Origin of the sequence: Microbacterium luteolum (assembly GCF_039533965.1) — a bacterium.
Classification (GTDB): domain Bacteria; phylum Actinomycetota; class Actinomycetes; order Actinomycetales; family Microbacteriaceae; genus Microbacterium; species Microbacterium luteolum.
This window is the reverse complement of sequence record NZ_BAAAUN010000001.1, coordinates 1,642,553-1,697,892: the sequence shown is the minus strand read 5'-3', so window position 1 is coordinate 1,697,892 and position 55,340 is coordinate 1,642,553. Positions and strand designations below refer to the sequence as shown.

Genomic DNA, 55,340 nt, shown 5'->3' with positions numbered 1-55,340 from the left:
CGGCTCGGTGATCAGGGCGCGACCGAGGGCGAGCATCTGTCGCTCACCTCCGGAGAGCTGGTGACCGGCGCTGTTGCGTCGGCGCGCGAGCGGTTCGAACAGCTCGTATACGCCGTTGATCGCGCGATCTCGAGATGCGCCTTTGTGCCGCCACAACGAGCCCAGCCGGAGGTTCTCCTCGACGGTCAGCTCTGCCACGACGCTTTGTCCCTCCGGCACCAGCGCTAATCCTCGCCGGGCGCGCTGCTCCGTGGCGACGTCGGTGAGATCCACATCATCGAGGCGGATGCTGCCGGACCTGGCCGGCATCAGCCCGGCGAGGGTGCGCAGCAGAGTGGTCTTCCCCGCCCCGTTGGCGCCCAGCAGGGCCACGATCTCACCCGGATGCAGCGCGAAGCTGACATCGTGCAGCACGGATGTTCCTCCGTAGCCAGCTGTCAGCGCCTCGATCGACAGCGCGCCGGCAACGGTCGCCTGCCTGCCGCTCATGCGATGGCCTTCACGCCGAGGTATGCTTCCTCGACCCGCGGGTCGACCCGGATCTGGTCCGGTGTGCCGCGGGCGATGCACCGACCGAAATCCAGGACGACGATCTGATCGGCTGCCTTCATCACGAAGTCGACGTGGTGCTCCACCAGTAGGACGGAGCAGCCGCCCCCGGCGATCGTCTGGATGATGCCAGCGAGATCAGCGATATCGTCGGCACCGAGTCCGCCTGCGGGTTCGTCCAGGAGGAGCAGGCGTGGATCCGTCACCAGCGCGCGTGCGAGTGCGGCGCGCTTGCGATCAGGATAGGACAGCGCCGAGACCGGGACGTCGGCCATGGCGGTCAAATCGAGCTTGTCGAGCTGCTCTGCAACACGAGCGTCCGCGGTCCGCATGGTCGCGATCGGCGCGAGCACGTTCTCACGGACCGTCAACCCGGCGAACAGGCCGAGGCCCTGCAGCGTTCGCGCGAGTCCGTGACCGTGCAGATCGGCGGTTCGCCTCGGTGCTGGGCGTCCGTCGATGTCGACGCGGCCCTGCCAGGCGACCAGCCCGCACACCGCGTTGAACAGCGTGGTCTTGCCTGCCCCGTTCGGGCCGATCAACGCCACGACTTCGCCCGGATGGACGTCGAAGGAGACGTCGTCCACGGCTGTCAGCCCTCCGAATCTGACGGTCAAGCCGCTGACCGCAAGCCGAGGATGCTCCCCATGCGGGCCTGCCGGGAGACGGTTCACGGGATGTCGTTCGCCAAGTATCTTCATTGATCCTGCCTTTGTTGTTGCCACGAGTATGAACGTGGCCGCAGCATTCGTGACAGGCGCTCCACGCCACATTTCGTGTCGGTTTGTGGCAACATGCTCCATGTTCTTCGGCGGCGCGTCGCTGGCACTCTATGTCGGAGCCGTGGCCGCTGGAGGGAGTAGCGCACGCCGCGGAGGTCGGCGGATGTGTGCGAAGTTGACCCTTCTCTGGCAGATGGTGTTCGTCGGGCACATCCAGGCAGGAGAATGACGCTATGACTCCGGTACCGTCCAGCATCGCGGCGACACTCACCGACATCGCGCGCGACATCTCCACTCTTCGCGACCCCGAGATGCTCCTGTCGTCGATCGTCCGTAGGGCACGGCTGCTGCTCGGCACGGACATCGCCTATCTGAGCCTCAATGATTCTGAGAGCGCCGAGACATTCATCCGGACCACGGACGGGGTCCGCACAGAGTCCTACGCCGCCATCCGAATGCCGCTGGGCACCGGCGTGCTGGGGCTGGCGGCTGGTGGGATCATCGCGGAGACACCCGACTACCTTCCCGACGAGGGCAAGACGCACCTGCCGGACATCGACCACGTCGTCGTCGAGGAGGGAGTCCGTGCGATCCTCGGGGCGCCGCTTCGCATCGCCGGCAAGGTGGTCGGCGCGCTCATGACTGCCAACCGAACACCCGGAGCGTTCACGCAAGCGCAACGGGAGCATCTGGAGCAGATCGCCAGCCTCGCCGCGGCAGCGGTCGAACTGGTCGGCGCGAAGGAGAGCGAGAAGGTCGCCCGAAGGGCGGCCAAGAAGGCCGCCGCCGACCTCGCGAGCGTCTTGACGGCAGACGGTGTGCGCAGCGAGATCGAGACCCGATTGGCCGGCGAGCTCGCGGAGCATCGTGGCCTCGACGAACTCCTCGACGTTGCCGGAACAATGCTGGGGGCGCAGCTTCGGGTGCTGGACGCCACGGGCTCCGAGCTCGCCTGCTCGGCTTCCCCAGAGCGCAGCGAGCCCGAGGAAGTTCAGGGAAGCGCGCATGAGGAGCGCGGGGCCCTCATCGGCGATGCCGCCCCAGGGTTCGTCATCGTCACCCGCGACGCTCCGCCAGAGGTGCCGGGCGTGGTGGCATCAGTGGTCGCGCGTTACGCGAGCATCGCGCTGCTCTACGACCGGACGATCGATGACGTGCGCCACTTTCATGAGAACGAGCTGGTGAGCGCGCTCGTCTCGCCGCCGGACCCGGAGCGCCCGACGCTCTCGCCCGCGATGGTGCAGCGTGCGCTCGGCACGGACCGCGAGACGAGCATCGCCGTTCTGGTGCCCTCCGAACCGGACGACTCGAGCAGGCGCCGACTGCTCGGGCGCGTCCGCCAGCTGGCCAAAACCGGCCACACGATCGTCGCAGGCTACCTCGGACGTGTCGTGATCGTTGCGCGGAGCCCGGAAGAAGCACTCAGAGCGCGGATCACCGCGCTGGTCTCCGACCTGCCGTGCTTCGGCGGTATCGCCAGCTCCCCGGAACTAGCCAAGGCCCCAGGCGCGTACGCGGAGGCAGCTGCAATCGCCTCAGCCATGAGGGCGACCGGCCAGCCCGGCGCGATCGCCGGCGGCGCAGAGGCGGGAGTCGCGGGGCTTCTTCTCCGAGACGGGGATCCGGCGACAGCCCGCCGCTTCCTCGCTGCGCATCTCGGTCCTCTCCTCAAGCAATCACGGGGAGACGTGCTGTTGGCAACGGCGCTCGCGTATCTCGACGCCAATGGGTCGATCAACGACGCTGCCGAGGTCCTGCGTATTCATCCGAACACCGTGCGGCAGCGGGTCGACAGGATCGACAGCGAGCTTGATCCGTCTTGGCGGCGAGGACCGCGCCGACTCGATACTCATGTCGCCCTGCGGCTGTGGCGGCTGAACCGTGCGACTGCGAGCCCTGCGGAAATCAATGAGACCTCGATGGGACCAGCAGGCGCGCGCGCCCACTGAACGGCGGCTGGTGGCGCAGATCCGAGTCTCTTCCTGGCTACTTCCTACGGACCCGTGGCAGCGCGAGACGCTGATGCACTTCCCAAGTGATCGCCACCCGGACTCGCTTGGGACTGGAACGCGCAAGAGGTCCGTGATATCGGAATCGGCCAGAGATGGAACCAGTTCTGTGAGCGTCGCCGTGCTCTCTTCCAGCATGGAATGTTCTGCGCTTTCGGCGCATCGTCCCCGTTGAGAGTGATGACGGTTCATATCTCGAGAGTGTGGGTTGACAAGCGTAGGTTTTGGGCTATTCTTACCCCGCTTTACTCCCATTGGAAACGTTTGCAAAGGAATGGTGCGATGGTGCACACGTCACACGTCACGAGTCACGCCAAGGGGGGAGCCGCCCTCCCTCGGCGGGTGACTCTCGTCGACGTGGCGGCTCAGGCGGGTGTTTCGGTTTCGTCCGCATCGCGTGCGCTCACCGACAAGTCAGCCAGTGTCGACGTACGTGAGCGGGTACAGCTGGCGGCGCGGGAACTGGGCTACGTGCCTGATTCGACCGCTCGCTCATTGAAACTCGGTGCGTCGCGGCAGGTGCTCTTCGCGGTCGATGACATCGGCAACCCGAACTACGTCGCGATGCTTCGCGCGATCGAGCGCACCTTCGGTTACACCGGGCCCCGTGTCAGCGTGGCGACCGTCGGCCGCGACAGCGGGACTCCTGTGGACCTCGTCGAGGCGGTAAGCCGCGGACGCGCAGATGGACTCATTCTGAGCCCGATCCGGCGGAGCTCGCTGCTGGAGGAACGGCTTTCCTCCAGCGCGATCCCGACGGTCGTCATCGGCTCCGTGAGCGAGTCGGTGCAAGTGGACAGCGTCCGTATCGATTCGGGCAAGGCGATCGCGATCGCAGCCGAGCATCTGATCGCGAGGGGGCGACGACGCATCGCGTTCATCAATGGGCCTTCTGACACGAACCCGGGCGAGGTGCGTGCTCGTGGTTTTGCGCAGAGCTTGCGGGTCGCAGGAATTGCTGCAGACCCGATGCTGGAGATCTCCGCCGCTGACTTCACCGTTGGGGCAGGCGTAGTGGCGGCTCATGCTCTTTTTGAGCGTGGGAACTACACCGAGCTCCCGTTCGACGCGATTGTCGCGGCCAACGATCTCTTGGCGATGGCGGCTATAAACGTTGCCGTCGGGCGGGGGTTTCGCGTGCCGGATGATGTCGCGGTCACCGGGTTGGATGACACGGAACTTGGCTCAGTCTTCATTCCCAGCATTACAAGCGTCAGCCTCCGGGCCGCTGAACGTGGTGCACGTGCCGCACAAATGCTCGAAGCCCGATTCCAGCACCCGCAACGGCCCATCGAGAGAGTCGCGTTCGAACCGGAGTTGCACGTGCGCGCGTCGTGTGGAGGTGCACTCTGATGATCATCGGCATGAAGACCAGGCTCGAGCGGTCCCCGCGCCGCTCGAGGGCGCCGATGCAGGGAACCCGGCTGGAGACCGCGGCGCTCGTTCTGCCTTCGCTCATCCCGGTTCTCGTGTTGAGTGTCGCTCCGCTGATTTGGGGAATCTCGCTGGCTTTTACGGACGCCACTTTCTTGCAGAAGGGTCTGCCGAACTTTGTGGGTGTGGAGAATTTCGAAGTTCTGGCTGACTACTCGCTCTTCTGGCGGTCTTTCGGCGTCGGTATCCTCTGGGGCGTCGTCGTCACGGCCGGTCAGTTCTTGTTGGGTCTGTCGCTCGCGCTGCTGCTTAATACGAACCTCCGGCTTCGGGGACTCGCGCGCCTCCTCGCGCTGCTCCCCTGGGCGATGCCGCCGGTGGTCATCGCGATCATCTGGCAGATGATCTACTCGCCAACCCGAGGGCCGCTGAACTGGCTTCTCGGCCAGGTGGGGTTGCCTTCGGACATCAACTGGCTGGGCGACTTCACCTGGGCATTGCCGGCGGTCATCGTCGTCGGTATCTGGGCAGGGATGCCCCAGAACACCGTCACGCTGCTGGCGGGCCTCCAGCAGATCCCCAAGGAACTTATCGAGGCGGCTGAGATCGACGGTGCCGGGGCTATGCGTCGTTTCGTCTCCGTCACTTTGCCCTCCTTGCGGCCGATCATCGTCTCGATCACGTCCCTGAGTTTCATCTGGAACTTCAACTCCTTCGGTCTCGTCTATGTGCTGACTCAGGGAGGTCCGGGCACATCCACGATGCTGCCGATGCTCTTCACCTACGTCGAAGCGTTCAAGTCCCGTGACATCGCGTTGGCGGCCGCCATGGGCGACGTGATCATGCTGGTGATCATCGTGCTGCTGTCGGGCTACCTGTGGGCTCAGTTCCGAGAAAGGCGTCAATCGTGAATCGCACAAACTCGCTGACCCGGATCTTCCAGTACGGCGCATTGACACTGTTTCTGATCTTCCTGGGTTTCCCATTGCTGTGGTTGCTGGCCACGTCTTTGAAGACCGGTCAGGAGCTCAACTCTCTCGCCGTCAATTTGATTCCGACGCCGATCACCCTCGAGAACTACGCGGAAGCGCTCTCCGGCGGACGTGGCCTCGTGATGGCGACGGCGAACTCGATCGTCGTTTCACTGGCATCGACCGTGCTGGTGATGGTGCTGGCCGTACCGGGCGCATATCTCATGGCGCGGTCGAGAGGATTGGGCCGCTCTCTCGGTGTCGGATGGGTGCTGGTCAGCCAGATCGTCCCTGTCATCCTCATCATCATCCCGCTGTTCCTCATTCTTCGGAACGTCGGGCTCATTGATTCGCTCGTGGGCCTGACAGCGGTATACGTCGTCTTCAACCTGCCTTTCTCGCTGTGGATGCTGCAAGGATTCGTGGCCTCGATCCCTGTGGAGATCGAGGAGGCAGGGGCAATCGACGGAGCGGGAAGGTTCACGGTCCTGCGGATGCTGATCTTCCCGCTCCTGCAGCCGGGGCTCGTCGCAACCGCCATGTTCACGTTCGTCATCTCCTTCAACGAGTTCTTCTTCGCCCTGGTCCTTCTGCAGACGCCCAGCACGTACACGCTTCCCGTGGCACTTGCGGCTTTTGTCGGATCGGACGGGCGCGTAGATGTGGGGCCGCTCGCGGCTGCGGCGCTGCTCGCGAGCATTCCGAGCATCGTCTTCTTCGCGATCGTCCAGCGCCGCCTCGGAAACGGCCTCCTTTCGGGCGCGGTCAAAGGATGACCTCGACTACTAACCGCACGTTCCAAAGAGAAAGAAAGGCCAAGCAATGAAGCTTTACAAACCCGCAGCCCTCGCTCTCGGCACAACCCTCACGGTTGCCCTACTGGCAGGATGCGCAGGATCTGCCGAGAACGACGCCGGAGGACCGATCACGCTGTCCTTCCAAGCATTCGCGAACACCACAGACGGTCAAACCGCCAATCAGGCGATTGTCGATGCCTGGAACGAGAACCACCCGGATATTCAGATCGATCTGGTGTTGACGCCGATCGACTCTGTGTACGAGAAGCTGAGCACACAGGCCGCCGGCGGCACGCTCCCCGACATCTTCATGGACGATGCGCAGGACATCAGACAGTACGTCGAGCAGGGCTTCGTCGCCGACCTCCATGATCATCTGTCCGAGGAGACGGTGGACAGCATTGATGAGGGCGTAAGGGGGGCCGTCCAGATCGATGACATCCTCGCGGGGATCCCGATCGAGATGCAGACCTACGTCGTGTTCGCGAATCGTGGCCTGATCGAGGCATCGGGCCAGGAAGTGCCCACGGGCGATTCGCTCAGTTGGGATGACCTTGAAGCCCTTGCGTCGGCGACCTCATCGTCTGGCGTCCACGGACTCGCGTGGGGGCTGAAGAGTCCGACCGCGGCGTTCGTCAGTCTCGGGCTCGGGTTCGGTGCCGAGTATTTCAGCGGCGAAGGCGGCGAGGCCAAACTCGATGTCGGAGCAGCTGAGATGGACATTCCGAACCGCGTCAAGGACATGATCGAGGCGGGTTCGCTCGATCCGGCAGGTGTCTCTCAGTCAAGTGCCGATGTTCTGCCGACGTTTTATGCCGGGCAGGCGGCGATGCTGCTGCAGCAGTCGTACCACATCGCGAACTTCGAAACCGATGCGCCTGAGGGTGTGGACTGGGTGGTTCTCCCGCCTCTCGAAGGCTCCGATGGCAGCCAGCAGGCCGCGATCCCTTCCACGATCTCGGTGTCAGCGGAGTCGGATCACATCGAGGAGGCGGCGCAGTTTTTGGACTTCTACATGGAAGCGGAGAACCTGGCGGAGCTCAACCTCGCAGAAGGACTCATCCCGCCGACGCAGGAGGGCCGCGACGTGCTCGCCTCTCTCGCCGCGGACAAGACCGGATGGGGAGCCGTACTGCAGTCCGGCGAGAGCCTGGTCCCGGCTCCTGCTTCTGCGGCCACCAACTATCCGGGATGGAAGACGACCGTGGCGACACCTGCCTATCAGCAGTTCCTCTCCGGGGCGATCGACGAGAAGCAGTTGAAGTCGCAACTCGTCGATGGCTGGAACCAGACCAACCGCTGAACTCGCGGGGGCGGGTGGCACAGTCCGCTCTCGCAAGGTCAGCACTCACTCCTGAAAGGTAACCATGGAAGGCAGCTGGATCAGAGATCGAGCATTCGGCATCCTCGCCGGCTCTGCGATCGGCGACGCACTCGGCGGCGCCACCGAAGGGTACAGCCCTGAGCAGATCAGGGAACGGCATGGTGGACGAGTCGAAGGCATCGTCGGTCCGTTCTACCCGGATTGGAAGACGCGCCGGCCGATCAGTCCGTACCACAAGGGTGACGGGCACATCACGGACGACACGTTGATGACGCAGGCACTGATCAAGGTCTATGCCGGCCGCCGGACGCACCTTGACGCATTCGCGATCGCCTCCGACCTCGTTCCCATGATGCAGACCGATCTGTGGTGGATTCCTGAACTCGAGCGAGAGTCGATCCTGCTGCAGCGCGTGTTTCTGGCCGAGAAGTGGTTGGTCGCCCGCTTGCAAGTCGGGCATATCGATCCGCGTGAGGCCGGCGTCGGCAACGCCGTCAACTGTGGAGCGGCCATGTTCATGGCCCCAGTGGGAATCGTGAACCTCGCGAACCCGCAGCGGGCGTACGCCGAGGCGATCGACATCGCTGGAGCCCACCAGTCCAGCTACGGGAGGGAGGCGGCCGGAGTGTTCGCGGCGGCTGTTGCCGAGTCAGGGGCGCCCGGTGCGACCATTGACTCGGTCATCGATGTCGCTCTGTCTTCGGCACACGACGGCACTTACGCCGCCATCTCCGCCGTCGTGGATGCCGCCCGAGTTCTCCGCGGCGTTGAGGTTGCGGCGGCTGATGTCGAGGTGCGCCTACGCGACGCCATCCGTCCGTTCGATACCGTGGGTGAGCACTACCGTCAACCTAACCTCGACGCTCGTCTTCCCTCACGCACCAAAGCGATCGAAGAGCTGCCGGTCGCCCTCGGCCTCCTCGTAGCCCATGACGGCGATTTCCGAGCCACCATCCTTGGCGCCGTGAACTACGGCCGCGATTCGGACTCGATTGCGAGCATGGTCGGATCGATCACGGGTGGCCTTGGCGGCAGCAGCGTTGTCGATCAGGACTGGCTCACACAGATCGAGCTCGCCAGCCGTACGAGCATCGCGCACTACGCCGACCTCGTGACCGACGTCGCCACCGAAATGATCCGCAACGACATCGACGATTCGAGAGCACAGTTGGACCGTCTGCTCACGCTCGCTCACCAGACCTTGACTTTGAGATGACCACCAATACCTACGAGGACGCACCGATATGACCGTACACACTCCGCCACTGACTCTGAGGTCTCGCGCTCGAGGTGCGATGGCCGGCCTCGCCCTCGGCGACGCCATAGGCCGACCAGTGGAGGCGCTGTCGGCTCGAGAGATCCAGAAGCAGTACGGGCGGGTGACCGGCTTCCTCGCCGAGAACCCGGCCGGAAGCGATGACACCGAGTACGCGCTTCTCACCGCCAAGACCCTTCAACGAGTGGGAATCTCCGCCACTCATGACGACTTTGCCCAGTCATGGATAGAAGACGTACTGCCGCAGGCCGATGGCTTCAAAGGCGGGGGCTTCTCCGAGATGGCTGCCATCGACAATCTCCGCCGTGGAATCCGGCCGCCGCTCACCGGTGACCACATCCACGCGTGGAGTGACGGGCTCGCGATGCGCGTCGCTCCGATCGGCGTAGTCGCAAACGGTGACCTCGAGGTCGCCGCTCGACTGGCGATCGCAGACGGCATGGTCAGTCACAGCGGCGAGGGTATTCACTGCGGGGTGGTCGTGGCGGTGGCGGTATCGGCTGCGATGGCCGGTGCCACTGCGCGCGAGTGCTTCGACGCAGCATTGGCAGCCATCCCCCAAGACAGCTGGACGGCACGGAATCTTCGGGATGCGCAGGCGCTCGTGGAGTCCGGGCTTGCTCACGAAGCACTCGCCGTCGCGCTCGGCGAGCGGCTCGCTGTGCCGGTGTACTTCTGGGCCGACGTCGGCCCGGAGGCGGTGGCGCTCGCGATGGCAAGCCTGCTCGTCGGCGACGGCGACGTTCGAGACAGTCTGCTGTACGCGGTGAACCTCGGGCGCGACGCTGACACGAACGCCGCCATTGCCGGTTGCATCGCAGGGGCCATCAGCGGACTTGAGGGGTTCCCTGGCGATTGGGTCTCAGGACTTCGGCCGGTCGAGGGATCCTGCATCCGTTCCATGGCAGGGATTCACCCCCTGGATGCCGCCGACGACTTGGTCGCCCTGATCGAGAGGACACCGCGATGAACTCCCACACCGAGAGGATGGTCCGGGGTTTGATAGCCGGCGATTCCGCCGGCGCGCTGAACAGCGACTTCCACATTCACTCGCTCCCTCCGAAACGCGTTCATCGCCAGCGTTTCCTCACCGAGCTCGCCGATCGGGATCACGTCACGAACGTTCCCCGGCCCTTTGCCCATGCGAACCCGCCTGCGCTTCTGCACCCGGCCCCCGCGGAAGCGAGTGAGTGGTTCGTCTTCTCGTACACGCTGCAACATCGCACGAACGCGGAACGCCTTGAAGAGTGGCGTGAACTCGCGGCCTCGAGAATCGACTCTCGGGCGGGAGTTCGTATCGGAGTTCATAGCGCACTGCTCAACCTGTCTCGCGGGCTTGCTCCGCATCAAGCGGGCAATGACAATCCGCATTACTTCGATGATCTCGCAATGGTGCGTGCCGCGGCCGCGGCGGCTGCGCACGACCACGAGGCTGCGATCCTCGAGGCTGCCAAAGAGGATGCGCAGTACACCACTGCCCGCGACGGCTTGTGGTGCGCCGTCGCGGTAGCGCTTCTGCTCTCGCGCCTCGCCCGCGGCGCTGATGGACGCGAGGCCGCCCGCGCGGTAGCTGAATCGCTTCCCTCGGGAACGTGGAGCCGGAGGGTGGCGGAAGATGCACTTGCAGTTGCCGAGCAGACGCCGGCCCCGCTGGCACGGGCTCGGCGGCTCAGCGTCGAGGTTGGCGACTGGATCTATAGTTACCCGACTGCGGCACCGGAGACTCTTGCGTTCCTGTTGGCGCACGTGGCTGCCGCCTCGAGCGCCGAAGATCTGATGCTGGGCACGCTTGCACAGCCACACAACGGCGCCACGCTCCCGGCCCTGGCGGGCATTGCAGCCGCGCTTCGCTTCGGAGAGGATTGGATTCCGGCTGACGTCACCATCGCAACGAGTCGTCTTGCCGGGCTGAGCATCCCGCAACTTGCCGGGTTGACATTCGCGGACGCTCTCACGCCATGACCTCGACCTCTCCGACAACGGGCTCCGTGGTGGTCATCGGGAGCATCAACCTGGACGAATCACTCACCATGCATCGTCTTCCCGGGCAGGGCGAGACGGTCGTGGCGACAGGCTGCCTCAGCAGCCCGGGCGGAAAGGGCGGCAATCAAGCGGTTGCGGCCGCCCGCGCGGGAGGCGCAGCCACAACGTTGATCTGCTGTGTGGGGGACGATGATGCAAGCGATCAACTTCGGGCGTCCCTTGAGGCCGAGGGGATCGATGTCCTGGCAGGTCGCCACACCGGCCCCAGCGGTCGAGCGATCGTTATGCTCGGCGATGCCGGCGAGAACAGTATCGTCGTCGTCCCGGGCGCCAACATCAACCTGCGCACGCTGCCGACGCCGGAGGCGGAGGCGAGTGTCGCCAGGGCCAGGATCATCGTCATGCAGCTCGAGACGCCGGCTGACCTGATCGAGGTGGTGGGCCGAATCAAACACCCCCAAGCGCTTTTGTTGCTCAACGCAGCGCCAGCGCTTCCGATCGCTGACGCGCTCTGGCAGTGGATCGATGTGCTGATCGTCAACGAGCACGAGGCGACCAGCTACACAAGCCTGCAGGACCCTGCTGCCGCCGCCCGAGCGCTGTTGGCCAGAGTTCCCCGAGTCATCGTCACTCTCGGATCTTCCGGCAGCCTTTACTGTGACCGGGACGGAGCGGTCGAGCATGTTGACGCCGTACGCGTGAACCCACTTGACACCACCGGCGCGGGAGACACATACTGCGGGGTGCTTGCGGCGAACCTGAGCAGAGCGGTGGGTATGCGCGAAGCGATGCGAGCGGGTTCACGTGCTGCTGCGCTGGCGACCCTCCGGAGAGGCGCGCAGCGCTCGATCCCCACTTCCGACATGATCCTCTCGACCGATCTTGTGACCTCTGCGAGTGAACCGACCCCATCACGCCAACGATCGGAGAACCCGTGACCGCTTCCACGAATCCCGAGAGTCTCGTGCTGAACCCCTCATACCGTGTCGAGGGTTACAACCCTTCGGATGTGCGCGTACTGCTCAGCGACGAGCTCGATCAGCGACGACAGAGCGGCTACCAGGTCACGGACGTCGTGTCCGAGGCGAACCTCATAGATGCCACCGATCGAGAAGCGGTTCTCGCTCTCGTCGATGCCCTCGAGGATTCCGCACGCTCCGGCGACTGGACCTATGAAGAACCGACCCCTCTAGCCGACATCGAAGCCACGCTCATTCAAAAGCCGGCGCACCATGATGTCGACCTTGTAAGGGCACATGACGGAATCCACGCCGCCTGGCTGGGGCGCATTGCAGGCTGCAATCTCGGAAAGCCCGTCGAGCTGGGCGACTACTGGACCGTCGATCGTATCGCGGACTACCTGCGGTTGACTGATTCATACCCCTTGCGTGACTACTTCATCAAACTGGACCCTCAGCCTGAGGGGTTCGAACTTCGACGGAACTGGCCGGAGACCACGCGCGGCAACGTGGCGGGATCAGCGCGCGATGATGACATCGACTACACCATCCTCGGTCTCCATCTGCTGGAAACCTACGGACCGAACCTCACACCGGACCTGGTCGGCAGATCCTGGATGCAATTGTTGCCCATCGGGCAGATGTATACAGCTGAGCGAGCAGCTTACGCGAATCTCGTCGATGGCGTACGTGCTCCTCGCACGGCAAGTCGACGCAACCCCTATCGTGAGTGGATCGGCGCTCAGATCCGCGCGGATGTCTTCGGCTACGTCCACGCAGGAAACCCTTGGGGAGCAGCACGAGCGTCGTACCAGGATGCCGCGCTCTCCCACACCGGCAACGGCATCTACGGGGAGATGTGGGCAGCGGCGCTCGTTGCGTCCGCATTCGTCACGGACGACGCGAAGACCGCGATCGTGGAGGCGCTCAGAGTCGTGCCCCCGCGGTCGCGGCTTGCGGAAGCCATCCGCCACGTCCTGCGACTGCACGGCGAGGGCTCCACGTGGGAGTACACGCTCAACGAGATCCATAGCGCGTATGGGCACTACTCCTGGGTGCACACGATCAACAATGCTGCTGCCGTGGTCGCCGCTCTCCTCTGGGCCGAAGGGGACTTCACAACCGCTGTCGGGCGCGTCGTGATGAGTGGCTGGGACACGGACTCAAACGGCGCAACCGTCGGTTCGGTGGCGGGGATTCTGTCCGGCACTGCAAACCTTCCTCCCCATCTGATCTCGCCACTTCAGAACCGCACTCGTTCGGCTCTGTTCGGGTTCGACAACTCGGTGATCTCCGAACTCGCGGAGCGGACCATACTTCTTTTCCAATCCACTCACGATTGACTGACGTGTGGATAAGACGTCGTTCACTTCGACAAACCTGACGCAAGTCGGTTCGCTGGTGCTGGTGTTCGCCAGACTTCCTGATCTCGCGGTGTCACTCAACGTCAGGGTGCCCTCGAAGGTGTGCTTCGGCGTCGTTGCTTCCACTGGCGGAGTGAGGGCGTCGTACGCGACCGTTCCACTCCGTGAACGATTTGGGAGACTTCGGATCACTGGCGCAGGAGGCCGGTGCGCAGGAGCGCCCATGTGACCAGAGCGCTGGCGACTGCGCCCGCTGTTTCGCACGATGATCGCATACAGGTCGGGCAGGCCACGGCGTCGCGTGAGCTTCATGACTAGAACCGATCATTCGATCCCCGCAAAACGTCCAGAAGGTCTTGGCCTCAGTCCATCTGATCAGAGCGCTTGACGACAGCGGAGATTCTGGCGACGTCCTCCAGCGTGAGACCGGTGAACTTGTTGGGTCGGACGACGAACGAAGGAACCTGTGTCATTCCAGTCAGTTGTACGGCAGCGTCGTCCGGCGCACGGTCGTCTGCCCAGGCGACGACTGCGGGCATCGTCTCACGCACGTATGAGATCAGGCTTTGCACTCGCCAGCCCTGCTTTGGCCAGTTCTGCCAGGGCACGTAGGGGCCCGAAAGCCTGCCGCGAAGGGGTTCCTGGATGAGCCAGGCGACTTGATCGTGAGGCCACGTTGTCAGCCACGCAACGTCAACACCAGAACCTTCGACGAGCGTGTCGAGTGCATCGACCACGTCATCATCGACGCTCATCCAGGAACGCCAGCCCGGATCGTCTTGATGCGGAACGCGCTCCTCGTCCCGGTAGATCCGACAAATGGTCCCGTCGACGTCGAGTACGAGAAGCCTGCGTAGGGGTTGCCGAGCTGACGGTGGCACTCTGTCGGCTCCTTTTGGTCATCGTGCGGCGAGTTGGGACGCTTTAGAACGGAGCATCCCAGGTCGTGATCGTGAGCTCGACGCGCTCCTCCTCGAATGCGTTCACTGTAACGCGGGCATAGTTCCCGGACTGCAGGCGGATGCAGACGCGTCCATCTAGGCGATGAGGCTCGATCGTCTTCATGGGGGCGTAGCCGGTGGCAATGGCGCAGGTCTCGTAGGCGGCCTCTCCTTCGGGAAGTTGGAGCACGTCGATACCCCACAGCGAGGTGAGGACTCCGTTTGCGAATTGGAGGGTGTCCTTCTGGATCCGATCAGCACCGTTCCCGAAGTTGGGCAGCGTCGAGTTCAGGTCTATCGAATCGCCGCCGGCTGCCAAAGTTACGGTGCCGATGTTTCGCGCATCAGGCACTTGCTCCGGCGGGATGCTGGGCGGGAGCGCAGCCAGGAGCTCGCGGTTCTCTGCGCGGAGGCCCTCGATGATCTCCTCGCGATCGGTGAGCAACGCCTCGGCGGACGCTACGTCTTGGTGAAGCCCGTTGATGGTGGCATTGAGATGCGCAACGTCTGAGTTCAGATTGGTCACCCATACGCCGAGCGCGATGCTCACGATCGGAGCAACGACAGCCAGCGAGTTCGCGATCACGCCGAGGACGCTGGAGTGTCGACCCAATCGGAGATTTCCGCGCTCGATGCGCAGTGGATTCAAGGACGTTTGAGGCACGAATCGCATATTGGGTCCTGCCACCGACATCGCGGCCCTTTCCGCTGACCTTCCACGCAATGATCAAATCACGGATACCGCTCGGTCACCTCAATCCGCGTCAATGCCTTGCTCGGGCGACCTCCCGCACCCGCCTGGATGGCGCAAGATGTATACGGGGAGGCGATGACGATGAATCTCTACCTCGTGAGAAACCTCGACGGCATGCCTGTCTGGGTTGCGTTCGAGAGTGACCAGATGCGCCTGTACACGTACGTGCAAAATACTGGAAAGTTCCATCTGAACGCCGGGCTCTACGAGGACTTCTACTTCGACCACACGATGACCTACGAACCACTCGATCAGCAGGCCGCGGAGGGGGCGATCCTGAGTGGAGTCGGCCGCCGGGACGAACGCTCGTTCGTCCACATCATCGAGCGCTACCGCCGGGATCCGAACGCGCTGTCCCCGGAAACGGTGTTCGGTCACGCTTTCTAGCTGTCCGTCAACAAGTTCGCTGTCCATCACGAGCACAAGGATCAAAAGAGGCATACGCGACGTGCAATCTGCGCGCCCCGATGGGCGGCGTGCGATCGGTGAGACACGACACGTACTGCCTGAGACGGTGACAGTGCCGTTTACTCACCTGCTTCGAAGAGATGCGCGCTCGTTCGTTCCAGCAGAGTGGGCATGATTCGGCGTGTGGGCGCTAGATTCGGGAGGACATTCCCCACCGAGAGGCACGCCGGTACGCGTCATGAAACTCATCACGTTCACGCTCGAGGGATATCGCCGTTTCCTTGCGCCGACATCGGTCAAGCTACATAGCGACCTGATTGCGTTCGTCGGGCCGAACGAAGCCGGGAAAAGCTCGTTGCTACGGGCGCTCACCCATTTGAATCACGACGAGTCGTTCGATCGCTCGGAACACCCGAGGCGATCGGTTGATACTGTTCCTTCGCTCCGGTGGCAACTCCAACTCGAGGAGGAAGACAGGCAAGCGATCGAGCACATTCGCGGTGGTGGCGATGTGGAGAAAATCGTCGTCTCGAAGATAGGGACTGGCGGCCGAGTGATCGACTTTCACCCGTCGAGGCCCAGCAGGGATCCGAAGCCTCGGGTAGCTCTTGGCGATTTGATGGACGAGTTGAGGCCTGCTCTCGCGAGGATGGCTGAGTACGTCGCGGTTGACCTTGGCTTGATCGACGGCGTCATCGCGACCCTCGCGGAAGGTGAGATGCCGACGGCAATAGGGAGTTTGGACATTATCGCCGACTCTGCCGAGGGCGCTGCGGGGGTCCTGGAGGCGGGAGCAATCGACGCTGCCACCTTCCCCAACGAAGCTATCTCGGTATGGCCGGATCAGCTGCGTAGCCTCGTCGCGGACCTGAGAGCGAGTGTCCAAGAGGAGGCTGAACCCGAACCTGCCGCAGTAGCGGCAGCTGTACTTCTTGCCCGCCTTCCCGATATGCGACTCCTGGGGCCGGAGGACCACAACCTACGGTCCGAGTACGATCTAGAGTCCGAAGCCGATCAACCGAGCGCAGCTCTGGCACATCTTGCGCGGCTGGCTCAACTCGATCTCGTCGCGCTGCGCCAGGAAGTGCGAGACGCTAACCACGCCGACGTTTCAACCCGACGGACGTACGCGAATGATCGTCTACGAGAGGTCTACGCAGAAAGCTGGAATCAGGAGAACATCGCTCTGCAGATCGATGTGCAGAATGGCCTTCTGGTCGTTCAAGTGACGACGCCGAACGACAAGGGGTACTCGAGCCTTGCGGATCGGAGTGATGGACTGCGATGGTTCGCTGCGTTGCTCGCGTTCACCCATGGTGGTCGCGGTCGTCCGATCTTGCTTGCGGATGAGATCGAGACTCACCTTCACTACGACGCGCAAGCCGACCTTGTCGGAGTTCTTGCGCGTCAAGAGTACACATCGAAAGTGCTGTACACGACGCACTCCTTCGGTTGCCTTCCGCATGATCTCGGCAACGGGGTGCGCGTCGTGGAACCAATCGACGCGGGGACATCGTTGCTGCGCAACGGGTTCTGGGAGGCAGGTGCCGGGTTCTCACCGTTGCTCAAGAGCATGGGTGCTGTCGCGGCGACGTTCACGCCTGCTCGTCACGCACTGATCGGAGAGGGGCCCTGCGAGGCGATCCTCTTGCCCACCCTGCTTCGGCAGGCCGCGGGCCGTGAGCGGATCAAGTTTCAGATTGTCCCAGGGCTTTCCAGCGTTGCCTCGGTGCGCGTGGCGGAGCTTGTGTCCCAGGCGGGACAGGTTGCCTTCATCGTGGATGGAGACCCCGGCGGACTGGAGAACAAGAAGAAACTGATCAAGGCCGGGGTGGACCCCAGCCGTGTGCTCGTGTTGAACGAAACAGATGGCGCTGGCGCACTTGAGCTTGAGGACCTGATCCACCCGGATCTCTACGCTCAATGCGTCATGGAAGAGGCCGACTGCTGGTCGGCGACCAAGACTCAACTTGACGGGAGCGCGCTCCCCGAGAGCATGCGTACGAAAGCGGTTGAACTTTGGGCGACAGTGAACGGAGTAGCCGCACCGGACAAGGTTGCAGTGGCTCAGCGGGTCGCGAACTTGAGTGCTGATCGCGAGATTTTCGATCCCAACAGACGCGAGCTCCTGAAGGAGCTTCTAGGAAGCATCGAGTTGGCTTTGCAGGTCTGATCTCCCTACGGCAAGCGCTCGCGGCGGCGGAGATTTGATCGGCCGCGCGGTGGACCAAAATCGGGGTAGGCCATACGAGTAACTCGCACCGACTCCCTTGTTTTCAAACGACTCAGACCTACTATCTCGGGGCCCGCTCCACGTTCCGCGCCGGCGATCCCTGTGCAGCGGCACGATTGCGTGACGTCTAAGTATCACTAGGCACATCGACATCGGTGCGTTCCTTCTCGCTGTGACTACGATCGCGATGGGGCATAGCTCGCCCTCCACCCGCGCCCCGGCAGAGACTTCGAGAACCGGTCATCTGGGCCTCTGACTCGCCTAGTGCCAACCAGATCGATCGTTTCGGAACTCACGTGGCGCGGAGCGCGGACCGCTTGAGGCGCCTGGCGAGAAGCCGCTTAACCCCTTGCTGAAACCAGCTCGTGCCGGTACGGCGAGTGAAACGATTCGGCTGAGCTGCGAAATGAGATCGCACCGCGCCTTTCGCGAGCATTGGGCCCCTTGGGTTAGAGGTAGTGAGCGGCGACCACACGCTGGTCGGAAGTCTCCGCTAGGCTCCGCATCGAGGCCCGTGAGAATGTTCGACGACATCGATATGGCAACGAGCTTTAGCTACAGCGGGAAGCGTCGCGGCATACGTTGCGATGTCGTGGCAAAGCAGCCGTGCCCCGACCGTGCGAGGCCGTAGGAGGCTGATCCGTGGGAAGTGTTGAGATCGTCGGCGGTCACTACCTGATTCTCCCCGGTCAGAAGCCGCGCGGCGGAGGCTTTGCCAGCGTGCACAGAGCCGTCGATACGCGGGATGGATCGTCGGTTGCTGTCAAATTCGTATCCGGCGCGGCGGATCGGGTCGTTCGAAAGCTCTTTCAGCGCGAGGTAGAGCTCCTCCAGGCGGCGAACAGGACAAATCACCCGAATATAATCCGCCTCGTTGACTCTGGATACGACGAAACTGCCACGCCCTATCTGGTTTTGCAGTGGGTTGAAGACTCGCTGAGAGACGTCTTGGACGTTGAATCTCCGATGGAATGGGATGTTTTTGCGAACCGGGTCCTACGGCCGATCGCTGGGGCAATTTCGTATCTGCATCAACTTGGCATCGAGCACCGCGACCTCAAGCCGGACAACGTTCTGTGGGACGAGCCCGGCGTTCCACTACTGACCGACTTCGGCATTGCCAAGCAGCAACGGGATGCGGACGATACGACGATGACAGTTGGGCAGGCCGGCACTCCCCTGTACGCTCCTCCGGAGCGAAGCGGGAAACATAGGTACGTGCGCGACGTGTACTCGCTTGCAGTTCTCGCTGTCCAAGGACTCACGGCGCAATCGGAACGCGCGAAAGACCTTCACGAGCTGATCCCACGACTGGACCGGTTGGGACTGCCGACTGAGTTGGATGAACTGCTTCGTCGAAGCCTTGACCTGGATCCGACCAAACGACCGCAGAATGCCCGCGAGTTCTCGCGCGTGCTGAATGAATCACTCGAAAGACTACAACCGGGTGAACGTCTTCTTCAGCTTCGACTCAATCTCACCAAGCGCGCGCAACAAGAGCTCGCTGGGCCCAATGGTAGCCGGGAGTCAGCCAGTCGGATCCTCGCGGAAGATCTGTCGGGCGCTACGCATGGTGCGCTTTTCTGGGACCCTCAAACCAAAGCGGTAGACCGCGGCGCATTTGTGGTGTCGGGCGATGCGCTTCGAATCATCGTCAAGTTCAACGAGGATAGCGGCGACCTTGTGGTGGTTAGCGTCCGAAAGCCTGAATATGAGGAATTGGAGCGCCATCGAGAGTCCAGCCTCCGACTCGACGGTTTCATACGGTGGACCTTCGCGGCCCCGTTGAACCCTTTCGCTGGAGGAGGAGAGACCCGCGAGCTTCTGCAGCGTCTCGGCGATCATCATGACCGAGCATCGGGTGGGCTCGACGACGAGCGCTTCGGAGCCGAGCTGCTCTCGGCCTGGCGGCGGATTCTGACAGCACGCGAGAACCTCGGTGCGTCTCAGGTCGGGCCCCTGGACTTCGAAAGCTTCACTCCGCGCGGATATGACGAGACCAGGTTCGATCTGTTGTCCGATCCTGAGACGGACCTGGTCGGGTCCGAGTGGCAGATTCTCGATGAAGGGGGCCGGCCCAAAGGCCGCGGGCAGGCCGTTCAGCAGAACGCCGGTGCCCTAACGCTCCGCTGGGAGTGGCGAGACGACCTCACCCCACCCGCAAAGGGTACGCTCACGCCATACCTCGGCCCCACGCAGATCGCGATCGACCGTCAACGAGACGCGCTTCAGCGGCTAGAGAGCGGCAAGGCACGACTCGCAAAGCTCTTGGAGCTGCTAGCCGATCCCACCAAGGCGCTGCCACCAGTCGCAGCGGAGGACATCGAATGGGTATCGCAGATCGATGAGAGCAAACAGATCGCGGTAGCCGCTGGCTTGGGCACGCAAGACTGCATCGTCGTGAGCGGTCCACCAGGAACCGGCAAGACGCGTATGATCTCGGAGCTAGTTGCGCAACAACTTCTCCGCAGTCCTGAATCGAAGATTCTCCTGGTAAGCCAAACTCATGTCGCAATCGACAATGCGCTACAAAGACTCACCGAGTTGGGCATACATGGCGTTGTCCGTATGGGGCGTGAAGATGATTCTCGGGTTGCATACTCCTCAAGAAATCTGCTGCTCGATAGCCAGTTGCAAGTGTGGGCCGCAACAGTCCGCGGCAGAGCCGAGAAGCACTTCATCGAGTACGCCGAGTCGGCAGGAATCGCTGCCACTCAGTTGCGTGCCGCTGTGGACTTGCAGGAATGGCTGGTGGCACGCCAGACCACCGAGATGCTGGCAGAGCGGCTCAAGGAAGCGGCGCGGGCGGACGATACGACGGCGAGCCGGTTGGAGTTACTCGATGATCCGGAGGACCTCCGCAAGCGGTTGAAGGATGCCCGGCAGAGAGAAACGCAACTCGTCAAAGCTGCGCGCGAGAACTTGTCCGGGCTCATAGACCTGGACTCGAAGGTCGATGCATCGGATGTTCGTGCAGCCATCGAGTTGATCTTGTCCCAGTCAGAGGCTGGTGACCAACTGCTCGAGTTGATGCGGCTGCAAGCTGATTGGCTCCAGAGAATCGCCTCGGATGACCGACTCGCTTCTGTCTATCTCGCCAGTAGCAGGGTGGTTGCTGGCACCTGCCTCGGGTTCATCGGACACAGAGCCGCTAGAGATCTCACCTACGACCTGTGCATCGTCGACGAGGCGTCCAAAGCGACAAGCACGGAAGCGCTCGTTTCGTTGGTGCGCGCCGAACGGATTGTGTTGGTCGGAGACACCCACCAGCTGCCTCCGCTTGACGAGGATCTGCTCCGACGAAAGGACTTGTTGGAGGAGGCGTCGCTCACACCTGAGCTGGTGAAAGAGACGCTCTTCGAGCGCTTATCTGGGCACCTCCCCGAAGAGAACCGATTCCGGTTGACGCGCCAATATCGAATGATCCCTCCCATTGGGGCGATGATCTCCAGCTGCTTCTATGATGGTTGGCTTGAATCGGCTCCTAAGCCGGTTCTCGCGGGATACGAGACCTTGGGTAAGCCGGTCTTGTGGCTTGACACCTCGAGACGGAAGGATCGACGCGAGACCCGAGACCCGCGCAACGCGGGCAGTTTTGTCAATCACTGCGAGGCTGACTTGACGATTTCGAGGTTGCAATCCATCAACACGGCGATCGAGCGCGGCTTGATCCCGAGTGGCGCAGGCGACGGCCGGTTACATGTCATCGTGATTTCCCCCTATCGAAGTCAGCTCGACGAACTCCAGCGACGGATCGATCGCATCAAGCAAACGTTGAATCATCTTGCAATTGATGTGGAGTCCGTCGACGCGGTCCAAGGGCGCGAATGCGACCTGGCCGTCCTCAGCGTCACGAGGAGTAACGATCGACAGCAGCTCGGATTCTTGGCCGATGCATATTGGCGGCGCATCAACGTGGCGCTGTCTCGTGCTCGGTACGGCCTAACAATCGTGGGCGACGCTGCTTTCTGCTCAGGTTCGCCGGGAGGGCTCAAACGGGTGATTGATTACATGAGATCCAACCTCGACGACTGCGAGGTGCGCGCAGTATGAGCTACCTGACTGATCAGGACGTCGCTGAGCGATTTCGGGAAGCGCGGCCCGGTCGTGACCTTGTTGCGATCGAAGAGGCCGCCATCCCGGTGACAGTGCTTCGCGTGCTCGTCTCGGCCCAGGAGGAGAAGCCACTTCCGTTGCTCGAGGAGTTTGTACTGCGGGCGCTCTTCAACGGCATTCGGGAGATTGGTGAAGTGGCGTCGTTCCTTGGACTCGGGGCAGATCAGCTGGACGACGCACTGATCGCACAGGTGCAAGCCGGAAACATCACGTATCGCGGTGATGGCGAAGTCGCCACCCTGACCTCTCGCGGAAAGCTCGCGGCGATTGATTTAATGTCGATCTCGGCTATCGAGCAGGAGATCCCCGCATGCTTCGACAGGAGCATCTGGCGAGTCACGGAGTATCGCGAGTCGGACCTCATCGCCAAGAAAGCGGCACGTGAGCAGGGGCTGCTGGTAATGCCCGCGGCACGAACGCAGCACATCGAGCGCGAGGATTTGAGGCTCATGGACCTCGAGCACCTTGTTTCGCCGGGGAAGGGGCGCGCGCGTCGTCTTCAGCTTCTCTCGATACTGCGTTCCCGAGTCACGAAGCACCGGTACCTCCCCGTCAAGCTCGCGCTATTCAGCGACGGAGTGCGTACTGAACCTGAGATTCTCGTGATCGTGAACGGCGAAGAGAGCTTCTCACACCAGCGGGAGTTGGAGAGTCTTGGCGGGGCTGTAGCGCTCGGGATGAAAGTGGAGCTCCCAAGCGCTGTGCCCTTCGTGTCCTCGTCCAACTTCGAGCCGCAAGATGTCGCCGACCGAGGTGACGATGCCGCTAGCATCACCCAGATCGGAGTGTTTGAGCACCCACTTCGCCTGAGGGCGGCGCTCAGTTCGGCCCAACGGCGGATCCTCATTATTTCCCCATGGATTCGCCGCGCCGTCGTCAACTCCCAGTTCTTGACGGACTTGGAGCGGCGCCTAAAGGGCGGCGTCGACGTGCAGATCGGATATGGCATCGGCCTTGACGGTGCTGGAACTGACCAGGCTGCAGTGGACAAGCTGAACGTGCTTGCGCGAACGTACCTGAACTTCAATTTCGTGCGCCTCCCCAACACTCACGCGAAGATTCTGATCTACGACGACCTGTACATCACGTCGAGCTTCAACTGGCTGTCTTTTAGAGGGGATCCAAAACGGACCTACAGGATGGAGGAGGGGACCTTAGTCGAGGGCGTCGCGCAAACGGACCGGGTCCACGCGCGGTACTCGCGTGTCCTCAAGGATTCTCAGTAGCTGCCGCGCGATCGGACAGATGCAGCGCTGACGAGGTCATCGATCGACGCTGGTGGACGCCGGTCCGAGGGGGCGACCGGTATCTCAACCGTCCGATGGACGTTCATGCGGCCCACCCCGCCGCGGGCGCGCGTCAAGAAGGCTGAGACCGTAGATGCAGATCCGCACTGTGGAGTCTCCGCCCTCTTCCCGCTTTCTTGGAGAGCGCTGTGGCGGTTCGAGGGACGCCGCGGCCCTTAGCTGTCGCGTGTCGCGGGCCGATGCGCAGTCCGCATCGCAGTCGGGATTCCGACCTCGTGAATTGGCTCCTGGTGTTCACCACGAGCGATCACGAGCACGATGGAGGCCGATGCGCGGGGCTGGCTGCCCGCTGAAGTTCAGATTCTGACAACTCTCGTGAGACAAGTCACACGACGGGGCGATCATGGCGGCCGCGGGATTCCGCAGAAGCCATGTCTCACTTCATGACAACTCTCGTGAGATCGGACAGGTCCTTGTCGTCTACGGCTTCCGGGATGCCAGCAACCATTCGACCGCTTCCTCCACCGTCATCTCGGTTCTCGTGCCGCCGGGGCTCAGCCGGGAGCCGAACAGCACGCGATGGTCGTAGCGGCTGCAGTTCTTGCGGAGAAGCTCGTAGTAATAGTCATCGAGATAGAGCTCGAACTCTTCGGCGAAGGAACCTGAGCGCGGCAGCCGGGGCGTCTTCAGCCAGTGCACGATGGCACGGATGTCGTCGCTTCCGAGTGTGACGGTCGGGGGAGCCGGAAGCGACAGGCGGAAGGCCAGCACCTCGGCGCCTTCGCCTTCCCACCATTCCGCGAGGTTGAACGAGCTGGTGTCTTTTCCTGTCAGCTGTCGGATCCGGGCCGACATCGACTCGTACACGGATCCGTTCTCGTCGCCGTGCTCATCGACGAATCGCGCGTACGCGTGCAACTCGTGCAGCACAGCGTCGTACCGAGCTTCGGCGGTCTCGAGGTCTGGTCGAAGCGGGCGCGGGATCACACGGTCATGATATGGCGCGGTGCATCCAGCCGACCGCACAGCCGGTCCTAGATTGGACGGGTGAACGAAGCAGATCGCGTGAAGCTCATCGCCGCTTCGTCAGGCATCTCCGTTCGCACCGTGACGATGCTTCCCGGTGGGAACGAGAACTTCGTGGCTCGGGTTCAGGGCGAGACCCACGACGTTGTCGTTCGTTTCGCGCGGGATCCTTCGCAGATGGTAGATCCCTTCGACTTCGAGCTCTGGGCGTTGGAGGCCGCAGCGGAGGTCGGGATCCACACCTCTGCGGTCGTAGCCCGAGGGCGAGCCGCCGACACGTCGTATCTCGTGGTGGAGTACATCGCCGGTACGACCGCCTCCCCGGATGACCTGGAAGCCTGGCACGCGATCGGTACCTCGTTGCGGGCGCTCTCCACGGTCGATACGGCGACCGCCCCCAGCACGCTGTTCTCGCGGTTCGGGCGCGACCTGGACGCCGCGTGGCGCGCGCATGTCTCCTACAACCTCGCCATGCTCACCGACGAAGACCCGCTGATCCAGCTCGGGGTGTACCGGCGGAGCGACCAGGGGACCATCCGTGCGATGCTCTCCTCGCAGCTGGATCGCGCGCTTCCCCAGGGGCTCATCCATGGCGACTTGTCGACACGGAACGTCGTAGCGGGCGCCCGATATGCGGTCATCGATTGGGGCGCCGCGCATGCAGGACCGGTTCCCTGGGGTGACCTCGATGTCCTGCACCGGTGGCACGTGATGGAGTCCCGGCAATCCCCTGTCTCGGCAGCCGCGTGGGCCGAGGTGCTCTGCGGCGCCGGAATCGATCCTGAGACCGCGAGACCCGTGCTCTGGGAACTCGCGGTACTCGGGGCGTTGGACGTCGTCAGATGGGCACGCGAACAGCGTCCGGACCGCCTGGACGAGTTACGAGAATCCTCCCGCCGCGTCATCGATCGGATGTTGATGGCACGGGACGCATGATGCTTCCCGTCGAGCGGCAGGTCAGTGACGAAGCGAGCGGATCGCAGCGATGAGTATCCCGAATGCGAAGACGGGGACAGCGCCGAACACCGAGCGCCAGTTGCCGTTGAGCACCGGAAACGCGGTTGCCACCAGCACTCCGATCACGAAGATCGCGATGATGATGACGCGCCACAGCGTGTCCGTCTTGGTCCTGGCCCTGGGCTGAATCGGTTCGGTCATGAATGCGTCCTCGCTCCGGTCGTTGCCTCCACGGTATCGACCCGGCTCGGGCGATCGAGCCCTCTACCGAACGTGTCGCACCTCACGGTCCGCACCGGTCGTCGGCACCGTGATCGTTGCCGTCCGCGGCCACGTCCATGCCCACTTGAGGATGAAGACGAGAACGATCAGCTCCAGCGCGACGCCGAGGATGTAGAAGTACAGCCACGACCCGCCCACCTCGCCGACCGCGTTGAAGGCCGCGAACGGGACCTGTATCGCGGCCACGATGAGGGTGGCGATGCGGGCGGCCCGGGCGGGCAGTGCGACCGACAGCACGACCATGAGGATCGGGATCGCCAGGAGGCTCAGCGCGGTGATCGCCCAGGTCTGGGTGATGTCGAACTGCCAGACGACGCCGACGAGGATGTCGTCGACGACGCCGGGTTTGTAGAAGGCGAGGATGTCCACGTAGATGTACAGGAACATGAAGCTCGCCCATGCGGCGGCGAGTTTGACTCGCACCGGCATCCGCTGCTCTTCGAGTGCCGTGGTGGTGGGTCGACGTGTTCTCATCTGGTGCTCCTTTGTCGGGTGTGGATCAGGAAAGTGCATCGGCGTCGGCGATGCGCAGCACGACGTTGCCGCGCTTGCGCCCGGTGTCGACGTAGCGGTGCGCCTCGACGATGTCGGCCAGGTCGAAGGTGCGGTCGATGACGGGCCGGTAACGACCGGAGTCCGCGAGGGCGACGAGGTAGGCGAGCTCGTCGGCGCCGGGCTTGCCGACGTTCCAGGTGACGAGCTTTCCCGATCGGCGGGTCTGCCAGCGGCTGCGCAGCATCGACCACAGGTCGCCGACGATGAGCAGCAGCGCCCCGCCGGGAGCGATCGATCCCTCGACGCGGCCGAATCCGGCATTGCCGACGCCGTCGACGATCACGTCGTATGTCTCGTCGCCCGCGGTGAAGTCCTGTCGGGTGTAGTCGATGACGCGGTCGGCGCCGAGTGAGGTCACGAGCGCAGCGTTGCCCCCGCTCGTGACGGCGGTGACGTCGGCGCCGAGCTGCTTCGCCAGCTGGATCGCCGCGGTGCCGACCGCGCCGGATGCGCCGTTCACCAGCACCGAGGTGCCCGGCCCGATCGAGACCTGGGCGAAGAAGCCCTGCACGGTGATTCCGCCGAACACGAGGGTCACCGCCTCCTCGAGCGTCAGGCTCGCGGGAGCGCGGGTGATCGCTCCGTCGGCGGGCAGGCACACGTACTCGGCGTGACCGCCGAAAGCTCCGCCCGTCGCCGCGATGACGCGATCGCCGGCGGTGAAAGCTGTGACGTCCGAGCCGACGGCTTCGACGACGCCCGCGGCATCCATGCCCAGAATCGGATGCTTCGGCCGGAACGCCCCGAGTCCGGCGGCTACAAGCAGACCGAGGCCGGACGGGACGTCGCGAGCGCGGGACCGATGGTCGGCGATGCTCACCGTGCTCGCGTGCACCCGGATGAGTACCTCTCCCGGCTTCGGCGAAGGGATCGGGCGCTGCTCGAGGTGCACCTCCTCGGGGCCGCCGAAGCGGCGGTAGACGGCCGCGGTCATGGTCGTTTCGGTTGTCATGACTCGATGCTCGCCGTCTCGGGTTTGCGCGTCATCGGCCAGGAGGTCCGGATCCGATCGGCCGAAAGTACGGCATCGTTTCCGTGCCGAGGGCCGATGCACAGGCCTCGTGAGGCGACGAGCATCGAGACATGTCGCAACAGATGAAGGTCAACCGCCCGCCGGCCGTGCAACAGCGGCGGCGTCCGAAGAGCGGATGGCCGGCGATCACCGGCCTCTTGCTGCTGAGTGCGCTCCCGGTGCTCGGCGGTGTGCTCCGCCTCGGGGAAGTGAGCGCCACCCCCGGGGGCTCACTTCCCCTCGTCTCGACAGCGGCGCTGATCGCGCACATCGTGGCGATGACCGTGTTCTGCGTTCTCGGCGCGTTCCAGTTCTCTCCGGCACTGCGAACCCGGCATCGCTGGCATCGTGCCGCCGGCCGCGTCCTGATCCCCGCTGCCTTCATCGCGGCGCTGTCCGCCATCTGGCTCGCGGTCTTCTTCGGCGGCCGCCTCGAGGAGCTCCCGCTCGCGATGGTTCGCCTCGTCTTCGCAGCAGCGATGACGGTGTTCCTGGTGCGGGCGGTGATCGCGATCACGCGCCGCGACTTCGCTGCGCACGGTGCATGGATGACCCGCGCCTACGCGATCGCCGTCTCCGGCGGAACCCAGGCGCTCGTGTTCGCGCTGTGGACGATCCCCCTCGGCGACGTCGACGCGTTCGGGGAAGCCTGGCTGGTCGCGACGGCGTTCGTGATCAACAGCGCCGTGGCAGAGCTGCTCATCCGCCGAAGGACCGGCCGGCGGATGAGCCGCGTGTCGGATCGAGGTGCGCTTGTATCCTGACGGGGTGACCGGGCTCTGGCGTTCCGCGTGGAGGGCGCCGAGCGCCGTGCCTCCTCCGCCGCGCCGGGTGTGGCGGGACGGGGTTCTCGTGGCCGTCGTCGCCGTGCTGGCTGTGGTCGAGGGGATCTTCCGGACCGACCTGCAGCAGCCGCTGCTCTCGGTGCTCGTGCTGCTCGCCGTACTCCCGACGGTGCTGTGGCGCCGCACGCGGCCGCTGGTGATGCTCGTCATCGTGATGGTGCCGCTCGGGCTGCTGCTGCCCGACTCGACCCTCTACACGAGTCTCTTCGTCATGGTGAACGTCTACGCCCTCTATCGCTGGGGGTCGGGTCGCGACCTCGTGATCGGGTCGGCCGTCCTCCTGGCGAGCCTCGGCCTCACGTTCGTCCGCGGGGAAGGCCTCGATGATCTCATCGGCGGATTCGCGCTGCTGCTGGCGGTGGTGCTGCTCGGCGTCGCCTTCCGCTATCGCGCCGGATCCCGGCAGCGCGGCCTCGACCGCATCCGGATGCGGGAACGCGAACATCTCGCCCGTGATCTGCATGACACGGTCGCCCACCACGTCTCGGCCATCGCGATCCGGGCGCAGGCGGGCCTGGTGATGGCGGCGCGAGACCCCCGAGCGGCAGAGGACGCACTCGGCGTGATCGAGGCGGAGGCGGCCAAGACCCTGAGCGAACTGCGCTCCATGGTGCGGGTGCTGCGACAGGGCGACACGGCGGAGCTCGCGCCCAGTCCGAGTCTGGGCGACATCGAGCAGCTCGCCGGAACGAGGCCGGGCGGTGTGGCCGTCGCCGTGAAGGTCGCGGGCGACGACGGCAGCATCCCGCCGCCTGTGGCTGCCGCGGTCTTCCGCCTCGCGCAGGAATCCGTGACCAACGCCCTCCGTCACGCCCGGCAGATCTCGCGCGTTGACGTGCTGGTGGAGGCGGATGAGGACGGGCTGCGGTTGAGCGTGACGAACGACGGAGAGGTCGCCACGTCGCCCACGCCCGGATTCGGGATCATCGGCATGACGGAGCGTGCTGCCCTTCTCGGCGGCACCTGCCAGGCCGGACCCGCGCCGGGTGGCGGATGGGTCGTCACCGCGGTGCTCCCTCGTGTTGGATGGGCAGCATGACCATCCGCGTGCTCGTCGCCGACGACCAGGAGCTCGTGCGCACGGGGCTGAGCATGATCCTCGGCGCGCAGCCGGACATCGAGGTCGTGGGTCAGGCCGTCGACGGCAACGAAGCCGTCGCTCTCGCCCGCAGCCTGCGACCCGACGTGTGCCTGTTCGACATCCGCATGCCCGACGTCGACGGCATCGAGGCGACGCGCCTGCTCGCTGGTCCGGGTGTGGACGATCCGGTGGCCGTCGTCGTCATCACGACCTTCGACCTCGACGAGTACGTCTTCGCGGCGCTGCGAGCGGGCGCGAAGGGCTTTCTGCTCAAGGATGCCGGACCGGAGCTGCTCGCCCAGGCGATCCGCGCCGCTGCCGGTGGGGATGCTCTGATCGCCCCCAACGTCACGGTGCGGCTGCTCGAGGCGTTCGCCGGAGCACGGCCCACCGCACCGCCGCCGCAGCCGGTCGAGCCGCTCACAGAGCGCGAGGAGCAGGTGCTCGCGAACGTCGCGGGAGGCCTGAGCAACGGGGAGATCGCGAGCGAGCTGTACATCACCATCAGCACGGTGAAGACGCACGTCGCGAGCCTCATGACCAAGCTCGGTGCCCGCAACCGCGTCGAGATCGCCATCTGGGCGCATCAGACGGGGCGGATGCGCCGACGAGCCGGCGATGGAGACGCGCGGTGAGGGATGCGAGCGTCAGCCGGCTTTCGCGGGAGTGGTGCGCGCGCGGAGATGCATCCGCTGTCCGTGCGCGCCGAACAGGCTGAGAATCTCCACAGGGCCAGCCCCGGCTGACCCGAACCAGTGCGGGTTCTTCGTGTCGAACTCCGCGACCTCGCCCGGCCGCATGACGATGTCGTGCTCGCCGAGCACGAGCCTCATGCGACCGTCCAGCACGTAGATCCACTCGTACCCGTCGTGGGCGCGCAGGGTCGGCTCCCGCTCGGTCGCAGGGATCGTGATCTTGAAGGCCTGCGGCTCACCTCCTCTGGCCGAGAGTCTCGTGAGGATGCGTCCGTCGGCGCGAGAGGTCTTCGGAGCCACGCGGGGGTCGCCGATGCGGGGAGGGCTGACGATCTGCTCGAGAGGCACGGCGAGGGCCGCGACGATCGGCAGCAGCAGCTCGAGGCTGGGCTTACGTTGGCCGGATTCCAGCCTGGACAGCGTGCTCTTCGATATCCCCGTCATGCTCGCCAGGTCGACGAGAGTGGTGTCCTTGGCCAGACGGACTCGTCGAAGCCGCGGCCCGATCTGGTTCAGTTCCGTCTCGATCCGCTGCGTGGTGCTCATCCGATCACTCAAGCACCTCGTTCCCTGTTTCGGCAACGGAATTCCCACTACCGTGCCGCCGACTGCCACGGTGGTGCCTGCGCCGCTGAAGCCGCGCGCAGTCACCCGATCGAAGGACAGACCATGTCGAACCCTCAGCCCGCCACACGCCCCGCCGACCATGCCATCACGAAGCCTCCGTCCGTGCATGTCCGCGCCGTGATCACCTGGCTCGCGATCTTCCCGCTCGTGACGCTCGGCTTCTTCGCGATCGCACCGTTCTCCGAGGGATGGAACCCCGTGCTCCGCGCGTTCGTCCTCACGATCGTGGTCGTTCCCGTCGCGGTCTACCTCGTGGTCCCACAGCTGATGCGCCTGTACGCATCACTGCAGGCCGGCATCCGACGCTGACGTTCGTGCGGCGTCTCGCGCACGGGGATGCGCGGAGCAGGCGCGTTCGGCGCCGCTAGTGGACTGCGCCCGGCGGAGATCCTGTCAGAGCAGCATCGCCTCGCTCAGCGGCACACCGCTCCACTTCACGACCCCGAGACCCGCGAGGCACACTCCGGCGGTGACGGCCAGCAGGATCCATGACGGCTGAGATCCGGTCGCGAGGAGCCAGACGCCCACCGCACCGAAGAGGATGCTGAAGCAGAGGCCGCCCCAGAACAGCAATGCGCCGACGAGTCCGAGGAGGGGACGGGGTTCCGGGCGGCTCATCCCTCCACGATATCGGCTGACACCGAGCAGAATAGCTGCATGCTCTCCGTCCGCGTCAGCGTCACCCAGGCTCTCTCTGATCAGGCGCAGGAGACTCTTTCAGGAGACCCCACGGTCTGTGGGCTGGCCGTCCTCCCCGGGGCCGCGATGGACGGACGCGGTGACGTGATCCTGTTCGAGATGACCAGGGAGAACGCGAACAACATCATGCGCTCGCTGCGGCACCTCGGCATCCCCGCCGAGGGCGCCATCGTCGTCTCGGAACCTCTGGTCGTGGTCTCCGATGCCGCCGACCGGGCTGAGACTCTCGCGCCCGGACACCCCGCCGACGGCGTGCTCTGGGCTCAGCTCGCCGGCAAGGCGGAGGAAGATGCGCATCCGTCCGTCTCGTTCTTCGTCTTCCTGCTGCTCGCGACGCTCATCGCGGGGGTGGGTCGTCTGCTCGACCAGCCGATCCTGATCATCGGTGCGATGGTCGTCGGTCCGGAGTTCGCACCGCTGGCCGCCATCTCCTACGCGATCGTCCGCCGACGCCGCGGGATCGTCGCTCCCGCCCTCGGAACGCTCCTCGGGGGCTTTGCCGCGTGCGCCGCCATCGCCTGGGCGATCTGGGCGATTCTCTACTCGACGGGCGTGATCACGTACGAGCAGGCGACCACCGGCCCCGCGACGGAGTTCATCGTCGCTCCGGACGCCTGGTCGTTCGTCATCGCGATCCTCGCGGGCATCGCGGGCGTGCTCTCGCTCACCACGGCCAAGTCGTCGGCCCTCGTCGGGGTGTTCATCTCGATCACGACGGTGCCGGCGGTCGGGACCATCGGGCTCACGCTCGCCGTCGGCGCCTGGGACGAGGCGCGCGGCTCCGCGATCCAGCTGCTTGTCAATCTCGCCGGTCTCCTGATCGCCGGTGTCGCGACGCTGTACGTGCAGCTCATCGCCGGCCGTCGGCAGGGTCGACGAGCCGCCCGCCTCCGCAGGACGCGTCAGCGGAGAAGCACCACTCGTCTGCGGATGCTCAGCATCGAAGACGACGGGCATCCGTCCCCACCCCGCCGGGATTAGTACGTTCTCCGCAACGGCGTCGCCTTCTCGCATGGAAACGGGGCGGGGCCGTATGGGTTCCGTCTGCATCCGCGCATCCGAGGTCCGCGCGGAGGAATGTGGGGGACATGTCCCTCGTCCATCGTCCTCGATTCACAGCCTCCACCCCTGCCGTCCCCGCCGCGAGCCCGTCGGTGCCGCGTTGGGGCCATGTCTCACGCACGGTGAGCCACTACGGCACGGTCGCGTCCGTGCTCGCCATCTATCCGCCGGACTCCACCGACGCGGAGCGGCACCTCGCCGAGGCCAACCGCTTTTTCACGCCGCTCGCGCTCGGCGGTGGCGTCGTCGTCTGGGTGGGCCTCTGCGCCGTCGGAGTGCCACCGCTGCTCGCCGCGCTGGTGCTCACGGCGGCACTCCTCCCGGTCGGCATCTCGCTCTCGCGCCGTGCGCGCGGCATCCGTCAGCGCACCGTGACGCTGGCAGCGAGCCGGTCCGGCCTGCATGAGGAGACCGCCGAAGAGCGTTCACATCAGCGCCGGCTCGACACGATCGCGGAAGCTCTGCAGGATGCCGCCTTCGCCTGCAGACACGGCGTGATCAGTCGACGGGAGTTCGACCGAGCGTGGCGAGCGGCGTACGCGCACGCCGGCGGACGACTGACATCGGGCCGGTGACGACGACAGCCGTCACTTTCGCCCGAGGACCTTCTTCCATCGGGCGGCGTACGACAGCGGCACGAATCCGACTGCTTCGTTGACGTCGAGCATGTGGCGATTCTCCTCGGCATTCATCGTCTCGATGAGGCCGTGATCGGGGAACCCGTCGCGGAGCCCGCGGATGTTGGCGAGTTTCAACAGCATCCCGAGGCGGCGACCGCGATGATCTCGCAGCACCAGCGTGTCGCGCTGTTCCACGGATCGATCGGGCTCCGGCGGCACATCGAGCTCGGTGTAACCCGCCGCCGTTTCCGTGGCTTCGTCGACCACGATGGTCGTGAGCAGCATGCGAGGGCTCGTCTCCCACAGATCGTCGAACGCGCCCACACGCTCGGTCGTCCAGAGGTCTTCGCTCTGCTCGATTCCGGCGTTCGGAGCATCCGTGCTCATCCTGGTGCGCAGAAGGGCGATGCTCTCCATCCATTCGTGCGGCGTCCGGCCCTGCCACGTCACCGTACGGTAGCCGACGGCTGCCGCGGTCGTCTCGGCGAGCAGGGCCGAGAAGGCTTCCTCATCGACGGGCAGTGCGAGGCCGCTCAACCGACCGACCTGCTCGAGAGAGAAGCCGCGGTTCCGCAGGAAGCGCGTCGAGGGGAGCTCTGCCGGCACGGATCCGAAGCCGGTCGGGGCAGAGATGCTGTCGCCCGTGTCCGTCGCCGTCGCGATCGCAAGGAAGCTCGTCTGATTCTGGATCGTGGTTCGACCTCGGGCCCTGGCCGTCTGCTCGAGGCGCTCGTACAGCGCTGAGCCGATGCCCCGGTTCCTGTGGGCAGCAAGCACCGCGACGGAGGCCCAGCATTCGCTCGCATCGGCCGGGAGCGCCAGGCTGCCGCGCGCGACGACCCTGCCCTCGACCTTGGCGACGAACCCGAGCATCTCGGTGCTCTCGTCCTTCCAGTTCGGCAGCATCTCCTCTGCCGTGAAGAGCTCGCCCGGGGCTCCGCGCTGCTCGGCCTCGACGGTGCTTCTCACCTCGGCCATGCCGAGGAAGTCCGCGGCATCAGGGGAGTCGATGGTCTCCGGCACGATGAGCGTGGAGATCGTGAAGGCCGGCTCGACGCCGGTGTGGTCAGGGGATGACATGGTGAACCTTCTGTTCGCAGGATCGTTCGACTCACCCACGGCGTGGGGAGGAGGGGGATCGCTGTCAGATGGTCACGACGGAAAGCCTCTCATGCCGCCATCGCGGCGGCAATGGTCCGGCACCGGTCGTCGTCGCACTCAGTTGATGATCTCGCCGCGTTCGTCGGCGCGGATCGCCGCGAGCGTCTCCCGCCAGGTCGCGAGTGCTTCGGGCGTCAGGCGGGTCCAGTCGAGCACCTCGGACACGACCCGGATCGGCTCGGTGCTGCGGTACGAGCGGGTCGGATTGCCGGGGAACTTCTTGTCGGTCACGTTCGGGTCGTTCTCGTACGGCCCGGTGGGTTCGACGAGGTAGACGCGTGGTTCTCCGTCACCCGCCGCGAGCTCGGCGGCCAGCCCCGCGCCATCCCGCAGGGCGGTGAAGTAGATGTGGTTCATCACGATCTCCGGGCGGTAGTTCGATCGGAAGCCCGCCGTCAGGAGATCGCCCTCCTGCAGATCGGCCTTCGTGCCGTGATAGAACGGTCCCTCGTCCAGCGCTTCGTTCATCCCGACAGCCTAAGAGTTCTATCCCGAGCCTGTCGTGTCCAGCTCGTCCTCCGCGAGTGCGATGACACTCCAGACGCTGCCGTCTGAGGCGGTGAACTCATAGGTCGGGACAAGATATCGATGCAGATTCACGTCGTCGAGGAGAAGAGCGAGCCCCAGACGGACCGAGACGACCTCGCGGTCATGCACCCGCCACGGCACGGCAGAACCCGGCTTGGGCGCCTCGGGCGGAGCAGCCAGCGGCGTCAGCGGAACCGATTGGTCGTCCGGCGAGGACACCATGCGTGCCGAGAACGCCGGATCGCTGAGCCTGTCACCTGCTTCGGCGGGGCTGACCACGGTGTACGCGCCGAGCGACACGATCTCGCCGGTGGGACCTGACGCATACATGATCCCCTGCGCTGAGACCGTTACCCGAGCGACGATCTCCGTGACATTGTTCTCCACGAGCAGGGCAGCCGTTGCCGTCGTCATTCGCGCCGAGCCGTCGGGAGTCACCGTGATATGCGTCGCAGACTCGTCGATACCGAGCGCTGAGAGGAACAAGCTGACCGACTCGTTCACCAGATCGTCGCTCGGTAGAGGAGTCTCGGCCATGCACCGGATCATCTCCTGGCCGAAGGCCCACGTTCCATCGTCGTTCATCTTGTCGCGACCGTGGAGGTCCGTGGCCGACCTCTCGCACACCGAGAGTGCGTCGGGGATGCCGCTCTGGAAGTACGCCCCGCCCCACAGCTGCAGACTGAAGTGGGCTCCGGCGTAGTCGCCGACGACCCAACCGCCGTCGAGATCGCTGGGCCGGGCGTCCCCGGGGAGACCGAGCGCTGCTGCCATCCGGCCGGTATCCTCTGCCGACGTCTGCGTCGCGGGGTCGACCACGAACACGTTCGCCTGGGTCGAAGCTGCGTCGAGGGGCGGGAGGAGGAACCGATTGCGACCGGCCGGTTGCTCCCATCCGAACCCCACGTCGACGGAGGGCTCGATTCGACCTCCGACCTGCATTTCGACAGATTGTGACAGTGCGCCTCCCGACAAGTCGGCCTCGAGGCGTATCGGACTCGCGGGGTCAGCCGGCGTTCCTGTCTCCACCGCGATGGGCGTAGCAGGCGGGCTTAAGGCGGTACCGCCCGCACCCCAGGCGTACGCGCCCCCGATGGCGGCGACGACTGCCGCGGATGCGGCGAGTGGCGCGAGCCATCGCGGCCTTCCGCGGCCTTTCGGTAGGCGGGTGCTCGCCATGGGAATACGCGAGATGCGGTCGTGCAGCTCCGTGGATGCGGTGACGGCCGCTACAGGGTCTGCGGACTCCAATGCACGAATCTCATCGCCGGGGGTGTCGTCGATCATGATGCGCCTCGTCTTTCGAAGTATTCGCCTACTGAGTCACTGTCGACGGGTGCCCTCATCTTGCACGGACGCGTCCCATGCATCGCGGAGCCGGGCCCGTGCGCGCGACAGCGCGGCCTGCGCGCCGGATCGGGAGATCTCGAGCACTCCGGCTAGCTCTTCGCCGTTCAAGCCCTCCCATGCGTGCAGGAGCAGGATGTCGCGGTCGCGTTCAGACAGATCGGCCAGCGCGTGCAGAAGGCCATCGTGATCTGCGATCCGCGCCGCATGGTCTTCCGAGGGTGGTGGCTCGTCCGTGAGGCGCACGGGGAGCCGCGACGTGCGGCGCCGATGATTGGCCAGAACGTGACCCGCCGTGCGGTAGAGCCATGGCAGCACCCACTCGGATGGGATGTCGTCGCACCGACGCCAGGCGATCTCGAACACTTCGGCGGTCAGGTCGTCGGCATCCTGCTGTGCGGCCCGTCGAAGGAAGTAGCGATACACGGGGTCGACGAACGTCGCGACTTCCCTCGTGAACCACGCCTGAGCATCGGATGGTCGACGACCCATGACACTCCTCACGGCGGTCCGACGGTCCCGCTCAATGGGGATGTGTCGGAAGTGAGCCGATTCTTGCAGGTCGGGCCCGCCCGTCAGCGCCTCCGGTACTCCTCGTCCGACACGTGCTCCAGCCACGTCGTGGTGTCGGCGGGGTCGTCGGCGCCCTCCAGCAGCGCGAGATGCTGCATGAAGCAGTCCGCCGTCGCGCCGTGCCAGTGCTCCTCCCCGGGCGGCGTGTACACGGTCTGACCCGGCTCGGCTTCGATGACCCGCCCGTCGCGGGTGCCGACGAGCGCCGTGCCCTCGGTCACGCGCAGGTACTGGCCGCGCGCGTGCGAGTGCCAGGCCGTGCGGGCACCGGGCGCGAAGCGCACGAGCCCGCCGGACATCCGCTGGTCGGCATCGTGCGGCACGATGATCGGGTCGAGCCAGACGTCGCCGGTGAACTGCTCCGGCGGGTTCTTGACGGTCGGGATGCGGGGTTCGATGTTCACGGTCCTCCTGTTCAGACGGTGAGGAGCACCTTGGTGGCGCGGCGCTCGTCCATGGCCTTGTAGCCCTCGGCCGCCTCTTCGAGAGGGAGCGTGAGGTCGAAGACAACGCCAGGATCGATCTTCCGATCCCAGATCAGCTGGATGAGCTCGGGCAGGAAGCGCCGCACAGGAGCCGGACCGCCGTGCAGGTGCACACCCGAGAAGAACAGCTCTTCGCCGGGCAGGGCGACGTCGTGCGAGACGCCGACGTAGCCGACGTGCCCGCCGGCCCGCGTCGAGCGGATCGCCTGCATCATGGACTCCTGCGTGCCGACGGCCTCGATCACCGAGTGCGCGCCGAGCCCGTTCGTCAGCTCCTTGATCTTCGCCACACCGGCGTCGCCGCGCTCCTCCACGATGTCGGTGGCGCCGAACCTCCGTGCGAGCTCCTGGCGGTCGGCGTGACGGCTCATCGCGATGATGCGGTCGGCGCCCAACTGCGCGGCGGCGAGGATGCCGAGGAGCCCGACGGCCCCGTCACCGACGACGGCCACGGTCTTGCCGGGACCGACCTCGGCGGCGACGGCCGCGAACCAGCCCGTGCCCAGCACGTCGGATGCGGCGAGCAGCGACGGGATGAGGTCGGGGTCGGGCTGACCGGGGGTGGCGACGAGGGTGCCGTCGGCGTGGGGGATGAGCGCGTACTCGGACTGGGTGCCGATGCCGCCCATCGGGACGACGTGCACGCAGCGCGACTGGTATCCGGCCTGGCAGATCTCGCAGGTGTTGTCGGATGCCATGAACGATCCGACGACGAAGTCGCCGACCTTCACGTTCTTCACGTCTGCGCCGATCTCCTCGACGACGCCGACGTACTCGTGTCCCATGGGCGCGGCATCGACGCCGTCGACGCCGCGATACGGCCAGAGGTCCGAGCCGCAGATGCAGGTCGCGGCGAGCTTGATGACGGCATCCGTCGGGCGGGTGATGGTCGGCTTCTCGCGGTCTTCGACCCGGACGTCGCCGGGTCCGTGCATGATGACTCCACGCATGTGGTGCTCCTTGCTGGGATTCACGGTCATACATCCAGTGTGCGGACGGATGCGGCGGAGTGGGAGGGCCTGGTGGTACCTCCCTTCCCGCGCTACGGGGGCGTACCGTCGGAGTATGGACACCCGCAGCGAGGTGCGCGAGTTCCTCTCCACGAGGCGCGCACGACTCACCCCCGACAAGGCAGGGCTCCCCGTGTTCGGCGGCAACCGCCGGGTTCCGGGACTCCGGCGCGAGGAGGTCTCTCTCCTCGCCGGGGTGAGCGTCGACTATTACACGCGCCTCGAGCGCGGTGACCTCTCCGGGGCGTCCGACAGCGTGCTGGATTCTCTCGCCCGGGCGCTGCAGCTCGACGACGCGGAGACCGCGCACCTCTTCGACCTCGCCCGTACTGCGAACGCGTCACCCGTGGTCAGGAAGCCGCGCAAGAAGGCCGAGGCGATCCGCCCCAGCATCCAGCGCCTGCTCGATGCGATGACCGAGGCGCCGGCGCTGGTGCGCAACAGCTCTTTCGATTACCTCGGCGCGAACGCGCTCGGCAGGGCGCTGTATTCGCCGCACTTCACCGATCCCGCGCCGAACAGCGTGCGCTTCGCCTTCCTGAATCCGGCGGCGCACGAGTTCTACCCCGACTGGGACCGCGTCACCCGTGAGCTCGTCGCGGCGATGCGCGGTGAGGCAGGTCGCAACCCGTTCGACCGTCGCTTCACCGATCTGGTGGGCGAGCTCTCGACGCGCAGCGATCGGTTCCGCACACTGTGGGCCGCGCACGATGTGCGCTATCACCGCAGAGGGGTCAAGCGGCTGCGGCATCCGGTCGTGGGAGAGATCGAGCTCGTCTATGAGGCGTTCGAGCTGCCGTCCGACCCGGGGCTGCGCATGTCGACGTACACGGCCGAGCCCGGCACAGCATCCGAAGAGAAGCTCAAGATGCTCGCCAGCTGGGTCGCGACGGAGTCGGCGAGCGCCGACCAGGCGGCATCGGCCGAAGCCTGAGGCAGCCGAGATCTGAGACGTCGACCGACACTCGACTGTTCAGGGCCTCTCCTCGACGATCGACGGCCACGTCGGAAGCGGGTCCTCGAAGTCGAGCCACGCCATCGGGCCGGCCATGAGCTCGTCATCGGTGACGGCCGCATCGTCGAGGGCGGCGCGGAGCATGTGCGCATCGATGCCGAGACCGGTGAAGGCGATGTCCTGCGCGGTCGGCGCCGCATCGAGGTCCGACGACAGCGGATCCAGCCAGATCGCGGAGCCGACGTGATCCCAGCGTGCGAGCACGCTCGCCCGCGTCGCGAGACGGCAGAACCCTGCCGATCGCAGGATGTGACCGTGGCGCCCGGACTCGATGTCGTCCAGCGCGGCGGCGAGCCTCGCGGGGTGGAACGGGCGCGGCTGCTCGTAGCGGAGCGTCGTCACTCGTGCGTCGGTCATGTGCGGATCGTGCTCGTCGTTGAGCATGTGCACCCAGCCCGCTCTCTCCAGCAGCGGCGGCGACACCTGCGGCCCCGACGTCAGAGCGCGGATGTCGTCTGCTGGTCCGCGCGACAGGCGGACACGGGCGGCGGGATTGAGGTGGGAGGCGATCGTCATCACGAGGGCCAGGCGGGCGGTGTCGACCGTCTCCCAGTTGACGAACGAGATCAGCGTCGCACCTTCGATGAAGGACACCGCGCGACGTGCGCGAGCGCCCACGTCGCCTCGGTCGTCGCCAGGGCGAGCAGCCTCGATGAGCGGATGCCGGTCGGCGAGGTCCTCCAACAGGTGCAGGGCGTCCACGACGCACACGACCGGAATCCGCGGGTCCGTCGCGAGATCGAGGTGCGGGAGGTCGATCTCCGTCCCGATGTCCGCCACGAACCGCCAGAGCTCACCGCTCCCGAGCGACCGCTCGGACGGGATCGGATCGTGGTCCTCCCGACGCACGCGAGGACGCTCCCAGATCCGCACCAGACGTCTGGCCGTCATCTCGGCGAGGGCGGCCGCGTACCGTCGTCGCTCCGGCACGCAGATGCCGGCGACGATGAGGGGGTGTTCCATGAACGATCTGCTCTCTTCTTGACGGGCGCTCCTCGCCACCGTACCTTGTTATTGAGAAACATTATCAATAAGGAGATCATCATGAAGGTTCGTGCGTCACTCAAGTCCTTGAAGAACCAGCCCGGCGCCCAGGTCGTGCGCCGTCGGGGACGCGTCTTCGTCATCAACAAGGTCAACCCCCGGTTCAAGGGTCGCCAGGGCTGACGTCTGTTCGGCTGCCTGTCAGAGGATCATGTCGCGCGCCGAGTGCAGCGCGCGCCACTCACTCGCCCGCACGTCGGCTCGATCGAGCACGTCGGCGTCGACGAGCGGTCCGACCTCGATACCGGCGATGCCCGCGATGTCGGCGATCGGCGCCTGGAAGGTGCGGAAGGCCCCGAGCGGAGGGGCTGCCAGCAGCCCTTCGCTGGTGTCGACGAGCTCGGTCTGATCGAGGACGAATCCCGCTGCGCGGAGACCCGTGGCATCCTGCCAGGCGGCGATCTTCCAGAACCGCAGCGGGATCCGGATGCCGCGGTACGGCGGATCGTCGTCGGCGAGGACCGGCGCCGTGAAGACACTGAGCCGCTGATCTGTCGTCTCGGCATAGGCGAGCACGTGGTCTTCGAGGCCCAGCCACAGCTCCTTCGACTGGTTGAAGCCGGCGGCCTGCGGCGCGGCGTTCGGGTAGAAGAAGGTCGCCTCCATCGCCTCCCGTGCCTCGGCCGCGTCCCCCCAGCCCGGGTCGCGGCGGCGCACCAGGTGCCCGCGGTCGAGGTCGTTGCGCGCATAGACCTCGGGGCCGGTCTGCTCGTCGGCATCGATCCGTGGGTCGAGCCGCCACTCGCCCTCCCTGGCGAGGTCGCGGAGCTGCGCCCCGTCGATGTTCACCGCGGTGACGCTCGCCAGCCGTCGCGCAGGGTCGAGCAGCACGGTGAACCGCGGATACTCCAGCGTGCGAAACTCCCGCGCCGGCTCCGGCAAGGCAACCGCAGCTCCCAGAAACTCCGCCTCGTACCCGTCTGTCATACGTCCATCTTGGTGTTCCCGTGGCCGTTGGGGCGGGTTCAAGAGCGAAACACCCGCCACACCGGCCACGGGAGCGGCTACACGTGACTGCGCTGCTCGATCAGGGGACAGCTGAACACGTCGCGCTCGCCGAGCCCTACGCGGTTGATGTAGCGGACGACGATCGCGTACGAGGCGAACAGGCCGATGCTGGTGTACGGCACCCCGAGCTCGCGGCAGTACGCCTCGACCACGGGAGCCGCGCGACGCAGGTGAGGGCGTGGCATCGAGGGGAAGAGATGATGCTCGACCTGGTAGTTCAGCCCGCCGAGAAGGACATCGACGAACCGGCTGCCGCTCACGTTGCGGCTCATCAACACCTGGCGCCGCAGGAAGTCCAGCGTCATGTCCCGCGGGACCACCGGCATCCCTTTGTGGTTCGGCGCGAACGCGATGCCCATGTAGAAGCCGAAGAGTCCGAGCTGCACGGCGAGGAACACGAAGGCGATGCCCGGGGAGAGCACGAGGAACACCAGCACCAGGTAGCCGATCATCCGCACGGCCAGGAAGACGATCTCCACCCATCGTCGTTCGAGGCGGCCGCGGGTGAACACGCGTCGAACGCTCGAGGCGTGGAGCGACAGACCCTCGAAGAGGAGGATCGGGAAGAACATCAGGCCCTGATGCGCGCGCAGCCATGACACCAGCGGGCTGTGATGCCGTGCCGCACTTTCGGCCGTGACCGCGATGACGGGCAGCTCGATGTCGGGGTCGGCGCCGAGCTTGTTGGGATTCGCGTGATGTCGCGTGTGCTTGTGCTGCCACCAGCCGTAGCTCATGCCGACGAGCAGGTCGCCCAGGATCAGGCTGACCCAGTCGTTCCAGCGTCCGGAGACGAAGATCTGGCGGTGGGCGGCGTCGTGGCCGAGGAACGCGATCTGGGTGAACACGATCGCGAGCACAGCCGCGGTGAACAGCTGCCACCAGGTGTCGCCGATCCAGACGAACACGAAGATGCAGGCGATGAGCACCAGCGGCGCGCCCACGAGCTTCGACCAGTAGTAGCCGTAGCGGCGGCGCAGCAGTCCGCGCTCGCGCACGGCCTGCGCCAGCTCCGTGAAGGTGCTCGGCGTGCGGGTCGCGCTGTCGCGCGGACGGGTGCGGACGGTCGGACGGATGTCGTCCATGATGACCTCTTCGCGGGTGTCGCCCTAGTCGCGGGCGGGCCCGCCTTCTTCCGCCCAGTCCGAGATGCGTGCCTCGTCGTCGTCGATCGCTGTGAGGGCGGCGTGGGGGTCGGGCGTCTGCACGATCGTCGGCGACCCAGAAGGCGCGTCGACGGGAGCGGATCCGTGACCCAGCGGTTCGGGGCTGTGCCCCGCGATCTTCACTTGTGCGTTCATGATCGGACGTTACGCCCCCTAGCTGTACGGGTTCACAGTCTCGATCGGCTCAGGCGCCGGTGATCCGCGCCCCGGTGAGTTCCTCGGAGACCTGCCACACGCGCTGCGCTTCCTCCTCGCTGCGCAGGCGCGAGTACAGCCGCTGCTCGGCGGGAGCGCCTCCGAGGTGGCCGATCCCGAGCGGGCCGTAGAGCGCACGGCGGCGTGCGTCGGGAGAGGTCGCGGCGTAGAGGGCCGGGAGAGCGGCCGATTCCGGCGTGCCGACCAGGATGCCGCGTGCGGACGCCCACCGGATCATGCGCACGCTGACCGTGTCCTGCCCACGCTCCAATTCGGGCCTCGCGGCGAGCAGGCTGGTGGGTGCGATCCCGGGGTGGGCGAGGTTGCTCGTGATGCCCCAGCCCTGTGCCTCGCTGTGCCGGTCGAGCTCGAGCGCGAACTGCCCGAAGGCGATCTTGGACTGGCTGTACGCGCGGGCGCCGCTGTAGGACTGCTCCCAGTTCAGGTCGTCCCAGTGGATGGAGCCCGAGTTCGCGGCGATGCTCACCTGCGAGGTGACGCGGGCCCTGCCTGCACGCAGGAGCGGCAGCAGCTGCCCGACGAGGGCGAAGTGGCCGAGGTGGTTCGTTCCGAACTGGAGCTCGAAGCCGTCGGCTGTGAGCTGCCGGTCGGGTGGGGTCATGACGCCGGCGTTGTTGATCAGCAGATGGATGGGGCGGCCGTCCTCGCGCATGCTGTCGCCGAACGCGGCGATCGACGCGAGCGACGACAGATCCAGGGGCAGCAGCGTGATCTCGGCGCCGGGAACCTGGTCGCGGATGCCTGCGGCCGCTGCCTCGCCCTTGGAGAGGTTGCGGACCGGCAGCACGACGTCGGCGCCGGCCCGAGCGAGGCGGGTGGCGATCCGCAGGCCGATGCCGTCGCTCCCTCCGGTGACGACGGCGCGGCGCCCGGTCAGCGACGGGACGGTGATGTCGATCTTGCGCGGCATGAGTGTGCTCCTTCAGTTCTCCTCCACCCTGATCGGTGCGCGGCGAGCTATCCAGGACTCGTCGATCAGTGGATGCCGGAGCACAGGCATGTCAGGATCATCAGCGACGAGAGGATGCCGTGCGCATGGGGATCGACAGGGTGGGGCTGGCGGAGTTCCTCCGGATGCGGCGCGACGTCCTCCAGCCGGAGGACGTGGGTCTGCCTCGCGGGCAGCGCCGGCGCACCGAGGGGCTCCGGCGCGAGGAGGTGGCGGCGCTCAGCCACATGTCCGCCGACTACTACGCGCGCCTCGAGCGCGGCAGCGGCCCGCTGCCGTCGGAGCAGATGATCGCGTCGATCGCCCAGGGGCTCCATCTCTCGGTCGATGAACGCGACCACCTGTTCCGGCTGGCCGGCCATCGGCCTCCCACTCGCGGTGTGGAGAGCGACCATGTCTCCCCGGGGATGCTGCGCATCCTGGACCGGCTGGAGGACACACCGGCCGAGGTGGTCACGGAGCTGGGGGAGACGCTGCGTCAGACCGCGCTCGGCGTCGCTCTCACCGGCGACACGGCACGGCTGACCGGTCCGCAGCGCAGCATCGGGTTCCGGTGGTTCACGGATCCGCGTTCCCGGGATCTCTACGACCCGCGCGACCACGCGTTCCTCGCTCGACTCTGGGTCTCCGGCCTGCGCGAGGTGATGGCGCGCAACGGCCCGGAATCGCGTGCCGCCGAGCTCTGCCGGATACTTCGCGACGAGAGCGAGGAGTTCCGGGTGCTCTGGGATCGGCAGGAGATCGGGCTGCGCCCGCAGGACACCAAGCGGTTCATCCACCCCGAGCTCGGCGCCCTCGATCTGTCCTGTCAGAGCCTGATCGATCCGGGGTCCTCGCAGGCGCTGCTGGTCTACACCGCGGTCCCGGGATCGGAGAGCCACGACAAGCTGAAGCTGCTCTCCGTCCTGGGGCCGCAGTACGCGCCGTGACCGAGGGTCAGCTGGTGTACCCCTCGGTCGGCTCGACCCACTGTACGAGCTGGTAGACGACGCCGTTCGGATCCGTCATCTGGAAGTAGCGCTCGCCCCAGGGCTCGGTCTCGATCGGGGTGACGATGGTGACACCCTCCTGCTGCAGGCGGGCGTAGTCGTCGTCGATGGCGTCGACCGTGAAGACGACGAGCAGTCCGGCGGCATTCACGGCGGCCGAGGCCGGCTTGAACGTCGACAGGCCCGTGCGCAGGTAGATCAGGTTGATCCCGGCATCCGGATGCTGCAACGACGAGAATCCGTCGGCCGCCATCGCGACCGAGAAGCCGAGGTGCTTCTGCGCCCATTCGGCCGAGGCGTCGACGTCGGGCACGTTCAGCGAGATGGCTGTCGAGGTGAACTGCATGACTGCTCCTATCGATAACACTGTACGACGTACAATGTACGACGTATAACGCAGATATGGCAAGATCATTCCCATGGATGCCGATCGCACGGGTGCAGGAGAGCCGAGCCGGACCCTCGCGCTGCTCTGGGGTGAGCCCGCGGCGCCGCGGAGAGGGCCGGCACGCTCCGTCGCCGTGGGGCGCCTCGTCGACGCGGCGCTCGGCATCGCCGACGAGCAGGGACTCGCCGGAGTCACGGTGCGTGCGGTCGCCGAGCGCGTCGGCATCTCGCCGATGTCGGTGTACACGTACGTGCCCGGCAAGCCGGAGCTCCTCGACCTCATGGTCGACGCGCTCTACGCCGGCATGGCGAGGCCCGACACGGGTGACCGACCGTGGCGCGAACGGGTGACCGAGATCGCCCATGCGAACCGCGAGCTGCTGACCCGGCATCCGTGGCTCACTGAGGTCGCCGCGCTCAGCAGGCCGCCGCTCGGGCCCGGCGTGATGGCGAAGTACGAGCACGAGCTCGCCGCTTTCGACGGCACCGGACTCTCGGACATCGACGTCGACGCGTCGCTCTCCTATCTTCTCGGCTTCGTCCAGTCCCACTGCCGCTCGGCGCACGATGCTGCGCGGGCGGTCACCGACACGGCGATGAGCGACGAGCAGTGGTGGTCCGCGAACCAGCCGATCCTCGCGCGCGCCCTCGACCCCGACGCCTATCCTCGGGCGGTGCGCATCGGTGCAGCCGCTGGGGAGGCGCAGGGTGGCGCGTGGGGTGCGAGCCAGGCCTGGGCGTTCGGGCTCGCGCGCACGCTCGACGCTCTTGCCACACTGATCGAGGGTCGTGATCATCATGTCTAGTCGCCCGGTGGTGCGGGGAGCCGTCGTCGACGAGATGACGCGATGTGTGCACTATCGGACCGCCGTCGACATCGTCGCCATCCGCTTCGCCTGCTGCGGCGAGTACTACCCGTGCCACCTCTGTCATGCGGAGGCCGCCGGGCACCCCGCGCGACAGTGGGGCGTCGGGGAGCGCGATACCAAGGCGGTGCTGTGCGGAGCGTGCGGCGAGGAGCTGGCGATCGCCGACTACCTGGTGTCGTCGTCGTGTCCGGAGTGCGGCGCGGCGTTCAACGAGAGGTGCGCACTGCACGCCCATCTCTACTTCGAGGTCGATCCCGGGGCGCAGCCCGCGTCAGGTCGTGCGCAGCGCGTCGGCCGCGGCGTCGAGCACTGAGCCGTTGAGGGCGAAGTACGCCCATTTGCCGCGCTGCTCGCGCGTGACGAGACCTGCTTCCGCGAGCAGCTTCATGTGGTGCGAGACCGTGCCCTGCGAGAGTCCGACCGGTTCGGTGAGGTCGCAGATGCACGCTTCCCCGCCCTCGCCTGCGGCGATGAGCGACAGCAGCCGAACGCGCGTCGGGTCGCCGAGCGCCTTGAAGACGCGCGCTGCTCGTTCCGCGTCTTCGACGGAGGCGGTGGAGGTGACACGGGGGACGCAGCACGAGTTCGATTCGATGGTCAGGGGCAGGCTCACTCCGCTAGTCTGCCACGTATTGACATTCTTCGATAGGTGGGGGATGGTCTTCGTATTGAAGTTTTTCGATCTGAGGAGATGTCATGGATGAACTGCCCGTCGTGATCATCGGAGCGGGGCCGCAGGGACTCGCCGCAGCGGCGCATGCGACGGAACGAGGGCTGGACGCCATCGTGCTCGAGCGTGGAGACGCGGCAGCGGCCGCCGTTTCGGAGTGGGGGCATGTGCGCCTCTTCTCCTCCTGGCCCGAACTCACCGATGCGGCCGCTCGCCGCCTGCTCGAGCCGTCGGGGTGGTCCGCTCCGACCGTCGGGTTCCCGACTGGCGCGGAGTGGGTCGACGGATACCTCGCGCCGCTCGCCGGCGCCCTGGGAGAGCGTGTGCGCTACGGCGTCACCGTCACCGGTGTCGCGCGCCAGGGGCGTGACAAGGTCGTTGACGGCGGACGCCGCGGTCAGCCGTTCGTGGTGCACACTCGCAACGTCGACGGTGTCGAGGCACGCATCCTCGCCCGATCGGTGATCGACGCCAGCGGCACGTGGGGGCAGCCGAATCCGGCCGGTGCGGACGGCTATCCCGCGCTGGGCGAGAACGCATCGGCTGATCTCATCTCCTATCGGATCCCCGACGACGTCTCCGCATTCGCAGGTGCGCATGTGGTCGTGATCGGGGCCGGGCATTCCGCGACCCACGCCGTTCTGCGGCTGAGCGAACTCGCCCGTCGTGCACCCGGCACGCGCGTGACCTGGCTGCTGCGGCGGGGGAGCGCCACCAACGTCTTCGGCGGCGGCGCGGGAGACGAGCTCCCCGAGCGGGCGGCGCTCGGTGTACGTGCTCGCAGGGTGATCGAATCCGGCATGGTCGATGTCGTCACGGGATTCCGTGTCGCGGAGTTCCGGGATCAGGGCGGTGCGCTCGCCATCCGCTCCGAGGACGGGCGCGAGGTGACGGATGCCGCTCACGTGTTCGCGCTCACCGGCTTCCGTCCTGACGCCGAGCTGCTTCGGGAGCTCCGCATCGATCTCGACCCGGCGCTCGAGGCCGTGGCCGGGATCGCCGCCGAGATCGATCCGAACATCCACTCCTGCGGTTCGGTGTCGGCGACGGGAGCGCGTCAGCTCGCGCAGCCGGAGCAGGGTCTGTTCGTCGTCGGAGCGAAGTCCTACGGGCGCGCGCCGACCTTCCTCGCGCTGACGGGTTTCGAGCAGGTGCGGAGCGTGGTCGCGCACCTCGCCGGAGATCACGAGTCCGCGGCCCGCAATGAGCTGGTGCTGCCGGACACCGGTGTCTGCGGAGGTGCGGGCGGGTTCGACGAGGGAGCGAGCGGATGCTGCGCCGCTCCCGCGCCATCCGTGCTGCAGATCGGCGCGCGCCCTGTCCCCGTCGGCTGAGGACGCCGATCGCCGGGCAGATGTCCGGTAGGTGAACTCTCGCGCGACGGGTTGCCCCTAATATCGATGAGTGTCAATATAGACACATGTCGATTCAAGAGGCTGAGCAGACCACAACCGAGGCATGCAGTCCCGTCGCCACCCACGCGATCGGCCTGGAAGCGGCTTCGTCAGTGGCCGCGACGTTGAAGGCGCTCTCCGATCCGCTGCGTCTGCGGATGCTCTCCGCGATCGCCTCCGACCCCCGCGGTGAGTCGTGCGTCTGCGATCTCGCGGAGCTCGCCGACGTCTCCCAGCCGACAGTCTCGCATCACCTCAAGGTCCTGAAGGACGTCGACGTGCTGACCTCGGAGCGTCGTGGCACCTGGGTCTGGTACCGGATCAATCCGAACCGACGCGGCGCGGTGACCGCGCTGCTCGACTCCTTCGCTCCGGCCACGGTTTCCGTGCCGGGGGAGGACGCGGCCGTCGACGACGGACTTCGACCGGACTTCGATGCGCGGGTGACCCGCCTCGCCGAGGAGCTTGCGGCGGAGGTCCCCGCACTCGACTCGGACGTCGTGCTCTCGATCGTGCGCGAGTCGTACACGTCCCTCGCTCGCTCCGCGCGAGTCACCTCGGCGCTGGTGCCGCTCACCGAGCGATTCGCCCGGCAGCGTCTGAGCGATCTCACCCGCGATCGCGATGCATCCGTCCCCCAGGTACTGTTCGTCTGCGTCGCCAACGCCGGACGCTCGCAGCTCGCCGCCGCGCTGGTCAACAAGCTCGCCGGCGGCAAGGTCGTGGCGCGCTCGGCGGGATCGAGCCCGGCCGATGTCATCCACCCGCATGTGCGCTCGCTTCTCGCCGAGATCGAGGGCGATGCGGCAGGTCAGCGCTTCCCGAAACCGCTCACCGATGACGCGGTCCGCGCGGCCGACGTCGTCGTGACCATGGGCTGCGGCGACGTCTGCCCGATCATCCCCGGCGTCCGCTACGACGACTGGGCTGTGGGCGACCCCGCCCTGGCTTCGCGTGACGGTGTGGAAGCCATCCGCGACGACATCGCCGCGCGGGTCCGCACCCTCGTCGATGACCTTCTTTCCCTGACCCCCTCGCACCAGGAGCAGCCATGACCGAAACGAACACCACCCCCTCCGTCCTCTTCGTCTGCGTGCACAACGCCGGACGCTCGCAGATGGCCGCGGGGTTCCTGCGTGACATCGCCGGCGACCGCATCGAGGTCCGCTCGGCCGGATCCATGCCCGCTGACGCCATCAACCCGATCACGGTCGAGGCGATGGCGGAGCTCGGCATCGACATCACGGCGGAAGCGCCGAAGGTGCTCACGACCGAGGCCGTCCAGGCATCCGATGTCGTGATCACGATGGGGTGCGGCGACGCGTGCCCGTTCTTCCCGGGTAAGCGCTACGAGGACTGGAAGCTCGATGATCCGGCCGGCCAGGGGATCGACGCGGTGCGGCCGATCCGCGACGACATCCGCAGGCGCATCGAGCAGCTGGTGAGCGAGCTGATCTGACCGGCTGTCGTTCACGAAGATGGGTACCTACATGGGTGGCCATGAGTAAACGGTGCGCCAACTTGTATTGACATCTTCGCGAGATCCATTGGCGGCAGATGCGCCGGGTTCGAGACTGGCTCCGGGCATGGACGACACCATGCCCGCGAAACCAACGTCTCGGAGATCAAATGCCCTCGTATCGCAAGCGTGCAGTTGTGCTGACAACTGCGGCCGCATGCCTCCTGTCCCCGCTGGCGGCCGCGCCCGCCGTGGCTGCCGCCGACGCGACCACCGTCAAGACCCTCGTGGTCGGCATCGACGGCGCATCGTTCGACTTCCTCGATGACGCGGACATGCCGAACCTCGACGCACTGAGGGAGCGCGGCATGGTCTCGTCCAGCAACCTCTGCGGCACGCCGCTGGCCGGCACCATCTCCGGACCGGGATGGTCGACCATCGCCACGGGCGTCTGGCCCGACAAGCACAACGTCGTCGACAACAACTTCACGGCACCTCGGTACGACCTCTACCCCGACTACCTGACGCGCATCGAGGCGGCGCAGCCGGAGCGCTCCACGGCGGTCGTGGCGACGTGGTCCCCGATCGCGACCACGGTCTTCGGGTCTGCCGTGGACTCGCGGATCCAGGGCGGCAACGATGTCGGCACGACGGCCAAGGCGGTCGAGGCGATCGCGGGCGGCGCCGACGACGTGTTCGTGCACCTCGACGAGGTCGACGGCGCAGGGCACAGCACGGGCACGAACGGTGCCGCGTACGCACAGGCACTCGCGAAGGCGGACGGCGAGATCGGCGAGATCCTCGCCGCGGTCGATGCCCGCCCTGCGGATGAGGAGTGGACCATCGTCGTCACGGCGGACCACGGCCACACTCCGACCGGTGGTCACGGCGGGAGCAGCCCGGCCGAGCGCAAGGTGTTCGTGATCGCGGCGGGACCCGGCATCGAGCCCGGTGTGCGCCACGACGTCAAGATCACCGACGTCGCCCCCACCGTCCTCTCCACCGTCGGCATCGCCGCGGACCCGGCCTGGGCGCTGGACGGCACGGCCGTATCGGACCTCGCGCCCGATGCCTTCGACGCGCTCCGCCCCGAGCTGCAGACCCGCGCGGACGAGACCCGCCCCGGAGCGGATGTCCTCGGCTGGACGCACGCGGCACCGGAGGGGTGGAGCATCGACAACTCCCTCATGCCCTCCGGCGGCGTGAGGGAATGGGCCGGCTGGTCCTTCGCCACCGACGACTTCTGGACCAACGTCGAGCTGGGGCAGCGTCGGGAGACGTCGGTGCGTGTCCGCGACGTCTTCGCCGTGGCCGACTCGGATGAGTGGGACGACAAGTCGCATGCGGGGGGCGCCTTCGACTCGACCCTGTTCAGCCCCGCATACCCGCTTACCGGTGCTTCCACGGCGACTCTGGCGTATGCCACCAACTACTTCATCGACGGGCCGCAGTCGGCCGAGGTCCTCGTCAGCTTCGACGGCGGCGACGCGCAGTCGCTCAAGGCGTACACGGCGAACACGAATGCCGAGGAGCGTCTGGTCTTCGACGTGCCCGCCGGCGCGCAGACCGCGCAGTTCCGGTTCCACTACACCGGGACCAACAGTGCGTTCTGGGCGGTCGATCGCGTGGCCCTCGGCCAGGACGCTGCTCCGGTCGACACCACGAAGCCGGTGGCGACCCTCGTCGCGCCGACCGCTGCAGGTCCGATGCCCGCGCTGACGCTGCGCGTCGACGCGACCGACGACATCGGTCTGAAGCGCATCGTCGCGAACATCTACAAGGACGGCACGCTCGTGAAGAGCACGCAGTCCGCGATCGACGGTGCGACGAGCGGCGTGCACGAGACGACCCAGACGCTGCCCGACGGCGAATACACGGTGAAGTACAACGCCGAGGACCTCGCCGGAAACATCGCGCAGACCGGGGTCTTCGCGGTGACGATCGACGCCACCGCTCCGACCGCGACGGTCAAGGAGGGGGCGTCGTTCACGGCGGGTTCCGCGGGGGTCTACGACCTCGTGAGCTTCAAGCTCTTCGATGCGGGCAAGGTCTCGCAGGTCTCCCTCAACGGGGTCGTGAAGGACCTCTCCGACAACACCTGGTCCGACATCAACTACGTGAAGCCCGGCGTCTTCGGCGCAGTCCAGGGCGAGAACACACTGATCGTCCAGGATGTCGCGGGCAACAGCGCGACGGTGACGTTCACGCTGAACTGATCGCCTCCTCCATGGGTGCGTCGCGACCTGGGCGCGGCGCACCTGTGGTTGTCGGCTGATCCACAGGGAGCACCGGAGGCTCCTTGTATTCTGGATATCCCAAGGGGAGTACTCCGATACGGTCGGGTCGTCATTACGGGTGCACGTCGCATCCCGGGCCACCGGTTCCTGATCTCAGGAATGGAGAAGACTTTGGCGCTGCTCAGTCACGCCGAGTCTGGAGTCCCCATTGGAAATCACCCCCTTGATCTGGATCATCACGATCGCGGTCACGATCGCCTTCTTCGTGTACGAGTTCTTCGCCCACGTGCGCAAGCCCCACGAGCCCTCGATCGCGGAGTCCGCGCGCTGGTCGATCTTCTACATCAGCCTCGCGCTGCTGTTCGGCGTCGGCATCGGCGTCTTCTCCGGCTGGACGTTCGGCGGCGAGTACTTCGCCGGGTACCTCACCGAGAAGGCGCTGTCGATCGACAACCTCTTCGTCTTCCTCATCGTGATGACCGGCTTCGCCGTGCCGAAGATCTATCAGCAGAAGGTGCTGATGATCGGCATCGTCATCGCGCTGATCCTCCGCGGCATCTTCATCGCCGTCGGCGCCACGCTCATCGAGAACTTCTCCTGGATCTTCTACCTGTTCGGCGCCCTGCTCCTGGTCCTCGCCTACCGGCAGGCGTTCAGCAGCCATGAGAGCGACCCGGCGAACGGGCGTTTCATGACCTTCGTCCGGCGTCACCTCCCCGTCACGAACGAGTACCACGAGGACCGGCTCACCGTGCGCAGGAACGGAACGCGCTTCGTCACGCCGATGCTGCTCACGATCATCGCGATCGGGTTCATCGACCTCGTGTTCGCCGTCGACTCGATCCCGGCGATCTACGGGCTCACCGACGAGGCGTACATCGTGTTCACTGCCAACGCGTTCGCCCTGATGGGTCTGCGTCAGCTGTACTTCCTCATCGGCGGGCTGCTCGAGCGCCTGGTCTACCTGGCCCAGGGCCTCGCGGTCATCCTCGCGTTCATCGGGGTGAAGCTCGTGCTGCACGCCCTCCACGTCAACGAGCTGCCGTTCATCAACGGCGGTGAGCCGATGCTCTGGGCGCCGGAGATCCCGATCTGGTTCTCGCTGCTGTTCATCGCCGCGACGATCACCGTCGCGACAGTCGCCAGCCTCCTCAAGACCCGGCGATCGACGGATGCCGCGGCGCCGTCGACGCCCGCTGTGGAGCCCGCGGCGAGCAGTTCTCTCGAGAGCCCGGAGACGATCGAGGCGGTCACCGCCGCCACCCGCACCTCCGATGGGAAGACCTCGTGAGCGCGCGGGCCCGCCCCGAGACTCAGGCGGCCTGAGCCTGCCCGAGCAGGGTGCTCGCCGTCAGCCGGCGAGACCCGTCCCCAGCTCGCTCAGTCCGTCGTCGAGGACATCGACCAGCAGTCGCGCGAAGCGCCCGTCGGGGTCGAGGTCGGGATCGAACACGGTGATGCTCGCACCGATCGCCTGCGGTGCGAGCGCTCGCAGGAGCTCGGTGAGCTGCGCCTTGTCCAGTCCGCCGGGGTCGGGGCTGTCGACGGCGGGCATGACGGTCGGGTCGAGGACGTCGACGTCGAGCTGGAGCCAGTAGCCGCCAGGCCCCGCCACCTCGGCAGACGCGGCGGCGATGTCGGATGCTCCCCGCGCGATGACATCTGCGGCGGGCGTCACGAGTCCGAGGAGTCCGCGGACCTCCTGCTGATCCTCGTCGTCGGGACGATGACCGATATGCGCCGTGCGCGCAGCAGGGAAGTAGGGCGAGAGACCGTCGATGTCGGCGATCGCCGGCCAGTGGCGTCCGATCGCCGCGGCGAGCGCCTCGCCGGCGACGCTCGCGCTCTCGTCGCTGTTGCCCGGATGGCGGAAATCGGTGTGACCGTCGATGTGCACGAGTCCGGTGTCTCCGCGTCTCGCAGAGGCGATGCCCGCGCCGATGAGCAGGGAGCAGTCGCCGCCGATCACCAGCGGCGCGCGACCGGCGGCGAGCGCGTCGGCGATGCGGGCGGCCAGTCGGCGGGAGTGCTCGATCACGGCCGTCTCGTTGCGCACGCGACCGGGAGCTCGGGTGTCGTCGTCGTCCACGTAGCGCGCGGGGAGGATGACACCCCCGTCGATCGCGCCCTTCGCGACGAGACGAGCGTGGAGCCCTGCTTCGCGGAGCGCCTCGGGCGCCTTCGCCGTGCCGGGGACGCTTCCGGGGAGCGGCGGACGGAGACCGAGATTGCTGGGGGCGGAGAGCAGCGTGATCATGGCCCCAGTCTTGCTCCGGGGTCGGACATCACCTCAGGCGGAGAATCGGATGCCGGTCGCGCTCTCCGCCGCGGCCCAGAGCTCCGCGCCGATCGTCGGTGAGCGCACCTCGTCCGAGGCGGTCACGCGGGCGGGCGCACCCCGGAACTCGAGCATCCCGCCCGGCCCCCAGTAGTCGCCGCCCATCGCCTCGGCGGCGGTGGCCGCGTGGATCAGGGGAGCGGCGCCGTCGTCCTTGCCCTGCACGAACGGCCGGCTGAGGACGGCGAGAGCGCGGAGCGGAGCGGGCACCTCTGCGAGACCCGAACGGGGCTCGGTGAGCGGATCGACGGCGTACCCCGGATGCGCGCACATCGCGGATCGTGCCGAATCGGCCCACCGCCGGTCGAGCTCGAACGCGAAGGACATCAACGCGGCCTTGGACCGGCCGTACTGTCGGAGGGAAGCGCCGCGCCAGGGAGCCGCGAGCCGCGCGGGCTCGATTCGCGCGAATCGATGAGCCAGAGATCCGACGGCCACGACTCTGGCGTCGTCGGCGAGGTGCGGCATGATCTGGGCCAGAAGTGCGAAGTGCCCGAGGAAGTTCGTTCCGACCATCAGGTCGGGACCGTCGTTGGTCCGCGCCTCGCGTCGGGCCGTCTTCACTCCGGCGTTGCAGATGACGGCATCGACACGCTCTCCGATATCGGCGGAGGCTCGCGCGATGCTGGCGAGCGAACCGAGATCGACGGGGAGGATGCGGAGGTCGGCGTCCGGCGCGCGGGCCACGATCGCGCCGACGGCGGTCCGGGCGCGATCGGTCGAGCGGCATCCCAGGAGCACGCGTGCGCCGCGGACGGCGAGGCGCTCGGCGCACCAGTAGCCGATCCCCGCGTTCGCCCCGGTGACGAGGATCGTACGGCCGTCGAGGTCGTGCGGCTGCAGCGAAGGAGCATCCATCACCCCAACCTAGGGCTCAGGCGTGCGGGCCCTCGTGTTCGTCGTGGTGCTCGTCCTCGAGGATCATCCCGATCGAGGTCGCGCAGGCATCGCCCTTCCACGCCTCGATGCCCTCGCGCACCGCGAATGCCGCGATGACCAGCCCCGCCACGGCATCCGCCCACCACCAGCCGAACAGCGAGTTCGCGACCAGACCGATCAGCACGGCGCCTGACAGATACGTGCAGATGAGCGTCTGCTTCGAATCGGCGACGGCGGTGGCCGATCCCGCCTCGCGGCCGGCTCGGCGTTCCGCGAGGGACAGGAACGGCATGACGATCACGCTGACGGCGGTCAGGACGATTCCGATCGTGCTGTGCTCGGGGCGTTCTCCCGTGATCAGCGCGAGGACGGACGTCGCGGTCACATAGACCGCGAGCGCGAAGAAGGCGACCGAGATCACGCGCAGCGTGGGCTTCTCCCAGCGCTCGGGATCGCGTCGGGTGAACTGCCAGGCGACGGCGGCGGCCGACAGCACCTCGATCGCGGAGTCGAGGCCGAACCCGATCAGGGCGGCCGAGGAGGCGAGTGAGCCGGCCGCGATGGCCACGCCCGCCTCGACCAGGTTGTACCCGATGGTGATCGCGACGATGAGGCGGATGCGGCGGTGCAGGGTCTCCCGCCGCGCGGGTGCGAGCGTCGTCATCAGCAGGTGCAGCCTTCGCCGTCGCAGCAGTCCGGTTCGACGATCAGCGTCACGCGCAGGAACTCGTCGAGGGCGGGGGAGAGGTGCTCGTCGGCGAGGCGGTAGCTGCTGCGGCGCCCGTCGGGCACGCTCTCGACGAGTCCGCACCCGCGGAGGCAGGCCAGGTGGTTCGACATCACCTGGCGGGAGACACCCATGGTCTCGGCGAGCTCGGCCGGGTAGCGGGCGGAGTCCCGCAGCGCGAGCAGGATGCCGGCACGAGTCGGGTCGGAGAGTGCGTGCCCGAGGCGCGCAAGTGCCGCCGTGTGGGTGAGGGATGCCGTTGCCGAGGTCACCACGCCAGAGTACAGCAAATCATGAATTCAAAAGAACCTGTACTCAGGAACCGGCCGAGGTCAGTACTCGATCACGGTCTGCACGGCCACCTCGCCGACCGAGCCGTCTTCGTGGATGAGGTGGAGCGA

59 protein-coding genes (2 of these 59 running past the window's edge) are annotated in these 55,340 nt (G+C 66.1%); 31 read left to right on the top strand and 28 right to left on the bottom strand.

The window, feature by feature from the left end; genetic code table 11:
* Positions 1-489, bottom strand: the 5' portion of a protein-coding gene (locus tag ABD648_RS08275) for an ABC transporter ATP-binding protein (protein ID WP_282214487.1). The gene continues 249 nt to the left of window position 1, outside the view; the window shows 489 of its 738 coding nt (coding positions 1-489); its start codon is at positions 487-489; the stop codon falls past the left edge of the window.
* Positions 486-1,136 (bottom strand): ABC transporter ATP-binding protein, encoded by a 651-nt coding sequence (locus tag ABD648_RS08270; protein WP_282214486.1) that lies wholly within the window; start codon positions 1,134-1,136, stop codon positions 486-488. Before ABD648_RS08270 ends, ABD648_RS08275 begins: the two co-directional genes overlap by 4 nt.
* A gap of 446 nt (positions 1,137-1,582) precedes the next feature.
* Here ABD648_RS08270 and ABD648_RS08265 point away from each other — a divergent pair, with 446 nt between their 5' ends.
* The 10 genes from ABD648_RS08265 (at position 1,583) to ABD648_RS08220 (ending at position 13,307) form a co-directional block, all read left to right on the top strand.
* Positions 1,583-3,220 carry a helix-turn-helix domain-containing protein gene (locus ABD648_RS08265; protein WP_282214485.1) on the top strand — a complete coding sequence of 546 codons (1,638 nt, stop codon included), beginning with the start codon at positions 1,583-1,585 and terminating at the stop codon, positions 3,218-3,220.
* Between the two features lie 402 nt (positions 3,221-3,622).
* Positions 3,623-4,633, top strand: coding sequence for a LacI family DNA-binding transcriptional regulator (locus tag ABD648_RS08260; RefSeq protein WP_282214484.1), 1,011 nt, complete (start codon positions 3,623-3,625; stop codon positions 4,631-4,633).
* Complete coding sequence (locus tag ABD648_RS08255; RefSeq protein WP_282214483.1) at positions 4,633-5,565, top strand: carbohydrate ABC transporter permease; 933 nt, start codon at positions 4,633-4,635, stop codon at positions 5,563-5,565. The genes ABD648_RS08260 and ABD648_RS08255 overlap by 1 nt, the downstream gene beginning before the upstream one ends.
* On the top strand, positions 5,532-6,401 hold the full coding sequence (locus ABD648_RS08250) for a carbohydrate ABC transporter permease (protein ID WP_344708792.1): 870 nt from the start codon (positions 5,532-5,534) through the stop codon (positions 6,399-6,401). Before ABD648_RS08255 ends, ABD648_RS08250 begins: the two co-directional genes overlap by 34 nt.
* Positions 6,402-6,447: 46 nt before the next feature.
* A complete protein-coding gene (locus ABD648_RS08245; protein WP_282214481.1) occupies positions 6,448-7,725 on the top strand; it encodes an ABC transporter substrate-binding protein in 1,278 nt (425 codons plus the stop codon).
* A 64-nt stretch (positions 7,726-7,789) separates the two neighbouring features.
* The gene (locus ABD648_RS08240) at positions 7,790-8,962 is read left to right on the top strand and encodes an ADP-ribosylglycohydrolase family protein (protein WP_282214480.1); all 1,173 of its coding nucleotides are present in this window, start codon (positions 7,790-7,792) and stop codon (positions 8,960-8,962) included.
* A gap of 79 nt (positions 8,963-9,041) precedes the next feature.
* Positions 9,042-9,992 (top strand): ADP-ribosylglycohydrolase family protein, encoded by a 951-nt coding sequence (locus ABD648_RS08235; RefSeq protein ID WP_282214479.1) that lies wholly within the window; start codon positions 9,042-9,044, stop codon positions 9,990-9,992.
* A complete protein-coding gene (locus ABD648_RS08230; protein WP_282214478.1) occupies positions 9,989-10,984 on the top strand; it encodes an ADP-ribosylglycohydrolase family protein in 996 nt (331 codons plus the stop codon). Before ABD648_RS08235 ends, ABD648_RS08230 begins: the two co-directional genes overlap by 4 nt.
* On the top strand, positions 10,981-11,943 hold the full coding sequence (locus ABD648_RS08225) for a ribokinase (protein WP_282214477.1): 963 nt from the start codon (positions 10,981-10,983) through the stop codon (positions 11,941-11,943). Before ABD648_RS08230 ends, ABD648_RS08225 begins: the two co-directional genes overlap by 4 nt.
* The gene (locus tag ABD648_RS08220) at positions 11,940-13,307 is read left to right on the top strand and encodes an ADP-ribosylglycohydrolase family protein (RefSeq protein ID WP_282214476.1); all 1,368 of its coding nucleotides are present in this window, start codon (positions 11,940-11,942) and stop codon (positions 13,305-13,307) included. The genes ABD648_RS08225 and ABD648_RS08220 overlap by 4 nt, the downstream gene beginning before the upstream one ends.
* A gap of 383 nt (positions 13,308-13,690) precedes the next feature.
* Here ABD648_RS08220 and ABD648_RS08215 read toward each other — a convergent pair whose 3' ends face one another.
* Together ABD648_RS08215 and ABD648_RS08210 are read right to left on the bottom strand one after the other, a co-directional pair.
* Entirely contained in the window at positions 13,691-14,209 is a 519-nt protein-coding gene (locus ABD648_RS08215; RefSeq protein ID WP_282214475.1) for an HAD domain-containing protein, read from the bottom strand.
* A 43-nt stretch (positions 14,210-14,252) separates the two neighbouring features.
* The gene (locus ABD648_RS08210; RefSeq protein WP_282214474.1) at positions 14,253-14,855 is read right to left on the bottom strand and encodes a hypothetical protein; all 603 of its coding nucleotides are present in this window, start codon (positions 14,853-14,855) and stop codon (positions 14,253-14,255) included.
* A gap of 249 nt (positions 14,856-15,104) precedes the next feature.
* On the opposite strand from ABD648_RS08210, the gene ABD648_RS08205 reads away from it, so the two are divergent.
* The 4 genes from ABD648_RS08205 to ABD648_RS08190 all read left to right on the top strand — a co-directional run bounded on the left by ABD648_RS08205 (position 15,105) and on the right by ABD648_RS08190 (position 23,006).
* Complete coding sequence (locus tag ABD648_RS08205; RefSeq protein ID WP_344708785.1) at positions 15,105-15,410, top strand: hypothetical protein; 306 nt, start codon at positions 15,105-15,107, stop codon at positions 15,408-15,410.
* A gap of 259 nt (positions 15,411-15,669) precedes the next feature.
* Complete coding sequence (locus ABD648_RS08200) at positions 15,670-17,604, top strand: AAA family ATPase (protein ID WP_282214472.1); 1,935 nt, start codon at positions 15,670-15,672, stop codon at positions 17,602-17,604.
* A 702-nt stretch (positions 17,605-18,306) separates the two neighbouring features.
* Positions 18,307-21,717 (top strand): AAA domain-containing protein, encoded by a 3,411-nt coding sequence (locus ABD648_RS08195; protein WP_282214471.1) that lies wholly within the window; start codon positions 18,307-18,309, stop codon positions 21,715-21,717.
* Positions 21,714-23,006 (top strand): phospholipase D-like domain-containing protein, encoded by a 1,293-nt coding sequence (locus tag ABD648_RS08190; protein ID WP_282214470.1) that lies wholly within the window; start codon positions 21,714-21,716, stop codon positions 23,004-23,006. Before ABD648_RS08195 ends, ABD648_RS08190 begins: the two co-directional genes overlap by 4 nt.
* A gap of 501 nt (positions 23,007-23,507) precedes the next feature.
* On the opposite strand, the gene ABD648_RS08185 is transcribed toward ABD648_RS08190, so the two are convergent.
* Positions 23,508-24,014, bottom strand: coding sequence for a hypothetical protein (locus ABD648_RS08185; protein ID WP_282214469.1), 507 nt, complete (start codon positions 24,012-24,014; stop codon positions 23,508-23,510).
* 60 nt (positions 24,015-24,074) lie between these two features.
* Between ABD648_RS08185 and ABD648_RS08180 the strand changes: the two genes are divergently transcribed.
* Positions 24,075-24,989: an aminoglycoside phosphotransferase family protein gene (locus ABD648_RS08180; RefSeq protein WP_282214468.1), complete on the top strand. Its 915-nt coding sequence runs from the start codon at positions 24,075-24,077 to the stop codon at positions 24,987-24,989.
* A gap of 21 nt (positions 24,990-25,010) precedes the next feature.
* Here the strand turns inward: ABD648_RS08180 and ABD648_RS08175 are convergent, their stop codons facing one another.
* The 3 genes from ABD648_RS08175 to ABD648_RS08165 all read right to left on the bottom strand — a co-directional run bounded on the left by ABD648_RS08175 (position 25,011) and on the right by ABD648_RS08165 (position 26,799).
* Entirely contained in the window at positions 25,011-25,211 is a 201-nt protein-coding gene (locus tag ABD648_RS08175) for a hypothetical protein (protein WP_282214467.1), read from the bottom strand.
* A 63-nt stretch (positions 25,212-25,274) separates the two neighbouring features.
* Positions 25,275-25,766, bottom strand: coding sequence for a DUF6326 family protein (locus ABD648_RS08170; protein WP_282214466.1), 492 nt, complete (start codon positions 25,764-25,766; stop codon positions 25,275-25,277).
* 25 nt (positions 25,767-25,791) lie between these two features.
* Complete coding sequence (locus ABD648_RS08165) at positions 25,792-26,799, bottom strand: NAD(P)-dependent alcohol dehydrogenase (protein ID WP_282214465.1); 1,008 nt, start codon at positions 26,797-26,799, stop codon at positions 25,792-25,794.
* Between the two features lie 131 nt (positions 26,800-26,930).
* Between ABD648_RS08165 and ABD648_RS08160 the strand changes: the two genes are divergently transcribed.
* The 3 genes from ABD648_RS08160 to ABD648_RS08150 are packed head-to-tail and all read left to right on the top strand — an operon-like array spanning position 26,931 to position 29,420.
* Entirely contained in the window at positions 26,931-27,623 is a 693-nt protein-coding gene (locus tag ABD648_RS08160) for a DUF2306 domain-containing protein (RefSeq protein WP_282214464.1), read from the top strand.
* A gap of 4 nt (positions 27,624-27,627) precedes the next feature.
* The gene (locus tag ABD648_RS08155) at positions 27,628-28,743 is read left to right on the top strand and encodes a sensor histidine kinase (protein WP_282214463.1); all 1,116 of its coding nucleotides are present in this window, start codon (positions 27,628-27,630) and stop codon (positions 28,741-28,743) included.
* Complete coding sequence (locus ABD648_RS08150) at positions 28,740-29,420, top strand: response regulator (protein WP_282214462.1); 681 nt, start codon at positions 28,740-28,742, stop codon at positions 29,418-29,420. The genes ABD648_RS08155 and ABD648_RS08150 overlap by 4 nt, the downstream gene beginning before the upstream one ends.
* A 12-nt stretch (positions 29,421-29,432) precedes the next feature.
* Here ABD648_RS08150 and ABD648_RS08145 read toward each other — a convergent pair whose 3' ends face one another.
* On the bottom strand, positions 29,433-30,026 hold the full coding sequence (locus ABD648_RS08145) for a helix-turn-helix domain-containing protein (RefSeq protein WP_282214461.1): 594 nt from the start codon (positions 30,024-30,026) through the stop codon (positions 29,433-29,435).
* Positions 30,027-30,149: 123 nt separating this feature from the next.
* On the opposite strand from ABD648_RS08145, the gene ABD648_RS08140 reads away from it, so the two are divergent.
* Positions 30,150-30,416 carry a putative antibiotic biosynthesis monooxygenase gene (locus ABD648_RS08140; RefSeq protein WP_282214460.1) on the top strand — a complete coding sequence of 89 codons (267 nt, stop codon included), beginning with the start codon at positions 30,150-30,152 and terminating at the stop codon, positions 30,414-30,416.
* An 84-nt stretch (positions 30,417-30,500) separates the two neighbouring features.
* On the opposite strand, the gene ABD648_RS08135 is transcribed toward ABD648_RS08140, so the two are convergent.
* On the bottom strand, positions 30,501-30,725 hold the full coding sequence (locus tag ABD648_RS08135) for a hypothetical protein (RefSeq protein WP_282214459.1): 225 nt from the start codon (positions 30,723-30,725) through the stop codon (positions 30,501-30,503).
* Between the two features lie 39 nt (positions 30,726-30,764).
* On the opposite strand from ABD648_RS08135, the gene ABD648_RS08130 reads away from it, so the two are divergent.
* Both ABD648_RS08130 and ABD648_RS08125 read left to right on the top strand, forming a co-directional pair.
* Entirely contained in the window at positions 30,765-31,787 is a 1,023-nt protein-coding gene (locus tag ABD648_RS08130; protein WP_282214458.1) for a DUF389 domain-containing protein, read from the top strand.
* Between the two features lie 107 nt (positions 31,788-31,894).
* The gene (locus tag ABD648_RS08125) at positions 31,895-32,443 is read left to right on the top strand and encodes a DUF6611 family protein (RefSeq protein WP_282214457.1); all 549 of its coding nucleotides are present in this window, start codon (positions 31,895-31,897) and stop codon (positions 32,441-32,443) included.
* A gap of 12 nt (positions 32,444-32,455) precedes the next feature.
* On the opposite strand, the gene ABD648_RS08120 is transcribed toward ABD648_RS08125, so the two are convergent.
* From ABD648_RS08120 to ABD648_RS08095, 6 genes are all read right to left on the bottom strand, one after another.
* Positions 32,456-33,568: a GNAT family N-acetyltransferase gene (locus tag ABD648_RS08120; RefSeq protein WP_282214456.1), complete on the bottom strand. Its 1,113-nt coding sequence runs from the start codon at positions 33,566-33,568 to the stop codon at positions 32,456-32,458.
* A gap of 138 nt (positions 33,569-33,706) precedes the next feature.
* Positions 33,707-34,117, bottom strand: a complete 411-nt coding sequence (gene arr / locus ABD648_RS08115) for an NAD(+)--rifampin ADP-ribosyltransferase (RefSeq protein WP_282214455.1) — start codon at positions 34,115-34,117, stop codon at positions 33,707-33,709.
* Between the two features lie 18 nt (positions 34,118-34,135).
* Complete coding sequence (locus ABD648_RS08110) at positions 34,136-35,464, bottom strand: hypothetical protein (RefSeq protein WP_282214454.1); 1,329 nt, start codon at positions 35,462-35,464, stop codon at positions 34,136-34,138.
* Between the two features lie 36 nt (positions 35,465-35,500).
* Positions 35,501-36,016: an RNA polymerase sigma factor gene (locus ABD648_RS08105; RefSeq protein WP_282214453.1), complete on the bottom strand. Its 516-nt coding sequence runs from the start codon at positions 36,014-36,016 to the stop codon at positions 35,501-35,503.
* 83 nt (positions 36,017-36,099) lie between these two features.
* Entirely contained in the window at positions 36,100-36,501 is a 402-nt protein-coding gene (locus tag ABD648_RS08100) for a (R)-mandelonitrile lyase (RefSeq protein WP_282214452.1), read from the bottom strand.
* 11 nt (positions 36,502-36,512) lie between these two features.
* Positions 36,513-37,532, bottom strand: coding sequence for a zinc-dependent alcohol dehydrogenase family protein (locus ABD648_RS08095; RefSeq protein WP_282217522.1), 1,020 nt, complete (start codon positions 37,530-37,532; stop codon positions 36,513-36,515).
* Between the two features lie 115 nt (positions 37,533-37,647).
* On the opposite strand from ABD648_RS08095, the gene ABD648_RS08090 reads away from it, so the two are divergent.
* Positions 37,648-38,526, top strand: a complete 879-nt coding sequence (locus ABD648_RS08090) for a helix-turn-helix domain-containing protein (protein WP_282214451.1) — start codon at positions 37,648-37,650, stop codon at positions 38,524-38,526.
* A 39-nt stretch (positions 38,527-38,565) separates the two neighbouring features.
* On the opposite strand, the gene ABD648_RS08085 is transcribed toward ABD648_RS08090, so the two are convergent.
* Positions 38,566-39,570 (bottom strand): GTP-binding protein, encoded by a 1,005-nt coding sequence (locus ABD648_RS08085; protein ID WP_282214450.1) that lies wholly within the window; start codon positions 39,568-39,570, stop codon positions 38,566-38,568.
* An 81-nt stretch (positions 39,571-39,651) separates the two neighbouring features.
* Between ABD648_RS08085 and ykgO the strand changes: the two genes are divergently transcribed.
* Complete coding sequence (gene ykgO / locus ABD648_RS08080) at positions 39,652-39,774, top strand: type B 50S ribosomal protein L36 (RefSeq protein WP_282214449.1); 123 nt, start codon at positions 39,652-39,654, stop codon at positions 39,772-39,774.
* 18 nt (positions 39,775-39,792) lie between these two features.
* Here the strand turns inward: ykgO and ABD648_RS08075 are convergent, their stop codons facing one another.
* The 4 genes from ABD648_RS08075 to ABD648_RS08060 form a co-directional block, all read right to left on the bottom strand.
* Positions 39,793-40,578 (bottom strand): DNA/RNA non-specific endonuclease, encoded by a 786-nt coding sequence (locus ABD648_RS08075; protein ID WP_282214448.1) that lies wholly within the window; start codon positions 40,576-40,578, stop codon positions 39,793-39,795.
* Positions 40,579-40,655: 77 nt separating this feature from the next.
* Positions 40,656-41,744 (bottom strand): fatty acid desaturase family protein, encoded by a 1,089-nt coding sequence (locus ABD648_RS08070; RefSeq protein ID WP_282214447.1) that lies wholly within the window; start codon positions 41,742-41,744, stop codon positions 40,656-40,658.
* Between the two features lie 24 nt (positions 41,745-41,768).
* Positions 41,769-41,960, bottom strand: a complete 192-nt coding sequence (locus ABD648_RS08065) for a hypothetical protein (RefSeq protein WP_282214446.1) — start codon at positions 41,958-41,960, stop codon at positions 41,769-41,771.
* Between the two features lie 49 nt (positions 41,961-42,009).
* Positions 42,010-42,951, bottom strand: coding sequence for an SDR family oxidoreductase (locus ABD648_RS08060; protein WP_282214445.1), 942 nt, complete (start codon positions 42,949-42,951; stop codon positions 42,010-42,012).
* Between the two features lie 125 nt (positions 42,952-43,076).
* Here ABD648_RS08060 and ABD648_RS08055 point away from each other — a divergent pair, with 125 nt between their 5' ends.
* Positions 43,077-43,919: a helix-turn-helix transcriptional regulator gene (locus ABD648_RS08055; protein WP_282214444.1), complete on the top strand. Its 843-nt coding sequence runs from the start codon at positions 43,077-43,079 to the stop codon at positions 43,917-43,919.
* 7 nt (positions 43,920-43,926) lie between these two features.
* Here the strand turns inward: ABD648_RS08055 and ABD648_RS08050 are convergent, their stop codons facing one another.
* On the bottom strand, positions 43,927-44,325 hold the full coding sequence (locus ABD648_RS08050; protein WP_282214443.1) for a VOC family protein: 399 nt from the start codon (positions 44,323-44,325) through the stop codon (positions 43,927-43,929).
* Between the two features lie 73 nt (positions 44,326-44,398).
* On the opposite strand from ABD648_RS08050, the gene ABD648_RS08045 reads away from it, so the two are divergent.
* Together ABD648_RS08045 and ABD648_RS08040 are read left to right on the top strand one after the other, a co-directional pair.
* The gene (locus ABD648_RS08045) at positions 44,399-45,172 is read left to right on the top strand and encodes a TetR/AcrR family transcriptional regulator (protein ID WP_282214442.1); all 774 of its coding nucleotides are present in this window, start codon (positions 44,399-44,401) and stop codon (positions 45,170-45,172) included.
* A complete protein-coding gene (locus ABD648_RS08040) occupies positions 45,165-45,548 on the top strand; it encodes a CHY zinc finger protein (RefSeq protein ID WP_282214441.1) in 384 nt (127 codons plus the stop codon). Before ABD648_RS08045 ends, ABD648_RS08040 begins: the two co-directional genes overlap by 8 nt.
* Here ABD648_RS08040 and ABD648_RS08035 read toward each other — a convergent pair.
* Complete coding sequence (locus tag ABD648_RS08035) at positions 45,507-45,848, bottom strand: ArsR/SmtB family transcription factor (protein WP_282214440.1); 342 nt, start codon at positions 45,846-45,848, stop codon at positions 45,507-45,509. The two genes, ABD648_RS08040 and ABD648_RS08035, sit on opposite strands and share 42 nt — an antisense overlap.
* A gap of 83 nt (positions 45,849-45,931) precedes the next feature.
* Here ABD648_RS08035 and ABD648_RS08030 point away from each other — a divergent pair, with 83 nt between their 5' ends.
* From ABD648_RS08030 to ABD648_RS08010, 5 genes are all read left to right on the top strand, one after another.
* Complete coding sequence (locus tag ABD648_RS08030; RefSeq protein WP_282214439.1) at positions 45,932-47,239, top strand: NAD(P)-binding domain-containing protein; 1,308 nt, start codon at positions 45,932-45,934, stop codon at positions 47,237-47,239.
* A gap of 86 nt (positions 47,240-47,325) precedes the next feature.
* Positions 47,326-48,354 carry a metalloregulator ArsR/SmtB family transcription factor gene (locus ABD648_RS08025; protein WP_282214438.1) on the top strand — a complete coding sequence of 343 codons (1,029 nt, stop codon included), beginning with the start codon at positions 47,326-47,328 and terminating at the stop codon, positions 48,352-48,354.
* A complete protein-coding gene (locus ABD648_RS08020) occupies positions 48,351-48,758 on the top strand; it encodes an arsenate reductase ArsC (RefSeq protein WP_282214437.1) in 408 nt (135 codons plus the stop codon). Before ABD648_RS08025 ends, ABD648_RS08020 begins: the two co-directional genes overlap by 4 nt.
* A gap of 197 nt (positions 48,759-48,955) precedes the next feature.
* On the top strand, positions 48,956-50,974 hold the full coding sequence (locus tag ABD648_RS08015) for an alkaline phosphatase family protein (RefSeq protein WP_282214436.1): 2,019 nt from the start codon (positions 48,956-48,958) through the stop codon (positions 50,972-50,974).
* A gap of 229 nt (positions 50,975-51,203) precedes the next feature.
* Positions 51,204-52,286, top strand: a complete 1,083-nt coding sequence (locus tag ABD648_RS08010; RefSeq protein ID WP_282214435.1) for a TerC family protein — start codon at positions 51,204-51,206, stop codon at positions 52,284-52,286.
* Between the two features lie 60 nt (positions 52,287-52,346).
* Here the strand turns inward: ABD648_RS08010 and ABD648_RS08005 are convergent, their stop codons facing one another.
* The 5 genes in view from ABD648_RS08005 to ABD648_RS07985 are tightly spaced (at most 60 nt apart) and all read right to left on the bottom strand, a layout consistent with a single transcriptional unit that may run on beyond the window.
* Positions 52,347-53,252 (bottom strand): arginase family protein, encoded by a 906-nt coding sequence (locus tag ABD648_RS08005; protein WP_282214434.1) that lies wholly within the window; start codon positions 53,250-53,252, stop codon positions 52,347-52,349.
* A gap of 33 nt (positions 53,253-53,285) precedes the next feature.
* A complete protein-coding gene (locus ABD648_RS08000) occupies positions 53,286-54,191 on the bottom strand; it encodes an SDR family NAD(P)-dependent oxidoreductase (protein ID WP_282214433.1) in 906 nt (301 codons plus the stop codon).
* Between the two features lie 16 nt (positions 54,192-54,207).
* Positions 54,208-54,876: a cation diffusion facilitator family transporter gene (locus ABD648_RS07995; protein WP_282214432.1), complete on the bottom strand. Its 669-nt coding sequence runs from the start codon at positions 54,874-54,876 to the stop codon at positions 54,208-54,210.
* Complete coding sequence (locus ABD648_RS07990) at positions 54,876-55,211, bottom strand: ArsR/SmtB family transcription factor (RefSeq protein WP_282214431.1); 336 nt, start codon at positions 55,209-55,211, stop codon at positions 54,876-54,878. The genes ABD648_RS07995 and ABD648_RS07990 overlap by 1 nt, the downstream gene beginning before the upstream one ends.
* A 60-nt stretch (positions 55,212-55,271) precedes the next feature.
* On the bottom strand, positions 55,272-55,340 hold the 3' portion of the coding sequence (locus ABD648_RS07985) for a sigma-70 family RNA polymerase sigma factor (protein ID WP_282214430.1). The gene runs 1,404 nt beyond the window's last position; only the last 69 of its 1,473 coding nucleotides appear in the window; its start codon lies off the right edge, out of view; it ends in the stop codon at positions 55,272-55,274.

Excerpts from the sequence above, each read along its gene's own strand:
- ABD648_RS08190 (WP_282214470.1), top strand. The coding sequence starts at position 21,714 with ATGAGCTACCTGACTGATCAGGACGTCGCTGAGCGATTTCGGGAAGCG.
- ABD648_RS08125 (WP_282214457.1), top strand. The coding sequence starts at position 31,895 with ATGTCCCTCGTCCATCGTCCTCGATTCACAGCCTCCACCCCTGCCGTC.
- ABD648_RS08140 (WP_282214460.1), top strand. The coding sequence starts at position 30,150 with ATGTCGAACCCTCAGCCCGCCACACGCCCCGCCGACCATGCCATCACG.
- ABD648_RS08240 (WP_282214480.1), top strand. The coding sequence starts at position 7,790 with ATGGAAGGCAGCTGGATCAGAGATCGAGCATTCGGCATCCTCGCCGGC.
- ABD648_RS08105 (WP_282214453.1), bottom strand. The coding sequence starts at position 36,016 with ATGGGTCGTCGACCATCCGATGCTCAGGCGTGGTTCACGAGGGAAGTC.
- ABD648_RS07995 (WP_282214432.1), bottom strand. The coding sequence starts at position 54,876 with ATGACGACGCTCGCACCCGCGCGGCGGGAGACCCTGCACCGCCGCATC.
- ABD648_RS08000 (WP_282214433.1), bottom strand. The coding sequence starts at position 54,191 with ATGGATGCTCCTTCGCTGCAGCCGCACGACCTCGACGGCCGTACGATC.
- ABD648_RS08005 (WP_282214434.1), bottom strand. The coding sequence starts at position 53,252 with ATGATCACGCTGCTCTCCGCCCCCAGCAATCTCGGTCTCCGTCCGCCG.
- ABD648_RS08130 (WP_282214458.1), top strand. The coding sequence starts at position 30,765 with ATGCTCTCCGTCCGCGTCAGCGTCACCCAGGCTCTCTCTGATCAGGCG.
- ABD648_RS08060 (WP_282214445.1), bottom strand. The coding sequence starts at position 42,951 with ATGCCGCGCAAGATCGACATCACCGTCCCGTCGCTGACCGGGCGCCGC.
- ABD648_RS08085 (WP_282214450.1), bottom strand. The coding sequence starts at position 39,570 with ATGGAACACCCCCTCATCGTCGCCGGCATCTGCGTGCCGGAGCGACGA.
- ABD648_RS08065 (WP_282214446.1), bottom strand. The coding sequence starts at position 41,960 with ATGAACGCACAAGTGAAGATCGCGGGGCACAGCCCCGAACCGCTGGGT.
- ABD648_RS08245 (WP_282214481.1), top strand. The coding sequence starts at position 6,448 with ATGAAGCTTTACAAACCCGCAGCCCTCGCTCTCGGCACAACCCTCACG.
- ABD648_RS08020 (WP_282214437.1), top strand. The coding sequence starts at position 48,351 with ATGACCGAAACGAACACCACCCCCTCCGTCCTCTTCGTCTGCGTGCAC.
- ABD648_RS08160 (WP_282214464.1), top strand. The coding sequence starts at position 26,931 with ATGTCGCAACAGATGAAGGTCAACCGCCCGCCGGCCGTGCAACAGCGG.
- ABD648_RS08040 (WP_282214441.1), top strand. The coding sequence starts at position 45,165 with ATGTCTAGTCGCCCGGTGGTGCGGGGAGCCGTCGTCGACGAGATGACG.
- ABD648_RS08075 (WP_282214448.1), bottom strand. The coding sequence starts at position 40,578 with ATGACAGACGGGTACGAGGCGGAGTTTCTGGGAGCTGCGGTTGCCTTG.
- ABD648_RS08055 (WP_282214444.1), top strand. The coding sequence starts at position 43,077 with ATGGGGATCGACAGGGTGGGGCTGGCGGAGTTCCTCCGGATGCGGCGC.
- ABD648_RS08150 (WP_282214462.1), top strand. The coding sequence starts at position 28,740 with ATGACCATCCGCGTGCTCGTCGCCGACGACCAGGAGCTCGTGCGCACG.
- ABD648_RS08145 (WP_282214461.1), bottom strand. The coding sequence starts at position 30,026 with ATGAGCACCACGCAGCGGATCGAGACGGAACTGAACCAGATCGGGCCG.
- ABD648_RS08235 (WP_282214479.1), top strand. The coding sequence starts at position 9,042 with ATGGCCGGCCTCGCCCTCGGCGACGCCATAGGCCGACCAGTGGAGGCG.
- ABD648_RS08095 (WP_282217522.1), bottom strand. The coding sequence starts at position 37,532 with ATGCGTGGAGTCATCATGCACGGACCCGGCGACGTCCGGGTCGAAGAC.
- ABD648_RS08110 (WP_282214454.1), bottom strand. The coding sequence starts at position 35,464 with ATGATCGACGACACCCCCGGCGATGAGATTCGTGCATTGGAGTCCGCA.
- ABD648_RS08050 (WP_282214443.1), bottom strand. The coding sequence starts at position 44,325 with ATGCAGTTCACCTCGACAGCCATCTCGCTGAACGTGCCCGACGTCGAC.
- ABD648_RS08225 (WP_282214477.1), top strand. The coding sequence starts at position 10,981 with ATGACCTCGACCTCTCCGACAACGGGCTCCGTGGTGGTCATCGGGAGC.
- ABD648_RS08200 (WP_282214472.1), top strand. The coding sequence starts at position 15,670 with ATGAAACTCATCACGTTCACGCTCGAGGGATATCGCCGTTTCCTTGCG.
- ABD648_RS08030 (WP_282214439.1), top strand. The coding sequence starts at position 45,932 with ATGGATGAACTGCCCGTCGTGATCATCGGAGCGGGGCCGCAGGGACTC.
- ABD648_RS08090 (WP_282214451.1), top strand. The coding sequence starts at position 37,648 with ATGGACACCCGCAGCGAGGTGCGCGAGTTCCTCTCCACGAGGCGCGCA.
- ABD648_RS08135 (WP_282214459.1), bottom strand. The coding sequence starts at position 30,725 with ATGAGCCGCCCGGAACCCCGTCCCCTCCTCGGACTCGTCGGCGCATTG.
- ABD648_RS08170 (WP_282214466.1), bottom strand. The coding sequence starts at position 25,766 with ATGAGAACACGTCGACCCACCACCACGGCACTCGAAGAGCAGCGGATG.
- ykgO (WP_282214449.1), top strand. The coding sequence starts at position 39,652 with ATGAAGGTTCGTGCGTCACTCAAGTCCTTGAAGAACCAGCCCGGCGCC.
- ABD648_RS08255 (WP_282214483.1), top strand. The coding sequence starts at position 4,633 with ATGATCATCGGCATGAAGACCAGGCTCGAGCGGTCCCCGCGCCGCTCG.
- ABD648_RS08025 (WP_282214438.1), top strand. The coding sequence starts at position 47,326 with ATGTCGATTCAAGAGGCTGAGCAGACCACAACCGAGGCATGCAGTCCC.
- ABD648_RS08045 (WP_282214442.1), top strand. The coding sequence starts at position 44,399 with ATGGATGCCGATCGCACGGGTGCAGGAGAGCCGAGCCGGACCCTCGCG.
- ABD648_RS08165 (WP_282214465.1), bottom strand. The coding sequence starts at position 26,799 with ATGACAACCGAAACGACCATGACCGCGGCCGTCTACCGCCGCTTCGGC.
- ABD648_RS08205 (WP_344708785.1), top strand. The coding sequence starts at position 15,105 with ATGAATCTCTACCTCGTGAGAAACCTCGACGGCATGCCTGTCTGGGTT.
- ABD648_RS08265 (WP_282214485.1), top strand. The coding sequence starts at position 1,583 with ATGCTCCTGTCGTCGATCGTCCGTAGGGCACGGCTGCTGCTCGGCACG.
- ABD648_RS08175 (WP_282214467.1), bottom strand. The coding sequence starts at position 25,211 with ATGACCGAACCGATTCAGCCCAGGGCCAGGACCAAGACGGACACGCTG.
- arr (WP_282214455.1), bottom strand. The coding sequence starts at position 34,117 with ATGAACGAAGCGCTGGACGAGGGACCGTTCTATCACGGCACGAAGGCC.
- ABD648_RS08230 (WP_282214478.1), top strand. The coding sequence starts at position 9,989 with ATGAACTCCCACACCGAGAGGATGGTCCGGGGTTTGATAGCCGGCGAT.
- ABD648_RS08120 (WP_282214456.1), bottom strand. The coding sequence starts at position 33,568 with ATGTCATCCCCTGACCACACCGGCGTCGAGCCGGCCTTCACGATCTCC.
- ABD648_RS08070 (WP_282214447.1), bottom strand. The coding sequence starts at position 41,744 with ATGGACGACATCCGTCCGACCGTCCGCACCCGTCCGCGCGACAGCGCG.